This is a genomic window from Burkholderia sp. SR8 (genome assembly GCF_052851275.1).
Genome location: NZ_JAULUC010000017.1, coordinates 57,672 through 112,569, shown reverse-complemented (window position 1 = coordinate 112,569; position 54,898 = coordinate 57,672). Strand labels below are relative to the sequence as shown.

Genomic DNA, 54,898 nt, shown 5'->3' with positions numbered 1-54,898 from the left:
GCTGCGTGCGCAGCCGCGCGTCAGACGGCAACCGCGCCGACGTAGTTTTCGGCCATCGCCATCGCCGCCGGGCGCGACGTCGTCACGTGCTCGAGCTCGGCAACCTGCAGCCGCTGCTCGAACGGCGACGCGTCGTCGAGACGATGCATCATGCGCGTCATCCAGTACGAGAAGTGTTCGGCACGCCAGATCCGGCGCAGCGCGGTGTCGCTGTACGCGTCGAGCAGGTCGGTGCGGTCTTCGTCGTAGAACGCCTGCAGCGCGGACGTCAGGATGCGCACGTCCGACACCGCGAGGTTCAGGCCCTTCGCGCCGGTCGGCGGCACGATGTGCGCAGCGTCGCCGGCGAGGAACAAGCGGCCATGCTGCATCGTCGTCGACACGAAACTGCGCATGCCGACGATGTTCTTCTGGAAGATCCGCCCTTCCACGACCTGCTGGCCGTCCGCGGAGTCGACGCGTGCGTGCATCTCGGCCCAGATGCGATCGTCCGACCAGTTCTCGACGGAATCCTTAGGGTCGCACTGGAAGTACATGCGCTGCACGTTCGGCGAGCGCGTGCTCACGAGCGCGAAGCCGCGTTCGTGGCGCGCATAGATCAGTTCGTCCGACGACGGCGGCGCTTCGACGAGAATGCCGAACCAGCCGAACGGAAACACGCGTTCGTAGTCCTGTCGCAACGCGGCGGGGATCATCGTGCGCGACACGCCCTGCGAGCCGTCGCAGCCGATCACGAAGTCGCAGTCGAGCGTCTGTTCGACGCCGTCGTGCACGAAGCGGACCGACGGCGCATCGGTTTCGATGCCGGCAATCGTCGTCCCGGACACGTTGAAGTACAGAGCGCCGCCGGCTGCGACGCGCGCGGCGACGAGGTCCTTCAGCACCTCATGCTGCGCATAGACGGTAATCGCCTTGCCGGTCAGTTCGGTCAGGTCGATGCGGCGGCGCTTGCCTTCGAATGCGAGCTCGAAACCGTGATGCAGCGCGCCTTCCGCTTTCATCCGGTCGCCGACACCCGATTCGGTCAGCACGTCCATCGTGCCCTGTTCGAGCACGCCGGCACGGATGGTGGATTCGATCTGTTCGCGGCTGCGCGACTCGAGCACGACCGATTCGATACCGCGCAGATGAAGCAGGTGGGAAAGCAGCAGACCCGCGGGCCCTGCGCCGATGATGCCGACTTGCGTACGCATGAATGTCTCCGGATGGAATTGATTTTGCGCAAGTGTGGCGGCGGCGCGCGGTATCCCGCAACGCGATATCCGGAATATGAACTATCTCGAAAATAGATAAAGGGGCGCACGCGCCATGCACGGCGCGTGGCGCGCGCCCGCCCGCTCAACGCTTCGCGGGCGTCGGCCGCGACTCGATCCCGTCGATCTTCGCGAGCAGCGCGTGGCCGAGTTTCGTCACGTGGCGCGGCATGCCGGGGATCGCCAGCAACGCTTCGATCCGCTCGCGCCAGTAGCTCGGACGGCTCACGCGCATCGCGCACGGCATCGCCGCCGCGCCGGTCTGCGCATCGCTCTCCAGCAGCGCGACCATTTTCTCGATATGAGAAAGCTCGCGCTCCACATAGTCTCTCGTCAGCATCTGATGGCCACTCCCCGTCATACGGCACCCGGCCTGTCATCATCGGCGTCGCCGCGTGGGCTTTTCGCTCGACGCGTCGTATCCGCTTCCCGTCACGGTACGCGCGTCGTGTGTCAGAAAAGCGCCGGCATGCCCGCTGGATTTGTTCATATCGTCGGACCAATGTCGTGCCGCGCAACCGGCTCGCGTTCGACGCCGTGCCGCCCGTATCGCTCCACGCCTCCGTTCGTTGCCGATCGTAGACACTCGCCGCCGCGGCGGCATCCCCAAAATTGAGGACGCTTGCTAGAGTCGATCGCACCGCATCATCGCGACACGCCGATGTGCAATCCCGGCGCATGCGATGCGACGACACGCGCAACACGGCGCGTGCGGCAACCGGGGAACGCGGAGGTCACGAACCCCGGCCGCGCGCGCTGCCGCTCACCCGCTTTCCTGCGCGTTCATTCGTCGCGCCGGTCCCGCATCCGCGCGAACGCATCGCGCAAATCCGCACAGAACGCGTCGCCGATCATCGACAACGGCTGCGACGCGGACGTCACCAGATAGAAATGATCGGGCACGGCCGGCTCGAACGGCTTGACGGCCACGCGATGCCGCGCATAAGCCGCGGTCACCGGATCGATCAGCGCGACGCCCGCGCCGTTCGCGACGAACGCGACGATCGTCTGCGACAGCTGCGCCTCGATCGACAGCACGCGCGACACGCCGGCGTCGACGAACACGCGATCGATCGCGCTGCGCGCCTCGAAGCTCGGCGGAAACGAGATGAACGATTCATCTTGCAGATCGGCCGGCTGCACTACGCGCTTGCGCGCGAGCCGGTGCCCGCGCGGCACGATGCAGCACATCGCGCTTTCCGCGAGCCGCTCGCCGCGCACCGCCGGATGCGGGACCGGCTCGGCGATCAATCCGACGTCGCACTGCCCGGACGCGACCTTGTCGACGACCGTCGACGCGCTGTGCGCGAGCAGTGTGATGTCGACGCCCGGATGCGCGCGCGAGAAGCGCGTGACGAGTTCCGGCAGCAGGTCGAGCGCGACGGCCGGCGACCCGGCCACGCGCAGCGTGCCGCGCCGCATCGCGCGGATCTGCTCGGCGGCCTGCGCGACGCGATCGAGCCCGACGAACGCTCGCTCGACCTCCTCGTACAGCACGCGCGCCTGCGCGGTCGGCGTGAAGCGCCCCTGCTGACGCTCGAACAGCACGAAGCCGACACGATGCTCGAGATCGGCGATCAGCCGGCTCACGGCCGGCTGCGAGATATGCAGATCGCGTGCCGCCCGCGTGACGGTATGACGCTGCATCACCGCGCGGAACGCTTCGATCTGGCGAATTCTCAGGGAAGGCGTGGTCATAACACTGGGTTATGGGTCGTTGATCAAGCTGTATTGGACAGTCTATTTTGCCTGTCCGAACATCGATTCAGCAACGTCATACACGTAAGGAACCGCGCCACCATGGCCCATAACATGCATACCCCGTCCCGACTTCCGCGGAGCCGCACATGACCGTGCGCGGCTTCGACGTCGTCGTGGCCGGCGGCGGCCTCGTCGGAATGGCGCTCGCGTGGGGCATCGCACGCCGGGGCCGGCGCGTCGCCGTTTGCGACGGCGACGACATCGCGTTTCGCGCGGCACGCGGCAATTTCGGGCTCGTGTGGGTGCAGGGCAAGGGCGGACGCTGCCTGCCGTACGCGCGCTGGTCGCGCGAATCGTCCGAGCGCTGGAGTGCGTTTGCCGCGCAGCTGCAGCGCGAGACCGGCGTGAACTGCGGCTTCCAGCGTCCGGGCGGCATCGAACTGTTCGAACACGGCGATGAACTCGCGAGCGCGACCGCGCTGCTCGACTCGCTGCATCGGCAGGACGCGGCGCTGTCGTACGAAGTGCTGGACCCGGTCGCGCTGCGCAAACGGATCCCCGCTGCGTCGCCGGCACTGGCCGGTGCGCTGTGGTCGCCGAACGACGGCCACGCGAATCCGCTCTACACGCTGCGCGCGATGCTGCAGGCATTCGTGCAAAGCGGCGGCGTCTATCTGCCGCGCAACGAGGTCGACGAGATTCGTCCGCGAGCCGGACGCTTCGAGATCGACACGCGCGCAGGCCGGCTCGAAGCCGGACGCGTCGTGCTCGCGGCCGGCCTCGACAACGCGCGGCTCGCGCCGATGGTCGACATGCACGCGCCGATCTCGCCGCTGCGCGGCCAGATCATGGTCACCGAACGGCTCGCGCCGTTTCTCGACTATCCGACGCTCGTCGTCCGCCAGACGCCGGAAGGCTCGGTGCTGCTCGGCGACTCGGCGGAAGACGTCGGCTTCGACGACGGCCAGACACGCCCCGCGATGGTCGACATCGCACGCCGTGCGCGCACTGCGTTCCCGGCGCTCGCGCATGCGCGCATCGTCCGTGCGTGGGGCGCGCTGCGCATCATGACGCCGGACGGGCTGCCCGTATACGAAGCGTCGACCGCGCATCCCGGTGCGTTCGTCGCGATCTGCCACAGCGGCGTGACGCTCGCGGCCGCGCATGCCGATCTCGTCGCACCATGGATCGCGGGCGACGCCGCACCGGCCGACCTGTCCGCCTTCAACACCGCGCGCTTCGCCGCGCCCACGGATGTCCGGCATGTTTGAATCCATCGTTCCCGCCACTGCAATGCACGCGCTCGAGCGCGTGCGCATCCATGTCGACGGCACGCCGCACGACGTGCCCGCGCATTACAGCGTCGCGGCCGCGCTGCTCGCCACCGGCACGCTGGCCTGCCGTGCGAGCGCCGTCAGCGGCGCGCCGCGCGGCCCGTTCTGCATGATGGGCGTGTGCTTCGACTGTCTCGTCGAAATCGACGGCGTGCCGAACGTGCAGGGCTGCATGACGCCCGTGCGCGACGGCATGCAGGTGCGTGCGATGCACGGCAACGCGAGGCTCGCATGACGCGCGGCCCGTTCGATTTGCTGATCGTCGGCGCCGGGCCGGCCGGGATGGCGGCGGCCACGGCCGCGCGCAACGCCGGATTGTCGGTCGTCGTCGCCGACGAAGGCGCTGCACCCGGCGGACAGATCTATCGCAACGTCGCGGCCGCGCCCGCCGATCTCGCGCGATGGCTCGGCAACGATTACACGGCGGGCCGCACGCTCGTCGACGGCCTCCTCGCGAGCGGTGCGCAATACTTGCCGCGCACCACGGTATGGCAGATCGCGTTCGAGCCGGAGCCGGTCGCGATGCTCACGCGAAGCGGTCCGGCGGGCGGCACGCTCGACATCCGCGCGCGCGCGGTGCTGATCGCCACCGGCGCGCAGGAGCGCCCGTGGCCGGTACGCGGCTGGACATTGCCGGGCGTGATGGGCGTCGGCGCCGCGCAGACGTTGCTGAAATCGTCCGGCCTCGCGCCGTCGGCCGACACCGTGCTCGCGGGCAGCGGCCCGCTGCTGTGGCTGTTCGCCGCGCAATTGCTGAACGCGGGCCGCCGCGTGCGCGCGCTGGTCGACACGACGCCGCGCGATGCGTGGCGTCGCGCGCTCCCGCACGCGCTGCCGGCGCTGCGCGGCGCCGACTATCTGCTCAAGGGCTGGCGCATGCTGCGCGCGGTGCGCGCCGCCGGCATCCCCGTCTATCGCGGCGCCACCGACGTGCGCATCGACGGCGACGGCCGCGCGGAACGCATCCGCTTTCGCGACGCGGACGGCGTCGCGCAATCGCTCGACACGTCGCTCGTGCTGCTGCACCAGGGCGTGATTCCATCGACCCAACTCGCGCGTTCGCTCGGCTGTGCGCACCGATGGGACGAACGCGCCGCATGCTGGCGGCCGCAATCGGACGAGCGCGGCCGCAGCAGCGTCGCGCAGGTCTGGATCGCCGGCGACGGTGCGGGCATCGGCGGCGCGCAGGCCGCGGCACTCGCGGGCGAAGTCGCGGCGCTCGACATCGCGGCCGCGCTCGGCGCGCTCGACCGCCGACAGCAAGCCGAACGCGAACGTGCGGTGCTGCACGCGTGGCGCCGCCATCTCGCGGTCCGCCCGCTGCTCGATGCGCTGTACATGCCGCCCGCCGCGCTGCGCCGGCCTGACGGCGACACGATCGTCTGCCGCTGCGAGGAGATCACGGCCGGCGAAATCCGCGCGCTTGCGGCGCTCGGCTGCCAGGGGCCGAACCAGATGAAGGCGTTCACGCGCTGCGGAATGGGGCCGTGCCAGGGACGCTGGTGCGGCACGACGGTCGGCGAGCTGATCGCCGACGTGCAGCAGCGCGACGTCGGCGCCGTGGGCCACTACCGGATCCGCGCGCCGATCAAGCCCGTGAGCGTCGGCGAGATGGCCGACGCACTCGAACTGTCGAACGATTTCCGGCGCGGCGAATTCCCGAGCTGAAGCGCGGCCCGCGCATGCCGCAAGCTTCCCCACACGAACGGAGCCTGACCATGAAGAACAAGACGCGCATCACGATCCTGCTTTCCGCGGCCGCGATGGCCTTTGCGACGCTCGCGTCGGCGAAGGAGTGGACGACGATCCGCATCGGTGTCGACCCGACCTACCCGCCGTTCGAATCGACCGCGACCGACGGCAGCGTGCAGGGTTTCGACATCGATCTCGGCAATGCGCTGTGCGCGAAGCTGAACGCGAAATGCGTGTGGGTGTCGAGCAGTTTCGACGGGCTCATTCCCGGTTTGCAGGCGCGCAAGTTCGACGTGATCCTGTCGTCGATGGCCGCGACCGAACAGCGCCGCCAGCAGATCGACTTCACCGACCGCCTGTACCGCAACCAGACGCGCCTGATCGCGCGCACCGGTTCCGGGCTGCTGCCCGAAGCGGCGAAGCTCGCCGGCAAGCGCATCGCGGTCGAACAGGGGACGATCCAGGAAACCTATGCGCGCGAGAAGTGGGCGGCCGCGAAGGTCGAAGTCGTGCCGTATCCGAGCTACGACCAGGCGTATGCGGACCTCGTGACGGGGCGCGTCGACGGCGTGCTGATGGATGCGGTGCAGGGCCAGCTCGGCTTCCTCGCGACGCCGCGCGGCAAGGGGTTCTCGTTCGCCGGCGGCGTCGTGTTCGATCCGAAGATCATGGGCAACGGCGACGCGGCCGGCGTGCGCAAGGCCGATACCGACCTGCGCGACGCGCTGAACCGCGCGATCGCGCAGATCCGCAACGACGGCACGTACAACAAGATCCAGTCGAAATATTTCGACTTCGACATGTACGGGAATTGACGACGGGCGTCACGCGTCGCGACGCGTGCGGCGCCGGTTCGCCGCGCGTGCGCGACCCGATGCTGCATTAGCGATCCTCAGGATCGTGTCGGACGCGAACGGGGCTATAATCGCCGCTTTCGGTTTGGTCGTTGCCATGAAGCCGCTGGCCGTTCCCTCTCTCGCGAACATCGCATCGCGCCTTCGCCTGAAGCAGTTGAAGCTGCTGATCGCGCTCGAAAATCACGGTTCGCTGCACAAGGCCGCCGAAGAAATCGCGATCTCGCAACCCGGCGCCACCAAGGTGCTGCGCGAGATCGAGGACATCCTCGGCATGCCGCTGTTCGAGCGGCAACCGAAGGGGCTCGTCGCGAACGACCTCGGCCGCTGCGTCACGCGCTATGCGCGTCTCATCTACAGCGACCTCGAACACCTGCATACCGAAGTGCTCGCGATCACGCAGGGGCACGGCGGCCATCTCGCCGTCGGCGTGATCATGGGCGCGGTGCCGCTGCTCACGCGCGCACTGACCGACCTGCGTCGCCGCCAGCCGCACCTGTCCGTCGAAATCGTCGAAGGCACGAGCGCGAGTCTGCTCGCGCTGATCGACGACGGCCGCATCGATCTCGCGATCTGCCGCAACGGCAACGGCCGACGCCCGGAAGCGTACGACTACGTGCCGCTGAAATCCGAACCGCTCGCGGTCGTGACCGCACGCACGCATGCGCTGGCCGCACGCGACGCGCTGACGCTGCGCGATCTCGCCGACGCCGAATGGGTCGCGTATCCGGTCAACACGCCGATGCGGCTCGCGCTCGAACGCGCGCTCGCCGATGCCGGCATCGACGTGCCGCGCTATCCGATCGAAACGGCGTCGACGTTCGCGACGCTCACGCTGCTGCAGGCGAACCCGGAACTCGTCGCGGTGATCCCGCGCGAAGTCGCGGAATTCGGCGAGCGCTTCGGTCTCGTCGCGTGCCTGCCGGTCGCGATTCCCGCGCTCGACGAGCCGTTCGGCGTGGTGGCGCGCGCATTCGCGCACCTGACGCCCGGTGCGCGGATGCTCGTCGAGACGCTGCACAGTCCGCAGCTCGCTACCTGATCGGCGAGAACGCGGCCGGCCGCAGCAGCTTCGATTCCATCTTCTCCAGTATCGGGAACGCCTTCGGCACGAACTTCTCGAGCCAGTCCGGATCCTCGTACAGCGCGGTGCAGCGCTTGATGCGATCGTCGAGGCGCTCGTACGCCCAGATGTGCACGACCTGGTTCAGCTCGCCGATTTCCGTGTACCACCTATCGGCCGCGCGCGCACGGTTGAGTGTGCGCTCGAACAGTCGGCCGCATCGCGGCGTCACGACGAATGCCCGCTTGTGCGGGCATTTTTTAACGGCTTGCGCCGAACGAATCGCTCGACGCCGGACCTCGCTCGACGCACGGGGCGCGTCGAGCGCGTGCTCGCGCATCCCGCATCCTCAGCCGCCGATCTCCATGCAGCCAACGCGCCTTCGTTGCGCGGCTTGCTTGCTCGGCACATGGCACGTCCCTGCGCGCGACGTCGAACTGCACGATGTCATGCGCATCGGATCGCGCGAACGCAAGCCCGGTCTAGGTTGCACGGTTACGTCTCCTGCGGACATAATTCAGCACACTTGAGTCTCCCAAGGTCTTATATGCTCGACATCCGCCAGCTTCAATATTTCATCGCGGTCGCGGAAGAGGAACACGTCGGGCGCGCCGCCGAACGGCTGCATATCTCGCAGTCGCCGCTCAGCCGCCAGATCGCGCAGCTCGAGGAGAAGCTCGGGCTGACGCTGTTCGAACGCAGCCAGCAACGCATTCGTCTGACGCGTGACGGCCGCACCTTCCTCAGCGAAACGCAGGCGTTCCTGCGTCACGCGAACCGGCTGGAATCGCTCGCGCGCCGGCTCGGCCGCGGCGACGAAGGCGGTCTCTGCATCGGCTACCTGGAAACGGCCACGCACTCGGGCGTGCTGCCGCGCGCGCTGAAGACGCTGCGTGCCGACCGCCCGGCCGTCCACATCGCGCTGTACAACTACACGTCCGCCGCGCAACTCGAAGGGTTGCGCGAGCGCAGCCTCGACATCGCGCTCGTCACCGAGCCGCCTGCGCCGGACGATCCCGAACTCGAATCGATGCGCGTGCTGAACGATCCGATGCTGCTCGCGCTGCCCGAAGAACATCCGCTCGCGAAGAAGAAGACGCTCACGCCCGACGATCTCGCCACGCAGGCATGGATCGGCGTCGCGCAGCAGGAAAGCGCGCCGCGCCACGGCCCGTTCGTCGCCGCGTGCGCGAAGGCCGGTTTCTCGCCGGACATCTCCGTCGAGGCGAGCGAGCCGCTCGCGGCGCTCGGGCTCGTTGCCGCCGGGCTCGGCGTGACGATGATCCAGCAGAGCCTGCGTCAACAGGTGCCGGAAGGCGTCGTGCTGCGCGAGCTGCCGTGGTTCAGTTATCGCACGCCGCTATGGGCCGCATGGCACAAGGTCAATCTGCGGCCGCTGGTAGGGGTGTTTCGCGAGATCCTGACGGGCGAGGAAGCGGTCGCGGCGGTCGAATGACGTGGCAGGCGTCGCGCAGCGTAGAGATGACGTGCGCCGCGGCCGGCGTCATCGAAGGCACGCGGTGCGGGGCGCCGTATCGCCGTATCGCGGCGCGAAACGCGCTGCGGGAAACGACGTGATCGCGGAACGATGCGCGACCCGGTCGTGGTCTCCACGTGCCCGCAGTGAACAGGTTTGAAACAGATCGGCCGGACATCGGTGCGCATGCAACGACATGCACATGCGCGTTCCCCGATGCCGGCATCGCTGCTCCCGCGTTACTTCGCGAGCGTGACCTTGCCGTCGAGCAGCCGGTTGATCGCCAGCGGATTCGACGCTTTCAACGCATCGGGCAGCAGCGCGTCCGGCATGTCCTGATAGCAGACGGGCCGCAGGAAGCGCCGGATCGCGAGACTGCCGACCGACGTCGAGCGCCCGTCCGACGTGGACGGATACGGGCCGCCGTGCACCATCGCATGCGCGACTTCCACGCCGGTGCCGAAGCCGTTCACGAGTACGCGGCCCGCGCGCCGCTCCAGTGCCGGCAGGAACGTGCGCGCAGCGGCGTAATCGGCTTCGTCGATATGCAGCGCCGCCGTCAGCTGCCCTTCCAGCGACTCGATCAGCCCGAGCATCGCGTTCAGATCCGGACACCGGACGATCAGCGATGCCGCACCGAACACTTCCTCGTGCAGCGCCTTCGTTTCGCGGAACGCGTCCGCGCTCGTCGAGAACAACGCGCCGTGCCCCTGGTTCGCGCCGGTCGGCGCGCGCGTGCGTGCGACGGTGCGCACCTGCGGATGCCGAGCGAATGTGTCCACCGACCGCTCGAACGCGCGATGAATGCCCGGCGTGAGCATCGTCGCCGCGGCGGCCTGCGCGAGCCGCTCCGCAGCCGCCGCGGTAAAGCGCTCGAGCGCCGGCCCGTCTACCGCGAAGATCAGCCCGGGATTCGTGCAGAACTGCCCGGCGCCGAGCGTCAGCGACTGCACGAACTGCTGCGCGATCGCTTCACCGCGCGCGTCGAGCGCGTTCGGGAACAGCAGCACCGGATTGATGCTGCTCATCTCCGCGTACACGGGAATCGGTTCGGGGCGCGCGTTCGCGATCGCGACCAGCGCGGTGCCGGCATGGCGCGAGCCGGTAAAGCCGGCCGCCTTGATGCGGTGGTCGCGCACGAGCCCCTGGCCGATCTCGAGGCCGCTGTCGAACAGCAGCGAGAACGTGCCTTCCGGCATCCCGCACGTCTTCACTGCCTGCTGCACGGCCAGCCCGACGAGCTCCGACGTGCCCGGATGCGCCGGGTGCGCCTTCACGATCACCGGGCAGCCGGCTGCAAGCGCGGACGCCGTATCGCCGCCGGCCACCGAAAACGCGAGCGGGAAGTTGCTTGCGCCGAATACCGCGACCGGCCCAAGGCCGACATGACGCAGTCGCAGGTCGGGACGCGGCGCCGGCTGGCGTGCCGGTTGCGCGGGATCGATCCGCGCATCGACATAGTCGCCCGCGCGCACCACGTCGGCGAACATCCGCAACTGGCCGACCGTGCGCCCGCGCTCGCCTTCGATGCGCGCGCGCGGCAGGCCGGTTTCGGCGACACAGCGCTCGACCAGTTCGTCGCCGAGCGCGACGATGTTCGCCGCGATCGTATCGAGGAACGCCGCGCGCGCTTCGGGTCGGGTTTCGCGATACGTGTCGAACGCGGTCCATGCAAGCGCGCATGCTTCGTCGAGATCGACGAGGGTCGCGCCGCCGAACGCGGGCTCCATGCGTTCGCCGCTGGCCGCGTCGATCGCGTATATCTCGCCGTTCGTACCGCGCCGTGCGCGCTGGCCGATCAGCAGGTTGCCTGCGATAGTCATTTCCGTCGTGTCCTCTGTAGATGAATCGAATGCGAACGCCATCGGATGACGGGTTCGCTTATGTTGTTTGCCGCGCCGACGTATGTGTCGCGTCGCCGCCCCGGCTCGAACCCCAGGCAGCGACGCTTCTCATGCTGCGCACGCACTGTCAGGCGGTGCGTGCATTGCCGCCGAGCCGTTGCACCGGCTCGCCCGGTCAGAACGTGCCCGGATACGCGCCGCCGTCGACCAGCACGTTCTGCCCCGTCAGGTAGCCCGCATGCGCGCTGCACAGGAACGCGCAGACCGCGCCGAACTCGTCGGCCGTGCCGAAGCGTCCGGCCGGCACCGCGCGCCGCCTCGCTTCGCGCACTGCTTCGTCATCCTTGCCTTCCGCCTTGGCCGACGCCTCCGTCGCCTTCTTCAGGCGATCGGTGTCGAACGCGCCCGGCAGCAGATTGTTGATCGTCACGTTGCGCGACGCGATACGCTTTTGCCGTGCGATGCCGGCGATGAAGCCGGTCAGGCCGGTGCGCGCGCCGTTCGACAGGCCGAGCACGTCGATCGGCGCCTTCACCGCGCTCGACGTGATGTTCACGATGCGGCCGAAGCCGCGGTCGCCCATCCCGTCGACGGTCGCCTTGATCAGCTCGATCGCGGTCAGCATGTTCGCGTCGAGCGCGGCGATCCAGTCGTCGCGCGTCCATTCGCGGAAGTCGCCCGGCGGTGGCCCGCCCGCATTGTTCACGAGGATATCGATGTGCGGCGCGGCCGCGAGCGCCGCCGCGCGGCCCGCGCTGGTCGTGATGTCGCCGGCCACCGCGATCACCGTGACGGCCGGATTGAGCGCGCGCAGTTCGCGCGCGGTCGCTTCGAGCGCATCGCTGCCGCGCGCGGTGATCACGACGTTCGCGCCTTCGGCGACCAGCGCCTGCGCGCAGCCTTTGCCGAGCCCCTTGCTCGCCGCGCAGACCAGCGCCCAGCGGCCTTCGATGTTCAGATTCATGCTTCGCTCCTGGAATCCCGTGCGCGCCGCTGCCGCCTCGCGCTGCGATCGGCACGGTCATGAGCCGAAGTTGTCGTGCGTTTGCCGCCGCCTGCCGCGTGCCGGCGGGACACTGGCGCGCACGTCGGAAATGCGCCGGAACTTACGCGCAATGGGCCAGCATAAGGAGTCATCGACCGCGCGACAATTGAAAGGAAGTGATACCGGTATAACCATTCGTTATCGCCCCCTTGCCGGGCGGCTCTGGGCGAGCGTCTGGCCGCCGCCACGTCAAGCCGCTGCAGCGAACGCGCAGCGGGCTGGTCGACAAGAGTCGACGCCGGTGCATCGGTGCTTCGGCACGTCAGTCAGACGAATGCCCGACCGCGCACAGCCACGCCGGTTCCGTGTCCCGTCACGCATGCAACCCGCAACGAAACACGGAACCGACAGGTACCGACACCGCCGACACCCGTTCACTCACGCGCGATAGCGTCGCGCGATCATGCCATCACGCCGAGAACCGCTTCGCCAGTTCGGCGAGACCGTCTTCGTAGATGCCGCGGAACAGCGCGATCGCGTCGTCGTCGGTCGCGCCATTCGGCGTGAACGTGCCCGACCACTCGACCGTCGACGCGTTCGCGCCGTTCTCGCGCACGCGCAGCGTGGAGCGATAGTTCACGACCGGGAACGGTGCCTGCAGGATCGCGTACGTATAGCTGCGGTCCGCGTCGTCGAACGCGACCAGCCGCTCGACGATCGAGTCCCCGTCGGGGTTCGCGAGACTGCGCACGCGACCGCCTTCGCTCAGTTCGCTCGCCGGGATATACGACAGCCAGTCGGGCAGCGACCCGAAGCCGCCGATCAGTTTCCAGACCGTATCGGCCGAAGCCGAGATCTCGATGCTTGCCTGTGCGTTTGCCATGTCATCACCCTTGATGATCGACGATTGACGATCAGCGATCGATCGGCAGCGGCGCGTTCGCTGCGACGAGACCCTGTTCGCGCATGTCGTGCCAGAAGTCGGCCGGAATCACCACGTTCAGCGCCGCCTGGTCTTCCGCGATCCGCTCCGGACGGCTGGCGCCCGGTATCACCGCGGCGGTCGCCGGATGCGCCATCGAGAACTGCAGTGCGGCGGCCTTGATCGGCACGTCGTGGCGCGCGGCGATCGCCTTGATCCGGTCGACCTTCGCGACGATTTCCGGCGACGCCTTCTGGTATTCGAAGTGCGTACCGCCTGCGAGCACGCCCGAGCTGTACGGGCCGCCGACCACGATCCCGACGCCCTGCGCGGCTGCCGCCGGCATCACGCGCTGCAGCGCGCGCTCGTGATCGAGCAGCGTGTAGCGGCCGGCCAGCAGCATGCCGTCCGGTTGCGGTTCGGCGAGATCGAGCACCAGTTCGATCGGCTCGACGCGGTTTACGCCGAGGCCCCACGCTTTGATCACGCCTTCTTCGCGCAGCTTGCTCAGCACGCGGAACGCGCCCTTGCGCGCGACTTCGAACTGCGCGAGCCATTCGTCGCCGTAGAAGTCCTGCGCGATGTCGTGCACCCACACGATGTCGAGGCGATCGGTGCGCAGACGCTTCAGGCTGTCCTCGATCGAGCGCATCGTCGCGTCGGCCGAGTAGTCGTTGACGATGCGGTTCGGCCGGCCGTGTTCGAACAGGCCGCCCTTCTCGCCGAGATCGCGCGCCGATACGTCTTCGACCTCGTCGAGGATCACGCGACCGACTTTCGTGCTCAGCACGTATTCGTCGCGCGGATGGTGCGCGAGGGCGTCGCCCAGACGCATTTCGGCGAGGCCGGCACCATAGAACGGTGCGGAATCGAAGTAGCGGATGCCGTGCTGCCATGCGGCTTCGACGGTGGCCGCGGCTTCCGCGTCCGGGATGTTGCGGAACATGTTGCCGAGCGGTGCGGTACCGAAGCCAAGGATCTTTTCTGCGGGCAGCTTGCCTTTGAGACTCATGATTTTCTCCAGGGAATGAGTGAAAGCGAGTTCAGTCTAGGGACGCGAGTTAAGTCTGTCCAAGACGGAATTCGACACAGTTGAGTCCTGACAGGTCTAAATTGGGGTATAGCGGCGCGATTTGCGCGCCCGCTGGAAGGGACGGTTCCCGCGGCAGGCCCGTGCAGCAAGGAAGACGACCGAATCGACCGTCGATTCGTGATCCAGGATCAAAAATGATTTCGCCGGCGGGGTGTTTTTCCGCGGCATCGGGATCCCTATATTGGCTGCACACGCAACGACGACGCCGTGGTTGCGGTTCACTCCACCTGACAGGTACCCAAGATGAAAACGCTCGTTTGTTCCGCGCTGGCCGCACTGATCGTTGCCGCTCCGGCCGCGGCGTTCGCACAGCAGAACGACCGCCCACTGACCCGCGCCGACGTGAAAGCCGAGATGGCCCGCCTCGCGGCCGTCGGCTACAGCCCGGCGCTGGACCACAACCAGTATCCGGTCGCGATCCTTGCCGCCGAAAAACGCGTGCGTGACAACGCAGTCGCGCAAACCGCTCCAAATGCAGCCCCGCACGGCGACACGGCCGGTTACGGCAGCGAAGCCAACGGCGCCAGCGCATCCGGCCGCGCTGTGACGAGCGGCAACCGCGACTCGCTCTATCGCGGCCATTGACCGGCGCACGTCAATCGATTTCGCCGCCGTCCTTCAAGCGCGCGGACAGTTAGTCGGCGCCGCACGTTACGGCTTGCCCCCCAGCGACTCGACGATCCGGTACGCGGCCTTCACGCGATCCTCGATCGGAAAGCTGCGGTTCGCGAGCAGCACGATCGCGAGCCGCTTCGCGGGAACGAACGCGACATACGTACTGAAACCGTCGGTCGAACCGGTCTTGTTGATCCACGTGTCCGGTCGTGGCGCGAGCGGCGGCGTCAGTTCGCTCGCGGGCGTCGCGTCGAACAGCATCGTCGGCGCGTTCCCGTCGAGCAGCGTCGCGAGCGCGACCGGATACGGATACTGCTCCCAAATCAGGTCCTGCGTGAGCGGGCCCGCCCGGAAGTAGCCGGTGTGCGTGCGTTCCAGCGCGCGCTGCAGCCGCGGCGTCGTGTCGACGAGCCCCATGTTGGCCTGCACGAAGCGCAGCAGGTCGGCCGCCGTCGTCCTGACGCCGTACGCCGGCTGCCACAACATGCCGCCCGTCATCCGGATCGGTTTGCCATCCTTCGTATACCCCTGCGCATAGTCGGCCTCGCGCGCGGCGGGCACGTTGATGTACGTATGCGTCATCCCGAGTGCGGGAAACAGCCGCTGCTCCATCAGCGCCGCGAAATCGCGATTCATTGCCTTCGCGGTGAGCTGCCCGAGCATCCCGATCGCGACGTTCGAGTAAGTGCGGCGCGTGCCCGGCGCATACGCGGGCTGCCACGCGTCGAGATAGCGCATCAACGCCGCTTCGTCGCGAATGCGGTCGGGCACCTGCAGCGGCATGCCGCCCGGCGTATGCGTGCCGAGCTCGAGCAGCGTCACGCCGCCGAACGGCGTGTGCCGCAGCGCGGGCAGATACTTGCCGGCCGGGTCCGACAGCGACAGCTCGCCGCCTTCCTGCGCGTCGGACGCGAGCGTCGCGGTCAGCGTCTTGCTGACGGAGCCGATCTCGAACAGCGTGTCGCCGGTCACGGGCTTGCCGGTTTGCGTCGACATCACGCCGTAGTCGAACACGTAAGGCTTGCCGTCGGCGACGATGCCGATCGCCATGCCGGGAATCGCGAACTGCTTCATCAGCGGCGCGACGTGGCGGGTCACGGTGGCGTGGATCTCGTCCTGCGTGGCGGCGGCCGCGTGGCCGGCCACGGCAGCGCACGCGGCGACGAACAGCGTCGCGGCGCAACGTATCGCGTTGAATCGCATGGTGCGGTTCCTTCGATTTTCCGATGGTTGTGTGGACAACAGACCGGGCCACGCTGCGGGGAGGTCGTGGCAGCCGGCCTGACGAAGCAGCACTATCCGCCACCGGCCGCCAGCCAACAATCGACGATATGTTGCGCGTGCCTAAAGAAAATCTTATGCAGCACACGAACCGGCCATGCGGACGTCAGTCCGGCAACCGGTCGAGAAACGCGAGCATCGCGGCATTGAAGCGCGCGGGCCGCTGCAGCGGCGCGAAATGACTGACGCCCGGCAGCAACGTCAGCGTCGCACCGGGAATCGTGCGCGCGAGATACGCGGCATGGTCGGCGCGGATGAATTCGTCGTGCTCGCCCTGCACGATCGCGACGGGCACCGCGATCGCCGCGAGGTCGGCCGCACTGTAATCCGGTTGCGTGCGCATCATTTCGCTGACGGCCGCGACAAACGCATCGAACTGGTCGGGCGTCGCGGACAGCCGGGTGTAATCCTTCCGGTGCCGCGCGAAGCAGCGGTCGATCAGCACGCTCGGCACGCTCTCCTTCGTGCCGCCCGGGTCCATGTTGCATGCGAAAAAGAACACGCCCGCCACACGGTCCGGCGCGCCGGCCGCCAGCACGAGCGCGACGCACGCGCCGTCGCTCCAGCCGACGAAGCGCGCGCGCCCGATCCGCAGCACATCGAGCACCGCGAGCACGTCGGCGGCCATGCGGTCGTAGGAATACGGGCGATCGTCGCGGGTGCTGCGGCCGTGGCCGCGGCTGTCGATCACGATCGCACGGTAGCCGGCCGCGAGCAGCGCCGGCACCTGGTTGCCCCAGTTGCCCGCGTGGCCGAGGCCGCCGTGCAGCAGCACGACCGGCGGGCCGTGGCCGAACGATGCGTGCCAGAGGCGTGCGCCGTCGTGGTCCAGCCATCCTTCGGTATCGGCCGCGGGCAGCGGCGTGCCGCCTTGCGCGTCGAAGCGGACGAGGTCGTCGTCGGCGAATTCCGCAGTCATCGTTCGGCCGTCCTGTCGAGGGAGACGAGCTTTCGATTGTAATGCGCGGAACGATGGCGGCGGCGGCGCGACGCACCGCCGCGCCGTCGCGCCTCCGTGCCGCGCAGGTCAGGCCTGCGTCGACACCAGCCCGCCGGACGTCGAGCCGCCCGACTTCTGGATCGCCTGCGCGAGCTGCGCGATCGCCGTCGACAGCGCGGCGGAGATCGTGCTGGCTTGCGCGCTCAGCGTCCGTTGCTGGATCGCCGCGGCCGGATCGTCCTTGGCGCGCTGCGCGGCGGCTGCCATCTGCTGCTGCAACTGCGCGAGCTGTTTCTGCAAGCGCTCGATGAGCTGCTTCAGTTGCGTGATCGCGGGATCTTCGCCGGAAGATCCCGACGCGCCCAGCGTCTGGCCCGCTGCACCGGCCGGTGCGGCGCTGCCCGCCGGCGACGACGCGGTGGACGACGCCGTCGACGCACCGCCGGTCCCGGACGGGCTGGCGGTCGCGTTGCCGGTGGCGAGCGGGGTTGGCGCGGCGGAAGAAAGATCGATCTGCATCGTGTCGGTCCGTAATGAGTGTGCGACTCAGGTCGGTTGAATAGCGGAATACCTTGCAACCGGTTTACGGTATTCGTCGGAGAAAACTTTAATCGCCGCGTCCGCCCGACGCCGCGACGGCCGCGTCGCACGGCGGCATGAGGGTCGCCGCTCGCACACCGCCGAAGGTCGCGAAGGGGCCAGAATGACGGGCGTGCCACGCTGGTAAAATCGCCGGCTGGCCTGCCGCGGCACCACACCGGCTGCTTGCCGGCTGCTTCCGCAACGCCGCGCAAGCGACCGCGCATCGGCGCACGCCGGGCCGTGCGCGACACGCGATGCCGTCCGGCACCGTCGCCATCGCGGCGCGAACCTCGCGCCCGCGGCGACATCGCGACGCGGCGACGCGCCGGTTTCGCGCGCCCCCCCTTCATCACGCATTTCGAGGAATTCACGATGGCCCGCATCGGCGCCTTCTGCCTGACCACGTGGCTCGCGGCCGCGATCCTTTATTTCGGCCAGCATTCGGTCGCGATGATTGCGCTCAGCGGCGTGGTCGTGTTCGGCGGATTCGACCTGCTGCGTCCGTAGCGACGGCGCATGCATGGCGGCGCGCCACCCCAGGTGCGGAAAGGCGCCAACCGACGGAGCGTCGCGCAGCGTAAGATGCAGAGCGGCATCGCCCTCCTCGCGCGCCACGCTCGCGGGGCAACCTCCCACGCACGCCATCCGACCATGAAACAAGGCATTTTCGTCGCCACGCCCGCCTACGGCGGCATGTGCTTCCTGCCCTACGTCAACGGGCTGCTCGAGCTTCAGCACGCGTGCCTGAGCGCCGGCCTCGCGTTCGAATACTTCTACCTGAGCGGCACCGCACTGTTGCATCAGCAACGGAATGTGGCGGTCGAGCGCTTCCTGCACAGCGGGCTGTCGCACCTGATGTTCATCGATGCGGACATCGGCTTTCGCGGCAGCGACGTGATCCGCATGTTCGAGCAGCAGCACGACGTGATGCTCGGGCTGTATCCGTCCAAGAGCATCAACTGGGCGGCGGTGGCCGAGGCAGCGCGCTCGGATCCGTCGTTGCCGGCGGAACGGCTCGCGGTGTTCGGCGCCGATTACAGCCAGACCGCGTATGCGATCGACGGCGCAGCGTCGCGGATCGAGCTCGACGCGGTTTCGGAAATCCACTCGGGCGGCGCCGGCCTGATGATGATTGCGCGCAACGTGTTCGAAACGATGGCGCAGGCCTTTCCCGACACGAAGGTCCAGTTTCCGCCGAGCTATCAGGGGCTGTCGCCGAATTCGACCGGCATGTACGAGCATTTCGAGTTTCTGCGGGAACCCGACGGGCGCTCGCTGTCGGAGGATCTGTCGTTCTGCAGGAAATGGCGGATGTGCGGCGGCAAGCTGTATGCGTGTTCGTGGTTCAAGACCGTCCACGCCGGCGTGCACCTCTACGAAGGCAATCTGCCGGCGTTGCTCGGACGATGAGCCGCTAGCGCGGGCCGAGCGGCATACGCACCGTCCGGCTACGCGCTGCGTTGCCGCTTGCGACCTGCGTTCGCAGGCCGCCTTACCTTCGTCGCACCCGACGACCGCCACCCGCATACGGGACGCAAGCGCGCGACCGAAGCGACGTCATCGCAGGAATCTTCGCTCGCGCGCGTATCGCGTCAATGATGCGCGTACAGCGAACGTTCCGCGCCATGACGACGGACCGCGGCCCCCGCGTCGAACGTTCCCGGCTGTGCCGGCCCGTAGCCCGACACATCGGCGCCATTCGTCACGTCCGACGACCGGATGCGTGCTTCGGCCTGCTGGATCGATTGCGGATAGTGAATGTCCTTGCGGGCCGGGTAGTAACCGGCGTGTTCGACCTGTGCGATCTGCGCGCGAACTTCTGCCCGGGTCACGCCGCCGTCCGATTGAGCGGCCAACGCGAATGCGGGAGCGATCGCCACGGCAAGCATGATGGTGCGGATAGCGAATTTCATGGTCTGGATCTCCATTGAACAGGGGTGGCGTCCGAGAACACCTCTTCTGCCATGGAGACAGCATGCTCCGCTCAAGCTGAAGGCAATCTTAATGTCGCGCCCGCGAATGCCTTGCCCGCGAATGGCAGCGTCGGCCCCGGCATCCCGGCGCGGATCAGGTTGACCCGCTGTCGTTCGATCGCGCGATGCCGGTCAGCGCAATTCCGACGGCTGGATCATGACGCCCACGACGTGCGTGTGCCAGATCTTGCACTTCGCCGTCACGGGAAGCCACGCGCCACGGGGCCGCACGCGCGCCGACGCGCGGACAGTCACCGTCGAATCGACGCGCGAGCCGCTACCTGCAACGCCGTCGATACCGCGGAAAGCGCGAACCTTGGCCCTCAGCAACCGGACATCCGGTGCGAGAAACATGTCGTACCTGGCGGACGTCCGGATCCACCGGTCGATTTCCGCGACGCAATTGATGACGACCGGACGAACGTTGATGCGCGCGAGGTAGCGGTAATCGTCGGGAATCGCATCATCGGCGACCGAGCGCGCCACATAGGCAAACAACAGCGTCGACGCGGCAAGAAAAATCAGCAGGCCCTTCATGAATAAAAACGAGCGAGGTTGAAGATGTTCGATACCGTCGCGCAATGCGTCCCGACGGTCATCGGTTTGCGGCAGGAAAATAGCGTGTCGACAGCGCTTCATACAGCGGCGGAGCGAAAAACCGCGACACGCGGCTCGCGATCAGCGCGGTGGCCATCAGCGAGATGACGAGCGCGTGGCCGTTGATCATCTCGATGACGATTACGAACGCCGTGATCGGGCTTTGCGTGACCGCCGCCAGATAACCGACCATCCCGAGTGCGATCAGCATCTGCAACTGCATTCCGGAGAACAGGATATGCAGCGTGTTGCCGATTCCTGCACCGATCGCAAGCGATGGCGCAAACAGGCCGCCGGGCGCGCCCGGAAGATACGACCCGATCATCGAGACCATCTTGAACACCGGATACAGGACACTCACGTTCGTATGGCTTTCGAGCATGCCGCGCGCTTCCGCGTATCCGCTCCCGAACGTATGGCCGTGCGTCGCGACGCCGACGACCGCGACGACCAGCCCGCACGCGGCGCCGAACAGAATCGGCTGGCCGGCGCGGAAATCCTGGAGCCCGCGCGGCATCCAGCGCCGCGTGTTCAGCAACAGCCAGCAGAAGATCCCGCCCATCACGCCCGCGATCACGCCGATGAGCACCACCGCAAGCGCCAGCGACTCCGGCAGGTGCGCGCCGACGTCGATCGTGCCGAAGTACACGTAATTGCCCTGGATGCCGAGCGACACGATCCCGGCGAAGATGATCGCCGTGATCAGGACGCCGCTCGTCCGTTGCTCGAAGCTTCGCGTGAGTTCCTCGATCGCGAACACCACGCCCGCGAGCGGCGCATTGAAAGCCGCGGAGAGGCCGGCTGCCGCACCCGCCAGCGCCAGACGGTGCTCGAGCACGCCGGGCCGGATCGCACGAAACCGCGGCGGATAAAACTTCCGAAGGTTGAACATGAGGGCGGCGCCGACATGAATCGTCGGGCCTTCGCGACCGATCGTGAAGCCGCCCAGAATGGCGAGGAACGAGACGAGAATCTTGCCGACCAGGATCCGGATCTTCAGCAACCTTGCGCCGGTGTTGCCCGGTGCATGCAGCATGGCGATCACCTGCGGAATCCCGCTGCCTTCGGCACCATCGAAGAATCGCCGCGTCAACCAGACCGTGAGCGCACCGATGACCGGCGTGACGATCAGCGGCAACCACGCGTGCCGCGCCGCATAACCGAGGAACACGCCGTAGCCGAAATCGATCAGCTTCGCGTAGAGCACTGCGACGAGGCCGACTGCCACCGCACCCAGCCAGAACACGCCATAGTGAAGCCACAGTCGCCGCGCGTGCAGTATCGCGCGGCGATCTGCGAGCGCGGAAATGCGAATCATCGTCTCCCCCTGCCCACCCGTCTGCCAATCCGGTTTCGAACGACATGCCGATCGTTCATGCTCGCCCCGGCCTTTCGTGTCGGGACGACCGGACGTCGATTTCAGCGGGCTGAGGGAGCACTTCTCAATGCATGTTTCTACAGAATTCGCGCATCGTAACATGCAAACTAGTCACGATGTGACATTTCCCCCTGTCGGCCGGGACATCACGATTGCCGTTCCCGCCGGCATGCGGAGCGCTCAGCTTGCCTCGTTCATGCGCGCGATCATCTCCGACGTCTCGCCGCCATCGAGCGCGCTGCCCATCGCGAGCACCAGCACCACCACGCTCCACAGCGCGACCAGCAGGATGCCCAGCCGAATCCAACGGCGCCCAGACCGCCGCCGAAGATGCGGCCCAGACCGACGCCGTGGCTCGCATGGCTCACGTGCACCAGCGCGCCGCTGCGCGGGAACATCGCCGCCAGCTCGGCGAAACACAATGCGATCAACATGATGATGATCGCGCCCAGCACCCAGCTGCCGATACTCAGCGGGCCGGCGATGCGCGATGCGTGACAGGCGCCGAACAACCAGCCGGAACCGACCATGCTGGTCGTGCTGGCGAACAACAGCCCGATGATTCCGGCGTCACGCCGGGGCTTGCCTTGCAGATCGACGCTCGAGGTCGTGCTCATATGCAACTCCTTGCAAACGACCTCCCCCCTGAAGCATGTGTTCGTTCTCCCGCACTGTGCGTCGTCGCGGCCACCGTGGGGGCGCGGCTGTCGCGGTGAATCCGGCGCGCACCGCCGCCGCGCGTTCAGTGCGTGTCGGTGACGTCCTGGAATGCCCAGCCGAACGATTGGATTTCCGACTTGTGCAACGCGGCGACCTTGCGCAGGCACTCCGCTCCTTTTTCGGTCAGATGGATTTCCACCTGCCTTCGATCCTGTTCGCTCGTCTGACGCCGCACGAGCCCGGCCGCTTCGCAGCGCGTGACGAGCGCGACCGTGCCATGCGAGGACGCCTGGAGCCGCTCGGCGATCTCGCCGACGGTGGCCCACGAGCGATCGGGAAACGCACACGTATGCAGCATCAGCATGTACTGCAACGGCGTGAGCCCCTCGGCACGCAGGATTTCCTCCGAGAAACGCAGGAAACGCCGCAGCCGGTAGCGGAATTCGGACAGCTGTTCGAGGTCGTGTTTGGTCGCGCCTGCGCCGGCCTTTCGATTGCTCGCCGCCATTACAAACTCCGTAAACACCGGGCGTTTTCTGGAGTCATGTCATCATGTGACCTAAAATATAGGCACGCATGACGGGTAGTGCAAAGTGCTTTCATCTATTCGCTACTCCGGGTATGGATTGACCCCATCAACCTGAATCGGTGAGGAGAGTGAACGGCATTTCGATACCGTTGCTGATCGCCCTGCTCGTCGCGCAGCCCGGTGATTCGACGGGTCCGCAACCGGGAACGGCCAGCCATGTCGTGATCCCGGCGCGAAATATACTGCATGTCGGCAGTCCGCACGCGTCGCCGAGCCTGTTGCCGAACGTCCGCCGCCCGGCGGGAGTCGATGCGGCGCCCGTCCCCGTTTATATCCCGAGCGCGACCTACCACCCGGACGGCTGGGCCGCACACTCGCGGCTCGCCGGCGATCGCTTCCGCTGGTGAGCGTCGCATCCGGACGCTGCATATCCGCCGCCGTCAAGGAATACGCGTTGCTCTGCCGGGCAGCGAGTCCGCCGCCATATGCGCGCGAATCCGCTGCTCGTCTACTTCGCGAGGTTCAGGGATGGCCTTCGGCAATTTTCCACCGTGGCTGCACGCACTTTCCGTTGTCTGGATCGCCATCGGCATGACGTGCGCCGCGGTGGTCGCGATCGATGAAGCGAAGCATCCGCAGAAGATGTGGATCATGAATCTCGTATGGCCGTTGACCACGCTGTTCGGAACCGTGCCGTGGCTCGCCGGCTACTACGCGTGGGGGCGGGCCGTTTCGAACGACCCGCCGCGCGGCGCAGCCGGTTCCCTGCCCGTGGCCGTCCTGAAGGGTACGAGCCATTGCGGCGCCGGCTGCACACTCGGCGACATCATTGCCGAATGGGCCGCGCTGCTGTTCCCGCGTCTGGCAGTGTGGCTCGGATGGGGTTCGCTCTTTGCGGAAAAAACCTGCGCGGTCTGGGTACTCGACTTCGCGGTCGCGTTCCTCCTCGGCATCGCGTTTCAGTACTTCACCATCAAGCCGATGAAGAATCTTTCGGCAGCCGCAGGGTTGCGAGCGGCGCTCAAAGCCGACATCGCATCGATTACCGCGTGGCAGATCGGCATGTATGGACTCATGGCGCTCATCCAGTTCGTCTGGTTCGAGCGCGCGTACGGCGATATCGCACCGGCGAACAGCCCCGAATTCTGGTTCGCCATGCAACTGGCGATGCTGGCCGGATTCGCGACGAGTTACCCGGTCAATTGGTGGCTGGTCCGGACGGGGGTAAAGGAGAAGATGTAGCGCGGTACTTCCCGTCTCCGGATTCCGACCGCGTCGCTCGGGCGGCCGCGCGGCACACGCGCATCGTCGACACGTCCTCGACCGGATGCTCGACGCCGTCGCGGATCTTCTCGGCCCACGCGACCGCGTGCTCGCCGGGCCGCCGTCACCGACACGCGATCGCCGCGATCCTGAATGGCTTGCTCGCGGTCGGTCCTCCATTTCGTTGCATCCTTGTATCCGATCGTTGCGCGCGGTCCGCTCGAGCAGCCCTGCACGCGGCGCATCGACGACAGGGTGCCGGAAAGCCGGCCGCCGACAATCCGCTCGAGCATGGATGCGTTCCGCACGGATCGTGGATAATCGCGGCACGGGTGTCCGGGGGGGCGCGATATCGCATCGTCCGGGCAGTGCCGCCGTCCCCGACCATTTCTCATCACACTGGATCACCGCATGACGTCCGAAGCCTCCGTCACCGGCCTGACGCTCGATCGCGCCGCCCTGCTGCAACGCGTCGAAGGCTCGCCCGCACCGCTTCGTCTCGAAGACTGCGACCTCGAAGGCGCGGACCTGTCGCGGCTCGACCTGCGCGGTGTGCGGTTCGAGCGCTGCGCGCTCGCGGAAGCGTCGTTCGTCGGCGCGACGCTCGCGCACACCACATGGATCCGCTGCCGCGCGCGCCAGACGAGTTTCGCGTCCGCCGATCTCGAGGATGCGCAGTTCCAGTCCTGCGATCTCAACAACACGAGCTGGCGGCGCAGCAAGCTCGGTTCGGCGCGCTTCGACGAATGCCGGCTGACCGGCGCGGATTTCGACGAATGCAAGGCGCTCGGCATCGAGTTCTCCAACACGCTGCTGGTCGGCGCGAGCCTGCGCCGCTTTTCATTCCGCAAGACGCGCCTCGTCGCGCTCGACTTCTCGGATGCCGATCTCGCGGGCGCGGACTTTCGCGACGCCGTATTCGAAGGCGGCAGCCTGCGCAACGCGCATCTGAACGATGTCCGCTTCGACGGCGCCGACCTGCGCGACGTGGAGCTCGGCGGCACGCCGAGGCTCCTTGCATCCGGCGTGCTGCGCGGTGCGATCGTGTCGTATGACCAGGCCGCGATGCTGATCGAGAACCTCGGGATCCGGGTCGCGTAACGCAGGCCGTGCGCGCGCGCGCGGCGCGCACGTCGCACCGGTCAGAACCGGTGGATGATGCCCGCGCCGAACGCGAACTGGTTTCCGGTCGACGACGGCGCAGCGTTGAACCCGTCTCCCAGCGTCGCGGTCGCGTCGACGATGCTGCCCGCGCCGCTCGTGCCGAGCGTCTTGCCCTTCGCGTGCTGATACGCTTCGAGCAGGTACAGCCCCGTGCGCTTCGACAACGAGTAGTACTGGGACAGGTTGAACTGGTGATACTGCGCGCTGTCGGTGATGCCGTTCGCCTCGGTCGCACGCGTGTACGCATAGCCTGCGCCGACATCCCACACCGCCGACGGCTTCCAGTGCAGCACCGCGCCGGCCGTGTTGAAGATCGCGGTGTCGACGAACTTCGACGCCGCGCCCGGGACGTATTCGGTGTTGGTATACGTGGCCGTCGCATCCCACGCGTCGCTGAACCGGTAGCTCAGGCCCACCGCGAACCGCTGCTGCGCCTTCGCGGTCTGGTAGCCGTTCGTGAGCGCCGACACGCCCACCTGCGCGCCGCCGTTCGATGTCGTCGAATTCGCGCCCCACGCGCCGCCGGCCGTATTCGAATTGTTCACGCGCTCGAACGCGACGCCGACGCCGAGCGGGCCGGCCGCGTACTGGATGCCGGTCGCCCATGTCGAACCCGCATTGGTGCTGCCGGCCACGCCGCCGAACGAATACGAGCCGCTCAGCGTCAGCCCGTACCATTTCGGCGACGTGTATTCGAGCGTGTTGTTCGCGCGATAGATCGTGTCGAGCCCGTCGACGTCGCCCGGGTGCGCGCCGTAGTAGCCGGTGATCCACGTCGTCGGGCTGAACGCGGACATCGTCTGGTAGTACGACGCGTACTGCCGCCCCGCGCTCAGCGTGCCGTAGGTCGCATTGGTCAGCCCGACCCACGCCTGCCGCCCGAACATCGCATCGGTGTACTGCGTCGCGCCGGTGCCCGAGTTGAAGCCCGATTCGAGCGTGAAGACCGCCTTCGTGCCGCCGCCGAGATCCTCGGCGCCCTTCAAGCCGAAACGGCTGCCGGCCCACACGCCCTGGTTCATCCTTATCACCGACTTGCCGCCGCTCGTCGAGCCGAGCGTCGTCGCGTTGCTCTGGTAGCCGATCCCGTTGTCGACGATCCCGTACAGCGTGACGCTGCTCTGCGCGAACGCCGGTGCGGCCGCCGCCATCGCGATGGCGGTCAGCGCGACCCGTGATGCCTGCTTCTTCATCGATCCGTCTCCTTCCGTGCGTTGTCGAATGCGTGAGTTGTTGTAATCCGCGCGTGCCGCCGTCGGGTCACGGACGATACGCATGCCAGCCGTTGCCGCCCTTGCAGACGAGTTGCGAACCCTGGACCTGGCATTGCGCCTCGTAACCCGGCGAGTACAGCCATTCGCCGGCCCAGTGCAGGTCGACGAACGGGTCGGCCTTCGGCGTATCGGCAACGAAGTTCGCCGCATCGTCGGTGCTGCCGCTGCCCGTGTAGCGCACGGTAGCCGGATACGGGAACACCGGACGCGTGCGCGTCGTGTTGCCGTTCGCGTCGACGATCGACGCGACGATCCGGCCCGGCGTCGCGCCCGTCTCGGTCCACGCCATCAGCGGCGACAGGATGTCGAACACGTTCGGCCCCTGCCCGCCGCCGCAGTGCGCGACGCCCGGGAACAGGTAGAAGCGCGCGAAGCGGTCGACTCTCGCGTCGCCCATGTCGTGCTTCATCGCTTCGTAGTACTCGATGCTCGAACGCGGCGAGATGTGCTGGTCTTCCAGGCCGTGCCACAGCAGCAGCTTGCCGCCGCGCCCGGCGAACCGGCTCAGGTCGGGATCGGTCGCGGCCAGGTAGTTCGACACCGGCACCGTCTTCGCGAACCCGTCGAGCGTGAACTTCAGGTCGCCGATGGCCGCGGACGGATACGACGCGTTGTAGTAGTCGAGATAGCGCAGGAACGGCAGCACGAAGCCGATCGTGCCGCTCTGTGCGGTGGCGGTCGGCGGCACGAACAGCGTCCAGTTCAGCTCGGAGCCCCATTCGCGCGAGACGGGCGGCTCGAGCCGCGTGCCGTCCGCGCTCGTCGCGCCGTCGTGAATCCGGCGCACGACGTCGGCTTCCTGCGGCGTCAGGCACGTCGCGGTGGACTGGCCTTGCGCGCAGACGATCGTCGCGGGATCGAAGCGGCACGCGCGCGGGTTGTCGATCACGCCGTCGACCACGCCGTCCAGCCCGTCGCACGCCTTCAGCACGGCCGCGTGCAACATCGGCAGCTTGCCGGCGAGCAGGATCGCGCTGCCCGTCTTCGGGTCGGTGTTGACCGCGTTCGGCCATGCATGGTGGAACGTGTTCTGCACGATCAGGTCGTTCGCCGGCGCACCGGCGGCGATGCCGTCGAAGTCGTCGGGGAAGCGCTGCGCCTCCATCAGCGCTTCGCGGCCGCCGTCCGAGCAGCCGTCGAAGTACGCGTAGCGCGCGGGCCGTGCATAGAACTTGCCGATGATCGCCTTCGCGACCTGAGCCGTTGCGTGTTCGGCGCGGTATGCGAAATCGAGCTTCGCCTTCGGGTCGAGCGCCCACGAGCCGTCGTTGCCGCCCTCGTGGCCCATGTCGGTCGCGGCCATCGCGATCGTGCCGTTCGTCACCGGCACGCACGTCGATGCCATCGGCGCGTTGACGGACAGGTTGCCGCACAGGCCGCCGCAACCCGTCTGCAGGTAACGCTGCGTCCAGCCCTGCGTCGGCAGCTGCAGTTCGAACAGCGACGCGCCCGGGCCGATCGTGCCCTTCACGTCGCACACCGGCGCCGGCAACGTGTTGTTACCGACGACCGTGCCGGCCGGCAGCAGCACCGCCGACGTGATCGTCACGGTGCCGTCGGTCACGCCGCTCAGGTCGAGCGCCGCGACCGACGGGCACGACATCGCGGGCATCACCGCGGGAAGATTCGCGAGTCCGGCGGTGCTCGCCGCATTCGCCGCATTCGGCCAGCCCGTCAGCGCCGCACACAGCCACACGATGCCGATCGCCAGCGCCCTGGCCAGCGCATCGCGCCTCACGCGTGCCGCGCGATGCCATGCGCGCACCATCCACCCTGCCCTGCAGTTCGTCTGCATGCCTGTCTCCTGTCTTTCTGCCGGATATGCCGCGCGCCCGGACCGGGCGACGCAGCGACGTTGTATTGATTCTTCGATAGATCGTGCGAGCCGGATCGCCTCTCGCCACTTCATCAGCATAACTAAGCTCGTCGCGAGAAGCCGTTGCGAAGAACGGCGAATCCCATCCGATTCGTTTATCGATCCGGCCGCATCGGCCTCATGCGGGCTCCATCCCGTGTTCGCGCTTGATGTGCGCGGCTTCCCGCGACGCCAGATACGCAAGGAATCGCGCCGCGGCCGCGCGATCGTGCGCGACGGCCGAGACCGCGGCGGCGAACACCGTCACCGCCTGCACCGCGTCGGGCAGCGCGCCGACGATTGCGACGCCCGGCACGTTCATCAGCTCGCTCGTCTGCTGAAAGCCGAGCTCGGCGTCGCCGGATGCGATCAACGCGCCGACCGGCACGCCCGGCGGGGCCTGCACGATGCGCGGTGCGATCGCGTCGGCGATGCCCCAGCGGGCGAACAGGCGCATCAGGTGCGTGCCGCTCGGCCCGGTCGAATAGCCGATCCGGCCGGCGCCCAGGACCGCATCGCGCAATGCGGCTTCGGTGCCGATGTCCGGCCGCGGCGCGCCGCTCGCGACCGCGACCGCGATGCCCGAGCGCGCGACGTCCACGCGGCTGCCCGGCTCGACGTGGCCATCCGCCGCGAGCCGCTCGATCGCATCGGACGCGAGCACGACGACATCGAACGGCTCGCCGTCGCGCACCCGCCGCGCGGCGTCGACGCCGCCGACCGACGTGATCGCGACGCGCGCGCCGGTGTCGCGCTCGTAAGCGGCGGCGAGCCGCGCGAGCACCGGCCGTGTCGCCATCGACGAAATGCCCGTGACGGCCAGCGCCGCTTCCGGTGTCTGCATCATCGCGTCCGCCTGCATCAGTCGATGTAGCGCAAGCCCGCCTGCCGCAGCGGCTCGCGCATGTCGTACATGTCGAGGCCGAGCACGCCGGACGCGAGCTTCGCGCGCTTCGCCGCTTCGTTCGCTTCGCGGGCCGCCGCCTTCTCGAGCACCTGCGCGGCGCGCGCGGCAGGCACCACGGCCACGCCGTCGTCGTCCGCGACGATCACGTCGCCAGGATTGACCAGCGCGCCCGCACATACGACGGGCACGTTCACCGAGCCGAGCGTCGCCTTGATCGTGCCTTTCGCCGAAATCGCCTTGCTCCAGACCGGGAACTGCATCGCCTCGAGCACCGCGACGTCGCGCACGCCGGCATCGATGATCAGCGCGTGCGCGCCGCGCGCCTTGAAGCTCGTCGCGAGCAGGTCGCCGAAATAGCCGTCCGTGCAATCCGCGGTGATTGCCGCGACGACCACGTCGCCCGGCCGGATCTGTTCGGCCGCGACGTGCATCATCCAGTTGTCGCCCGGATGCAGCAGCACCGTGACGGCCGTGCCGGACGCCTGCGCACGCGGATAGATCGGCCGCATGTAGGGCCTCAGCAGCCCCGTGCGGCCCATCGCCTCGTGCACCGTCGCCGAGCCGAGCGCGCCGAGCCGCGCCGCTACATCCCGATCCGCACGCTCGATCGTGCGGTACACCACGCCGAGTTCAGTCATGATCAAAGCCCCTTCGCCTTCAGTTGCGCATCGAGGCGCGGATACACGCGCCGCGCATTGCCTTCGTAGATCTTGTGACGCGCTTGCGCATCGAGCGACGATGCGTCGATGTAGCGCTTCGTGTCGTCGTAGTAGTGACCGGTCTCCGGATCGATGCCGCGCACCGCGCCGATCATCTCGCTCGCGAACAGGATGTTGTCGACCGGAATCACGCCGGTCAGCAGGTCGATGCCGGGCTGGTGATACACGCACGTATCGAAGAACACGTTGTTCAGCAGATGGTCCTTCAGCAGCGGCTTCTTCAGCTCCTGCGCGAGCCCGCGGAACCGTCCCCAGTGATACGGCACTGCGCCACCGCCGTGCGGAATCACGAAACGCAGCGTCGGGAAGTCGCGGAACAGGTCGGAGGTCAGGCACTGCATGAACGCCGTGGTGTCGGCGTTCAGGTAGTGCGCGCCGGTCGTGTGGAAGCACGCGTTGCAGCTCGTGCTCACGTGGATCATCGCGGGAATGTCGTACTCGACCATCTTCTCGTAGATCGGGTACCAGTAGCGATCCGACAGCGGCGGGCTCGTCCAGTGGCCGCCGGACGGATCCGGATTCAGGTTGATCGCGACATTGCCGTATTCCTCAACGCAGCGCACGAGCTCCGGAATGCAGGTCGCGACGTCGACGCCCGGGCTTTGCGGCAGCATCGCGGCCGGCACGAAGTGGTCAGGAAACAGGCGATGGACGCGATGGCACAGCTCGTTGCACACGGCCGCCCACGTGCTCGACACCGCGAAGTCGCCGATGTGATGCGCCATGAAGCTCGCGCGCGGGCTGAAGATCGTCAGGTCGAGGCCGCGCTCGCGCATCAGCCGCAGCTGGTTGTGCTCGATCGATTCGCGCAGCTCGTCGTCGCCGATGTTCAGCTCGGCCACCTTCGGTTGCTCCGACGGACTGCCGAGCGCGGCGATCTGGCGATTGCGCCACGCTTCCAGCGCCTTCGGCGCGGTGGTGTAGTGGCCGTGAATATCGATGATCATTGATGCTCCTGCGTTTGATGAGGTGTCCGGCACCCTGCCGACGACCGCGCCGGACGGCGGCGTGCGACGTGCGTCAGTGCGCCGGGTTTTCGAGTTCCTGCGGTTCGGGCACGGCCGCACGCTGCGTCGTCATGATCGCGATGGCCGCCAGCGTGGCCGGCACCGCGAGCATCGACAGGATCGCGTCGAACTTCCAGCCGAAGCCGAGCAGCGCACCACCGATCGCCGAGCCGAAGATGCTGCCGAAGCGGCCCATCCCGAGCATCCAGCTCACGCCGGTTGCGCGTGCAACGGTCGGATAGCGACCGGGCGCATACGCGTTCAGCCCGGTCTGCGCGCCGCTCATGCAGAAGCCGGCCGCGAACACCAGCAATGCGAGCGACGACGACAACGCCCCCGCCCACGCGAGCACGGCCACGCACAGCCCGCCGCCGAGATATGCGGCGCCGATCACCGGTGCCGGCCGCACGCGATCCATCAGCCAGCCCACGCCGATCGCGCCGATCGTGCCGCCGATCTGGAACATCGCGGTCACGTTCGCTGCCGTGCTGACGGACAATCCGGCATCCTTGATCAGCGTCGGCAGCCAGCCGGTCAGCAGGTAGATCACCAGCAGCCCCATGAAATACGTGATCCACAGCGACAGCGTCACGCGGCCATAGCCTTGCGAGAACAGCACGCCGATCGGCTTGCGCGTCGGCAGCGGCGGCTCGTTCGACACGAACGTCTCGTTGCCGGTGAACCGGGCGCCGCACACGCGGTTCAGCAGCGCGCCGATGCGTTGCGACGGTGCGCCGCGCACGGCCAGCAGCCGCGCCGATTCGGGCAGCAGCCACAGCTGCAGCGGAATCAGCAGCAGCGGCAGCGCGCCGCCGAACAGCAGCACCGCGCGCCAGCCGTGCAGCGGAATCAGCCAGCCGGCGACGAAGCCGATCAGCGCCGAGCCGAGGTTGAAGCCCGTAAACATCACGGTGATCATCAGCGCGCGCATCCGCTGCGGCGCGTACTCCGACAGCAGCGTCGTCGTGTTCGGCATCGCGGCGCCCAGGCCGATGCCGGTCAGCAGCCGCAGCACCGCCATCTCGAACGGCGACTGCGCGTGCGCGGTCACGATCGTGAACACGCCGAACAGGAACACCGACGCGATCAGCACGCGCTTGCGCCCGAACCGGTCGGCGCTCGGGCCGGCCAGCAGCGCGCCGATCACGAGCCCGATCGGCGCCGCGCTCATCACGAGCCCGAACTCGGGACGCGAGATCGCCCAGTCGCGAATCACCGACGGTGCGACGAATCCCATGATCGCGACGTCCATCCCGTCGGCGATCACGACGAGGCAGCACAGCACGACCAGCAGCCACTGGTAACGCGACACCGGCCGCTCGTCGATGAACGACTTGATGTCGATTGTCTTTCCACTTGCCATCATGACTCTCCTGTCTCCTTGGCGACGAACGACCGATCGATTCGTCATCCTATTTATATGGTTGCGACGCTTCCGGTGTTCCGGCGTTCCGGCGTTCCGGCCTTCACGCCTTCCGGATGCGCAGGCGCCGCGATTCCGCGCGCGCCTTCGTCCTGGGTTACGTGTTGCCCGGCTTGTCGGCGCTGTCCCAGCCGAGCGGCCCGGCGCTCTTGCCGGCCACCGAGTACAGCGCGCCCGGCGCGTTGCGGGTGCGCTGGAAGTCCTCGAGCGATTCGCCGCGCATCGCCGCATAGATATGCAGGTTCGATACGCCCGTCACCGCGCCGAGCTTTTCCAGCAGGAAGAAGATCACGCCGTAGCGCAGCAGGCCGAGCCAGTCGCGCCGGCGGATCAGGTCGCGCTCCTCCGTGCTGAGGTCCGCCGCCGCGAAGCTCGCTTCGGGGTCGCTCAGGAACTGCGCGCGATGCGCGGGCTCGATCATCCGGTGCAGATAGTCGTTGATCCGGTACGCGCGCACGGCCCGCTCGATCGTGAACGGATAGGTGCCGGGCAGTTGCTCGACGCCCGCGAGTTCCGCCGCGATCCGCTGCCGGTGACGCTCGGCCGCCGCCTCGTCGACGTCGGTGTCCGCCGGCTCGTACACGGCCGTCGCGATCCCCGTCATCGACGGCAGGTAGTAGCCGCGGTGACGGCACACGACGCCCGCCGGCAACGCGCCGCGCATCGTCAGCCACATCACGACCTCGGCGCCTTCGAAGCCGCCGAGCGTCGCGTATTCGCCGAGCGGCATGCCGGCCAGGCGCTCCGGATCGCGCTCGAGCAGATCGAGGAAACGTGCGTCCCATTCGGGATTGTTGAAGCCCGAGCGCTCGCCGTGCACCTGATGCGACAGTCCGCCGGTCGCGACGATCGCGACGCGCAGGTCCTCCGGATAACTTTCGATCGCGCGGCGCAGCGCCTGGCCGAGCCGGTAGAAGCGGCGCGCGGACGGCACCGGCAGCTGCAGCACGCCCATCTGCAGCGGCACCAGCTGCACCGGCCAGTCGGGCCGATGCGGACACAGCACCGACAGCGGCGAAAAGCAGCCATGGTCGAGCGGCTTGTTCTGGAAGAACGACATGTCGAACTCGTCGGCCATCAGCGACTGGCCGATATGCGCGGCGAGCGCCGGATGGCCGGCGACCGGCGGCAGGTCGCGCGCGCCGCCGCCTTCGTCCGCCGGATGCCACTGCGGCCCGACGCCGAGCGAGAACGCCGAGTAGTGGTCGAAGAAGAACGACGTCACGTGGTCGTTGTAGATGAACAGCAGCACGTCGGGACGCTTGTCGGCGAGCCACGCGGCCAGCGGCGCGAAGTTTTCGAAGATCGGCGCCCAGACGGGATCGTCGTGCTTGTTCTTGTCGAACGCGAACCCGATCGTGGGCGTGTGGGAGGCCGCGATGCCTCCGATAATCCGTGCCATGCCAATGCTCCTTCGTGATGCCCTGATGCGCTCCGGCCGTGCCGGCCGTTGCTGATTGAATGCGTGCGCGTCCGCTCGCTACGCGCGCCCGTGCGGCTGCGGCGCAAGGCTGCGCTTGACGACCAGCGCGAGCGGAACGGCGAACGCGAAATGCGACATGAACCCGCCGATGATCACGTTCGGGTCGAAATAGTTCGGATGATTGCTCGACGCGATCATGATCAGCGCGTGCATCACGATCCACGCGACGATCGCGAAGAACAGCGCGACGAACGTCGCCTCGAAGCCGCGCCGGCGAAACCACGGCCAGATCGCCGCGAACACGACGCCCCACGACAGCGCGAACGCGAAATGGATCGCGGTGCCGATGAAATATGCGCCGATGCCGAGCGCATCCTGTGCGGCCTTGCCGAACACGAGCCCCGTCGCGTTGCGCGGGATGCCGGCGAGCGGCATCAGGTGCTGCGCGCCGACCCACACGAGCGCCTCGTAGACCCAGATCAGCACCGCGCCCGCGAAGCCGCCGCGAATGCCCGCGCGTACCGTGTCCGAAAACGGCGTGCTGCGCGCCGATGCGTGCGTCGATTCGCGTGCTCCGATGATGTGCTGTCGTCCCATTACGCTGCCTCGCTCGTAGTTGCAGGTGCCGCGCCGCGCGCCAGCCCCTTTTCGTGATCGGACGAACAATGAATCAGATGGCGGCCCGATGCGCCGGCAACCGCGTGCTTGCGGCTCCCGGGATTGAAATTACTCAGTCGCGGGCGATGCAACACAGTCAGGGTAAACCCTTATATTTTGACGAAGCCGCCTGCCCGGCGAGCTTTCAACCGGCATGCGCACAGCGTCGCCGATGGCCCGGATGCCCGCCAGATATGGCGCTCGCGCGTCGGCCTTCGGCAGCGCGCGCACCACAGCCGGTCGCCCGGCGATTCGCATCCGATAAACAAAACAGATGGGGAGACAAGCACGACGCAAGCTCTGCGGCCACCGTTCCGGTAAAGTCGTCCAACCCGCTGCGTCGCCGGCGCGGGCCGCATGGATGCACGCATGCCGTGCGCGGCGGCCGGCGACGCACACTGCCCGAACGCCCATGGACAACACCGAACTTCCGAACCTCGCCTGCCTGTACGCGGTGCAGCGCGTTGCCGAAACGGGCAGCGTGAGCCGCGCCGCCGCGACGCTGTTTCGCGCGCAGTCGGCCGTCACGCGCGCGGTGCAGGAACTCGAAACGGCCGTCGGCGAAGCGCTGTTCGACCGCAAGCCGACCGGCATGCTCGCCACGCCGGTCGGTCGTGCGGTGCTCAAGCGCGGCGAGCGCGTGATCGCCGAACTCGGCGCGCTCGCGAACTGGTGTGCGCTGCGCCAGTCGCGCCGCCGCGCGCCCGCCGACGGCGGCCTGCCCGCGTACCTGCTCAACACACGGCGGCTCCAGCTGTTCTCGACGCTCGCGCGGCACCGGCACATGCCGAGCGCCGCGCGTGCGCTCGGCGTCACGCAGCCGGCCGTCAGCAGCGCAATTCGGATCCTCGAGAGCGGCGCGGGTTTCGCGCTGTTCCATCGGCATCCGCGCGGCCTGCTGCTGACGGCCGACGGCGAGACGTTCCTGCTGCACGTGCGGCGCGCGCTGAACGAACTGCGCCACGTCGCCGACGACGTCGCCGCGCTGCACGGCAGCATCCAGGGCGTCGTGACCGTCGGCGCGCTGCCGCTCGGCCGCACGCTGATGCTGCCCGAAGCGGTCGCGCGCGTCGTCACGCGATTTCCGAAGGTGCGTGTGATCACCGACGAAAGCGCATACGAGGCGCTCGTCGCCGGCGTGCGCGCGGGCGACGTCGACTTCATCCTCGGCGCGCTGCGCGCGAGCGATCCGGCGAGCGACCTCGAGAACGAACGGCTGATGTCCGAGAACCTCGTCGTGCTCGCGCGGCGCGCTCACCCGCTCGCCGACGTACGCAACCTCGGGCTCGCAAGCCTCGCCGGCGCGCAATGGATCCTGCCGCGCAGCCACTCGCCCGCGCGCGGGCTGTTCGAATCGCTGTTTCGGCGCATGAAGCTCAAGCCGCCGATGCCGACGGTCGAGAGCGCCGACCTGGCGGTGATACGCGGCCTGCTGCTGCACACCGACATGCTCGCGGTGCTGTCCGCGCAGCAACTGCATTACGAATGCGAAGCGGGCCTGCTGGCCGTGCTCGACGTGCCGATGCGCGAAACGACCCGCGACATCGGCCTGATGACGCGCGCCGGCAGTCCGCCGTCGCCGGCGGCACGCGCGTTGATCGACGCGATCCGTGTGGTCGCGACCGAAGTCGCGCGCACGCCGCACGCTATAGCCGCTGCGCGATAACGAACGCGCATGGCTGTCGCGCCGGATTCGCATCGCGCCCGGCGCGCGCGTTGCCGCACAATCCGGTCGATATACCGCGCGGCTGGCTGCCGCGGCGCGACGCTGCCATCACGCGTCGCGATACCGGCCGGCCAGCCCGCGCATCACCTGCATCAGGAGCGACACGCATGATAGACCCGGCGATCGCGTTCATCGGTTTCGGCGAAGCGGGCAGCCTGCTCGGCGGCGCGCTCGCCGCGCGCAACGTCCGCGTGACGATGTACGACCGGCAGCTCGACGACGCACGGACGGCGAGCGCGATGCGCGCCAAGGCTGCGCGCGCGCAGGTCGAAGCCGCGTCGACGGTTGCCGCCGCGATCCGCGACGCGCACTGGATCGTGTCGGCCGTGACGGCATCGTCCGACGCGGAAGTCGCCGCGGCGGTCGCCGCGCACATCCGGGCGAACCAGACCTTCGTCGACATCAACTCGGTATCGCCGGCACGGAAGCAGCACGGCCAGCAACTGATCGAAGCCGCCGGCGGCCGTTACGTCGAAGCGGCGGTGATGGCGCCCGTGCCGCCGCACGGCCTCGCGGTGCCGATGCTGCTGGCCGGTCCGTCGGCCGATGCGGTCGCGCGCGAGCTGAATGCGCTCGGCTTCGCTGCGCAGGCCGTGTCGACGCGCGTCGGCGCCGCGTCGGCCGCGAAGATGTGCCGCAGCGTGATGATCAAGGGAATCGAGGCGCTCGCCGTCGAATGCCTGAGCGCGGCCCGCGCGTATGGCGCGGACGCGCTGGTGCTCGCGTCGCTGCGGCAGACCTTCGACACGTTCGCGACGCGGTCCGACCTGCCCGGCTATCTGATCGGCCGCGTCGCCGAGCACGGCCGCCGGCGCGCGGCCGAAATGCGGGAAGTGTGCGACACGCTGCGCGAAGGCGGCGTCGAGCCGGAGATGAGCGATGCGTGTGCACGCGTGCAGGATCGATTCGTCGACAGGATGGCCGCGCACGGGCTCGACTACGCAGCGCTGCTGCCGTTCGACTGGAAAGCGGTGCTCGACCGGTTGAACGATCGACCGTCGTCAGCGTCCGCGCCGCCCACGTGCCACGCCGGCCGCGATGACTGACCCGCGGCCGCGCGCGATCACTCGAGTTCGACGCCCTTGAGCTCGGGAATCAGGAACAGCGTCGCGACCATGTCGAGCACGTAGAGACCGGCAAGCAGCGCGATCGCCGTCTGGAACGAGTAGTGCGCGGCCAGCGCGCCGACCGCCACCGGCCCGAAGCCGCCCACTGCGCGGCCGATATTCCACAGCACGTTCTGCGCGGTCGCGCGCGCGGCCGTCGGATAGCCTTCGGACATCAGCGTCCCGTAGCCGCCCACCATCCCGTTGACGAACATGCCCATCAGCGCGCCGGCCCACAGCATCGCCGTCGGGTCGGACAGCTGCGCATACGCGATGACCGTCACGACCGAGCCGAGCTGGTACAGCAGGAACGTCGGCTTGCGGCCGATGCGATCGGCGAGCTGCCCGAACACCCAGACGCCGATCATCATCCCGATCACGGTCGCCGCGGTCCACAGTCCCGACTTCGTCAGCGAGAAGCCCATCTGTTTCGACAGGAAGGTCGGCAGCCAGATCATGATCCCGTAGTAGCCGAAGTTCTGGACCGAGCACAGGACCACGATGCCGAGACTCGTGCGCGCGGTGCGCACGTCGGCGACGAGCATCCGGAACGCGTTCGCACGCGGCTGCGTCGCGCGCTGCCGGAAGACCTCCGGCTCGTGCAGCCGGTTGCGCAGCACCCATGCGAGCAGCGCGGGCAGCACGCCGACCACGAACATCCCGCGCCAGCCGATATGCAGCAGCAGCAGCGGCGTCAGCAGCGCGGCCAGCAGCACGCCGGCCTGCCAGCCGAGCGCGACGTAGCACGACACGCGCGCACGCTTGCTCGCCGGCCACGCTTCGGCCGCCAGCGCCATGCCGATTCCGAACTCGCCGCCGAGGCCGATGCCCGCGATCGTCCGGTACACGAGCAGATCGCGGAAGCCTTGCGCGAACGCGCACAGACCGGTGAAGACCGCGAACAGCATGATCGTCCAGGTCAGCACGCGCACGCGGCCGTAGCGGTCGCTCAGTGCGCCGAACAGAATGCCGCCCGCGACGGCACCGATCAGCGTCCACGTGACGAGCGCGCCGCCCTGCCCGGGCGTCAGATGCAGCGCGGCCGTGATCGCCGGCAGCATGAAACCGAGGATCAACAGATCGAAGCCGTCCATTGCGTAGCCGAGCGCCGAGCCGGCCAGCGCCTTCCACGCGTACGACCCGACCTGCTCCGCGCGCGGCGCCGCCGGATCGTCGAGCGCCGAAGATTTCATGTTTGCTGCCATGGTGTCCTGCCCGAAATGTCCGGGCGACATTCTACGGCCTGTTCCCGCGCATCACGGGCAGGCGTTCGAGCGCGGACGGAAAGCGCCGCGCGCCGCCCGCCTCCGGAAGCGGAAACGGGCGATGCGCGGTAATGAATCTGAAAGCCGTTGAAGCCGGCGATCCCGCAGTCGGGCGGGATGCCGAAAGAAAGGAACGATGGAAGCGGGTGCTGCGTGGCCGGGGCCGCCGGTGCGGGTCGAACGGCACCGGACGGTGCCGTTGCGTTGTCGTATCAGCCCTGATCGTCTCCGGGCCACCAGGTCTTGGCCTCGCGGTCGACGAGCAGTGAATCGAGATCCTTGCCTTCGAGCCATTTGGGCCTCGGGCCGCGGCCCGACCATGAGCGGCCGGTCGTCGGATCGTAGTACTTGGCAGGCGCCTTGCGCTTTCGCTGGACGATATAGCCGAGGGCGCTCAGTACTTCCTGCTGCGAGATGCCCAACAGTTCGACTTGTTCCTTGAATGCCGCGAGTGCGGCCTGCTTCTCCTTCTGCTTGGCTTCCGACAGCTTGATGTTCAGGTCCCGAAGTTGTGCTTCGAGTTCCTGCAGGGCCTGGGTCATGTATTCATCCTCTTTGGGCATGTTTTTATTCAAAGAACCTCCGATGGCCGAACCTATCACGAAGTTCCGCCAATCTGTGTTGCGATATGTGAATCGTTTGCCCGGACCGCCAGGGTTTTCGCAGTATGCCGAACGCACGCAATCGCCGAAAACCGCATGACACCGGCACGCAACACGTGGCGCGCCGCGTCCGAATCGCGGCGAACCGCCGGTGATGACCGCCTCGCCACCGGGCGCCGTACCGATGAACAGGTGCGGCATCGCGCGAATGATAGCAGTGCGCATCGGTCGTGTTTCAGGACTTTTGCCCGGCGGCGCGCCTCGGCGTTCGCCGGCCCGCGCGATTCGATGCCCGCGCGGCGATTTACGCGCCGACGCTGCGCCCGTCCCACGCGATGCGTGCGAGCAACGCATGCAGCTTCGCGCCGCGCGCGGCGTTCAGCGCGCCGGCATGCGCGACGCGTCCGGCCAGGTGTGCGCGGAAGTCCGGGTGTGCGGCGCGGTTCTGCGACGCCGGTCCGTGGCGGATGCAGTTGGTCAGGATGGCCTTCAGGACATCGAACTCGTCGCGCGCCAGATTCGGATGGCGATTGACGACCACGCCGGCCAGTTGCTGGCGCGTGCCGCGTCGCATCACGCGCGTCTTGCGCGGTTGCAGCGCGAAGCCCTCTTCAAGCGCAATAGCGGCGACCCGCAGCTGCAGCCGCTCGGCAGCGCGCGCGAGCAGGCCGCCGCCCGAAAACGCGAGATCGTCCGCATAGCGCGTGTAGGTCGCGCCGAGCGAACGCGCGAGCGCGGCGAGCCGCATGTCGAGCCGAAACGCGCACAGGTTGGCCAACGCCGGCGACGTCGGCGCGCCCTGCGGCAGGTGGCGGTTGCGATAACGTTGGCGGCTCGTCCAGTCGAACCGGTCGCGCAGGTCGGGCGCGAGCAGCCGTGCCGATGGCACGCGGTTGGTGCACAGCGCGGTCAGCGTCCGCGCGACTTCGGCCGGATAGCCGAGCGTGGCGAACAGCGCACGCACCTGCGCCGCGCGCACCGATACGAAAAAATCGGCGAGATCGAAACGGATCACGACGTCGCGATCGGCATGCGGTGCGGCGAACGACACGATCCCGCGCCCGTGGCGAAAACCGTGCGCCGCGTCGTGCGGCGGCACGTGATCGAGCAGCCCGTGCAGGATGCGGCGCTGTGCGTCGCGCAACCGGCCTTTCGGCCGCTCGATCAGCCGGCAGCCGCCGCGGCGCTTGTCGTAGCCCGCGTACGTGTAGTGATGCAGCGGCGAGTCGCTGCCGCGCGCGTCGACGCGCCAGCGGTCGGCGAGCCAGTCGAGGTCGGATGCGCTCACGCCGAGCCAGCTCGCGAGGTCGCCGCACGTCGGCCATTGCGGCACGTCGGCGCCGGCGAGCCGCGTCGGCAACGGGCGCTGCACCGGCGGACGGCGCACGATGCGGATGACGGTCGGTCGACAGATGCCACGCCACGCGTTGGCGAACGCCAACGTATCGGCCAGCGCGCCGGCCAGCACGCCGGTATCGACGTCGGTCCAGGTCGCGCCGAAGTGCGCGATCGCGAACTCGACGAGCTCGTGCGTCCATGACGGCGCGTCGCCGAGCATGGCCGCGATGCGTTCGCGCATGCCGCCGCGTTCGGCGGGGCCGGCGAGCATCGCTTCGGCAATCATGCGGGCTGTATCGAACCGGGACGCGTGCATGGAGACGAATGGGCGGGACGATGAGTCAACGTGACAGGTACTGCGAGAGCAGTCGTTGCGCAATGCGCAACCCGCGCTCTTGCGACGCATCGGAGTGTCGATCTGATCCACGGGGTAGCCCCGTGGTCCTGGAACATCGGCTGCCTGTTCCGGGCGTGTGCTTGACCCACCGCCCCGCGACGGGACTTTAATGGCCGCTTACGCGGGGTGTCAATCGGCGTGCGTGATGCTTGTGCGCGCCGCTTCCCCGGCATTCGGGAATGTGGCCGAGCGTAGCGGCTTGCGATGCATGGACGATGACCGCCGCCGCGCGCTCACTCCAGCGGCGGCGCCTCGCGCAATACCGCCCGCAACCCCGTATCGAACGGTGTCGCATGATCGATCCCGAGCGCGCGCACCCGCGCAGCATCCAGATGACAATCGTACGGACGCGGCGTCGCATCGGCCGGCGTGTCGATCCGCGCGAGCGCTGCGTCGACGCCGAGCGCCGCCGCGATGCGCCGCGCGATGTCGTACTTCGTCATCGGCTCCTCGCCCGACCAGTGATGGATGCCGCTGACGGTCGCGCCCGCGAGATGACGCAGCGTCAGGTCGCGGATGACCGCCGCGACATCCGGCGTGTAAGTCGGATAGCGGATCGCCCACGCGTCCATGCCGACCGCTTGCGCGCCGGGCCGCGCGGACGCGACGATCGCCGGCACGAGGCTCGTCACCGCGGACTCGTGCCAGTCGACGATCGGCCCGTACAGCAGCGGCAAGCGCAGCACGCACGCCAGCGGCGACGCGGCGAGCAGCGCGGCCTCGCCTTCCAGCTTGGTGCGGCCGTAGATGTTCAGCGGGTTCGGCGTCGCGTCTTCGCGATACGGCGCGGCCTGGCCGTCGAACACGTAGTCGGTGGAGATGCCGAGCGTCCACGCGCCATAGCGCGCGGCAAGCGCACCGATGCGCGCCGGCGCGTCGACGTTGATCGCGCGCGCGGCCGCGGGATCGCGTTCGCAGACGTCGGGCCGGCGCTCGGCCGCGCAGATGATCACGGCGGCCGGCCGGCGGGTGTCGAACAGGTGTTCGAGCGCGGGTTGATCGAGCGCGTCGAGCCGCGCGACGTTGCCCGGCGGCAGTGCGAGCCGCCGTGCACCGGCGGTGTGCGGGTTGCGGATGGTTGCGAGCAGCGTCGACGACGATTCGCGCGACAGCGCCGCGGCGACCGCACGGCCGAGCAGGCCGGACGCGCCGATGAGGAGGATGGTCGGATGCGACACGGTAGCCAACGATGAAAAAGGATCGGGGGACCCAATCTATACGAGAACGCGCGGCCGATGTCGAGTTCGGTCGCACGCCGCCGACGTGCGCCTGATGAATCGAGACCCGGTGCGCCATCGAGCGCACCGGGCCTGTCGTGCAGCAAGCAGTCCTTCGCTCGCTTACTTGCGGTCGAACGAATACCGTCCCGGCCCGCTGATCGCCAGCAACAGCAACCCGCCGATGATGCTGATGTTCTTGTAGAAGTTGATCATCGCGAGGTACTGGTCCATGCCCTGCAGCGCCCAGTAGCGATGCCCGATCAACGCGGTCGCGAGCGTGTAGACCGCGAACACCAGCGCGAGCGGACGCGTATAGAACCCGACCGCGATCAGCGCGCCGCCGACCAGCTCGACCGCCACCGCGATCACCGCGGACAGTTCCGGCGATGGCGCACCCGTCGACGCCATGTACGCGACCGTGCCCGAGAAGCCGTTCAGCTTCTGCCAGCCGAACAGCACGAACAGGATCATCATCAGCACGCGAGCGGCCAGCAGCAGCTCGTCCTTCTTCGACTCCAGCGAAACGTAACGCATTGCAATCACCTTGATTTGACGGTTTGACGCATCCGGTGCCGACGTCCGCCGCAACGGCGAACCTGCGGATCGGCAACGAACCCTCCTCGCACGATCGAACCGCGGGCCGGTCGGCCCGCTGCCGAAGAACGCGTCCGGTCGCGCCGGGGTGGCGCGCTGCGGAGCGGTTCTGGCGAAGCACGGTTGCAGTCTACTGTCTCACCCGAAATCATCAATCCTTCAAAACAAGATTGGCTGTCTCGATATGGTGGACAATTGTCACGTAACAAACGCGTCATATGCGGCCGGCTCACCGGTTCGCGAGCCCGGCCGCCCGACCACATCAAGTCACATCAAGTCGATCGGATACGTGCGGTCGAGCTTGTCGTGCCATGCGCGGAGGGTCTTCGGCACGGTCTTTTTCCATGTCGGCACGTTCGTGTAGTAGCGCATCCGCACCTTGTCTTGCGCGTCGAATACGAGCAGCCCGATCCACAGATCGGTACCTCGCCGCATCACGATCGCGGCATTCGTCGTCGCGATCCCGCGCACCCAATACGATTTCACGTCGGCGTTCATCCCGTCGAGATCCTGCTCGGCCGCGCTGACATTGATCATGTCGACGAGCGTCTGATAGTCGGCGCCGAGCAGCTTGTGCGCGATCGCGTTCTGCCGCGCGTCGGTCAGCACCTTCAGCGTGACGAGGTCTGTCGCGGGAGTCGCCTGCGCCTTCGACGCAGCCACGTAATCGCCGGAATACACGACACCCGCGCCCGCGCCGCAATCGGCATCGCTGCCGTGCTGCGCGACCTTCACACGTCCGCCCTTGCGGCTGAAGTCGAGCCGGCATCGATCCTGGCGAAAGGTGCCGCCGTCACCGTGCAGTTCGATGTCGCCGGCGAGCCCGCCGGTATTCGCGCCGTTGTTGCCGCTCAATTCGAAGTGAAGCCGCGGTGCCGTGCCGGTGAACGTCAGCACGCCGCCGAACGACGGGTTGTCGCTGTCGCGATACCACGTTTGCTGCCAGCGGTCGGCGGCAAGCGGCGCGCCGTTCAGACTCGCGAGCCGCTCGCGGTAGCGATCGCCGAGACACGGCGCGTCGCTGTCGCAGCGGTCGCGCTGCTCGAGCCATTTCAGTTGCTCGGCCTTCAGCGCCGCCGTATCGCCGCCTTTCGCGACCGCTTTCTTCCATGCGGCCGCCAACTGACCGTCGAGCGCCGACAGGCCGGCGTCCGCGCAGATCGCCTTTTCGGTCGGCGAAGCAGCTTTCGCACAGTCGAAGCCGGCTGCGTGCGCTGCCATCGGCGAGATCGTCAGTACTGCCAATATCATGGCGGACCGGAGGTTCGCGCTCCGCATATGCCGGCCGCAACGTGCGGCTTGCCCTCGCTCGCCGGCGCGAGCATTCGATTGGTTCTTGATTGTCATTGGACTGGACTCGTCGTGGATCGCGGTGAGTAGAAGCTACGTGCCCGATGCGACTCGAGGCAAAAACGTCCGATACGACATGCGGCACATGCCGCACCCGCCGAAGCGTAACCCGAACCGACCGCACGATCCACACCGGTCGCGCGCACGGTCGCTTTGCCCGATCCGTCCGCACTGCAGTCGCGACGTCACGTACGCCGAAGCGCGAGCCGGCATCAGCCGTCGAATCGCACCAGTTCGCAACTCGTGCTCCGGCCACCGGATGACGAGCGATGCAGCACACCATGCGCGACGAGCTCCGCGACATCGCGCAGCGCCGTGTCTTGCGAGCACTTCGCGAGGGCGGCCCACTTGCCGGTCGTCAGCTTCCCTTCGAATCCGTCGAGCAGCCGATGCAGGACCTTGACCTGACGCTCGTTCATCGCGAGGCCGGCACATCTCTGCCAGAAGCGTGCCTTGATCAGAACCGCATCGAGCGTCGTGTGAGCGTGATCGACGCCCGGCCCAGCGCGTCCAGGAACCACGCGAGCCACGCCGTGACGTCGAGCGAACCGCGCTGCGTGCGCTCCAGCACGTCGTAATACGCATCGCATCGATTCACCGCGCATTCCACAATCTCCGCAGTTCTTGCGGAGATTACCCGCCGATTCACCGCATCCCCGCTCCCGCTACCGCCGCCGGCCCGCGCCGCCGTCCGCCGGCGGCACCGCGTCGCCCAGCCGCTCCGCCAGAAACCCGATGAACGTGCGCAGCGTGACGAACCCTTCCCGGTGCTGCGGAAACACCGCATTCAGCGTGAGCGGCGACGGCGCATACGCATCGAGCACCGGCACGAGCGCGCCGCTGTCGAGCGCCGCGCCGACGATGAATTGCGGCAGCAGCGCGATGCCGAGCCCCGCGATCGCCGCGTCGCGTACGACCTCGCCGTTGTTCGCGACGAGCGGCCCCTGCACGTCGAACGTGCGCGCGACGCCGTCGATCCGGAATTCCCAGCCGACGCGCCGCTCGCGCCCGTACATCAGGCAGGTGTGCGCGGCCAGATCGGCCGGCGTCCCGGGCGTGCCCTGCCGCTTCAGGTACGCGGGGCTCGCGCACGCGATCATCCGCCAAGCGCCGAGCGGACGTGCGATCAGCGTCGAATCCTCGAGCGCGCCGATCCGCAGCACGAGATCGAAGCCCTCGCCGATCAGGTCGACACGCCGGTCGGTCAAGTCGAGGTTCAGCCGCACGGCCGGATGCGCGGACAGGAATTCGGCGATCAGCGGCGACACGTGCGTGATCCCGAACGACAGCGGCGCGCTGATTTTCAGCGAACCGTGCAGCTCGGTGCTGCGCACCGACATCGCCTGCTCGGCATCGGCTACCTCGGCGAGGATGCGCTGTGCCCGCGCATAGAACTCCTGCCCCGATTCCGTGACCGCCAGATTGCGCGTATTGCGATGCAGAAGCCGCACGCCGAGCGACGCCTCGAGCGCCATCGTGCGCCGGCTCACGAATTGCTTGGACAGCATCAGTTGGTCGGCCGCCGCCGTGAAGCTGCCCGCGTCGACGGTCGCAACGAAGATCCTCAGGTCGTTGAGTTCCATATTGTCCACTCCATAGCGACAGTCATTATCGCTACGGCCATTTATTTGTCAAATAGATTGACCTAAGATTCATCTCAACGAACGGCCGAGCCCACTTCCGAGGTCCGGCGACATCCAGGACAAATCATGATCGAGACTCGTGCAGCAAACCAACGTGGCCGTGCCGAGCATGGCTGGCTCAGCTCCCGTCACACGTTTTCTTTCGCGAATTACTACGATCCGAAGCAAGTCGGCTTCTCCGACCTGCTGGTGATCAACGACGACCGCGTCGCACCGGGCCGCGGCTTCGGCACGCACCCGCACCGCGACATGGAAATCCTGTCGTACGTGCTCGAAGGCGCGCTCGAGCACAAGGATTCGATGGGCACCGGGTCGGTGATCGTGCCGGGCGACGTCCAGCTGATGAGCGCCGGCACCGGCGTGCGTCACAGCGAGTTCAACCACTCGGCGGACACGCCCGTCCACTTCCTGCAGATCTGGGTCGGGCCGGCCGAGAAGGGCGCCGAGCCGCGCTATCAGCAGACCAATATCGCGACGGCCGACAAGCGCGGCAGGCTCGCGCCGATCGTGTCGCCCGACGGTAACGGCGGCTCGCTGACGATCCGGCAGGACACGCGGATCTACGCAGGCCTGTTCGACGGCGACGAGCGCGCCACGCTCGAACTGGCACCGAACCGCTTCGCGTACGTGCACGTCGCACGCGGCAGCGTGACGGTCAACGGCGTGACGCTCGGCGAAGGCGACGGCGCGCGCATCCGCGGCGAACAGGCGCTCACGTTCGCCGACGGCAAGGATGCGGAAGTGCTGGTATTCGACCTGCGTCCGGTCGAAGTGACGGCCGAATGGGCATGACGCCCGTTCGGAACATCGGGCCCCGCTGAACGCGGGGCCTTCCTTACTCGGAGATTCGCAACATGGCCAAGGTACTCGTCCTTTACTACTCGTCCTACGGGCACATCGAAACGATGGCGCAGCACGTCGCGGAAGGCGCGAAATCGGTGCCCGGCGTCGAGGTCACGCTCAAGCGCGTGCCGGAAACCATCCCCGTCGACCAGGCAAAGGCGATCGGCGTCAAGGTCGATCAGGCCGCGCCGGTCGCCACCATCGACGAACTCGCGAACTACGATGCGATCATCTTCGGCACGCCGACCCGCTTCGGCAACATGGCCGGCCAGATGCGCACGTTCCTCGACCAGACCGGCGGCCTGTGGATGAAGGGCGCGCTCGTCGGCAAGATCGGCAGCGTGTTCGCATCGACGGGCACGCAGCACGGCGGCCAGGAAACGACCATCACGTCGTTCCACACGACGCTGCTGCACCACGGGATGGTGATCGTCGGCGTGCCGTACGCGTGCAGCGGACTGGTCAACATGAACGAAATCACGGGCGGCACGCCGTACGGTGCGACCACGCTCGCGGGCGCGGACGGCAGCCGTCAGCCGAGCGCGAACGAACTCGACATCGCGCGCTACCAGGGCAAGCACGTCGCGGAACTCGCGGCGAAGCTCGCGTCGTAACGCGCGACCGGATGCGCGCCCCGGGGAGCGCGGGGCCGCGGCGTGCGGCGCCTGCGCGGCGCGCACACGAACGAACGGCGCCGGTCGAATCCGGCGCCGTTTTCCATCGAGCAGACGGCGGCTCTTGCTCGCCGCCTGCGACCGTCAGCCTGCGGCCGTTTTCAGCCCTTTTCAGCCGTTACTGGCCCGATGCCGGCGCGGCCGGAGCCGGTGCCGCCTTCGTCGCAGGCGCCTTCTCCACCGCGTTCTGCGGATAGTTGCTCTGGTCGTTGGTCAATCGGTAACCGCTGCCGGTACCGATCGCCTTCAGGTCCTTCGCGTGGCGCGCGCGGGCCGCCTTGCGGGCAGCTTTCTTCTGCGCCTTGTCGAGCTGCTTCTGCGTCGGTGCGGATGCCGGATTCTGCATCGGCGCGGACGCCGGATCCTGCGCGTATGCCGCCGGCGCGGCGGTCAACAGCAGACCGAACGACGCCGTTACTGCCACTGCCACCGAAACCACGCGAGACTTCGTCATGGCCGGATCTCCTTGTCGATTGTTGGTTGTGGGTCGAACGCCGGCGTGCGACGACGGCGCCGATGCAACGTTAGCCGATCGCCGCGCAAATGTCCGTGCGGGTTCCTGAATTCTCCCGATAACGGCTGCGATACGTCGACGGCGAACGCGTTGACCGGCCGGCGCCGCGGCCGCAACGTCGCAGACGCCATCAGGGAAATCGATAGCATCGCCGGGCCGCGAGTGTCTCGCGCCCGCACACTTCTCAGAACCAGCGCGACAGCACCGGCAGCAGGATCGGCACGATGAACGCGGTCAGCACGCCGTTCAGCCCCATCCCGAGTCCGGCGAACGCGCCCGCCTCCTCGCTGACCTGAAACGCACGGGCGGTACCGATCCCGTGCGACGCGACGCCGAGCGCGAAGCCGCGCACGGCCGGCTCCTCGATGCGCAGCGCGTTCAGGATGCCGCGTGCGCACACGGCGCCGAAGATGCCGGTCGAGATCACGAGCACGGCTGTCAGCGACGGAATCCCGCCGATCGCCTGCGCGACGGCCATCGCGATCGGCGTGGTCGCGGATTTCGGCGCGAGCGATGCAATCGTCTGATGCGACGCGCCGAAAAGCGCCGCGATCCCCACCGCGGACACGATCGCGGTCAGCGAGCCCGCCAGCAGCCCGACGAGCAGCGGCACCGCGGCGCGCCGCAGCTTCGACCACTGCCGGTACAGCGGCAGCGCGAGCGCGACGGTCGCCGGGCCGAGCAGGAAGTGGACGAACTGCGCGCCCTCGAAATACGTCGGATACGGCGTGTGCGTGATCGTCAGCAGCACGACGATCAGCGCGACCGCGATCAGCACCGGATTCGCGAGCGGGTTGAAGCGCGCTCGCGCATAGACGGCCTGTGCGATCAGGTACGCGATCAGCGTGATCGTCAGGCCGAGCAGCGGCGTCGCGGCGAGGTAGACCCAGATCGCGCCGAGTTTCGGAAAGGCCGTCATTGCGTGCCCTCCGCCGCGCCGTCCGCGCGCCGCTGACGCCGCAGCAATGCGCGCGTGACGAGTGCGGTCACGGCGATCGCGAGCGACGTGCTGACCGCCAGCGCGACGACGACCGCGAGCGCATCGCCGCGCACGCGATCGGCCGACACCATGATGCCGACGCCGGCCGGCACGAACAGCAGCGACAGGTGACGCAGCAGTTCGAGCGCGGTGGGCTCGATCGCGTCGGCGACCTGCGGGCGCAGCATCACGAAGCCGAACAGCAGCAGCATGCCGATCACGGGGCCCGGCACCGGCAACCCGAACAGATAGGACACGCCTTCCCCGAGGCACTGGAAGGTCAGCAAGACCGCGAACGCCTGCAGCATGAAGCACTTCTCCCGAACGTGGCACGCGCCGGCGTGCAGCCGCGCGGCCGATGGGCCGGCGGTGTACGGCGCCGGCATGGACGATACGCGGGATCGTATCAACAAAGGAGGCGGAGCGGGCCTGATCGGACCATCGCTCGATCGCGAGCCGATCGTTTCAACACCGGCGGAACGTCGCGTTTCATCGCAACTTGGGTTCCTGTGCAAAACGCGGCGGACACAAGCCCGCCGCTTCGCCGCTCGCATTCGAGTCTGCCCGAATGCCGCCCGCGGTGTTACCTCAACCGCGTCGCGATTTCATTGGCCATCGCCTTCATCGCGGCCTTCGTCGGCGCATCGGCGGCCAGCGCGTTCAGCAGGCCGAAGTCGTGAATCGCGCCGTCATAACGCGTGGTCGTCGCGTCGACGCCGGCCGCATCGAGCTTGCGGCCGTACGCCTCGCGTTCATCGCGCAGCACCTCGAACTGCGCGACCTGGATCAGCGCGGGCGGCAATCCCTTCAACTGCGCGGTGCTCGCACGCAGCGGCGACGCGTAGATCTCGCTGCGTTGCGCGTCGTTCTTCGTATACGCGTCCCAGAACCACTTCATCATCGGCCGCGTCAGGAAGTGCCCCTGCCGATACGCGTTGTACGAACCGGTGTTGAGGTCATGGTCCGTGACCGGCCACAACAGCCCCTGGGAACGGATCGCCGGGCCGCCCCTGTCCTTCGCCATCAACGCCAGGACAGCCGCCATGTTCCCGCCGACGCTGTTGCCGACGACCGCGAGACGGCTGCCGTCGACGCCGATCTCCGCGCCGTGCGCGGCGACCCACTTCGTCGCCGCATACGCCTGGTTGATCGCGACCGGGTAATGGGCTTCCGGCGACGGCGTGTAGTTCACGAACACCGCAACCGCCCCCGCGACGACGCATGCGGCTGGATTTCCCTCACCGCCCCGGCACCGGCCTCCGCCGCCCGCCAGCGTCGCGGACATCCTCCAAAGCAGGAACGGCCGGACGAAGTGGGCCCGCCGTTCCCTCGTCGCGCCGAGTCGCGGCGCGCGCTCACGTTGCATCAGAACCGCTTCTGAATCCCGATGCGCGCATACGCCTGATGATTCTTCGTCGATGGCGACAGGTTGTAGATCGACGCCACCGCGTCATGGCCGGTCGAATCGGTGCCGCCGGCTTTCTGATAGACGCCGATCGCATAGAGCTGCGTGGTCTTCGACAGCGAATACGATGCGCCGAGCGCCGCCTGGTTATAGCTCGCACCCGTTCGGCCGCTCACGCCCGACGTTCTGGTGTACTGATAGGCGGCGCCGAGCAGAATCGCCGGCGTGGCCTGCCACGAGAAGTTGATTTCACCCGTATTGAAGGTCGCCGTTCCGCCGATGCCGCCTGCCGGCACCGGTCCCGCCGAGCGATCTCCGAGGCCGCGGAACTGCGTGTTGGAGTAGTTGGCGCCGAGCGTCGCGCGCCCGAGCTGATATTGCGCGCCGACCGCGATCGCCTGGAGCGAATGCGCGGACGCGAATCCGGTCGTCACCGGCGACCCGGCGAAGTTCGCGCCCGGCACGCCGTTCGACACCGCGGCCGGCGCGCCCGAATCGCCCCAGAACGACACATTCGGCTGCCGCACGTTCAGATAACCGACACCCGCCGACAACGGACCGCCGCGATAGCCGGCGCCGACCGAAAAGACCTGGTTGCGCGACACGTCGCCCGGCACCCCGCCGATCCCGTATAGCGCGCCGACGGTGAAACCGCGGAGTTCGGGGCTCACGTACTTGACGGAACTGTTGACGCGATTGGTATGCGCGAGCTGGTCGACGTCGCCGGGATGCCCGAGAGCCGGACCGCCCCACGTGTTGGCGACGGCAAACGGATTGACGAACTCGACGATTTCGTCGTACTGGCGGCCGAGCGTCACCGTGCCGTACGACCGGCTCGCGAGGCCGACATACGCCTGCCGGCCGAACAGCAGCCCGCCCTGCCCGAGCTTGCCGTTGGTGATGTCGAAGCCGTTTTCCAGCCGGAATATCGCCGCAAGACCGCCGCCGAGATCCTCCCTGCCGAGCAGGCCGAAGCGGTCGCCGTTCAGCATTCCCGACGTCATGTTGTAGAGCGGCTTGCCGCCCGCATTGCTTTGATAATTCAGTCCGACGTCGAGCAGCCCGTAAAGCGTCACGCTGCTTTGCGCGAACGCCGCACCCGCGATACCGAGCCCGGCGACCGCCGTGATCCATGTCCTTGCCTTCATGTCGTCTCCTCTGATAATTCGCTTATGAAATCTGTAGTACTGAATATGTTCCAAAGATTGAACGTGTCGAGCGTGAAGCTGGCCGAGCGCGTATGCGTCGGCTGCCCTACGTTACGGCGCGTCCGGCGTCGTGAATCGCAGCGAAAAGTCGATCGCCATCACATGCTTGGTCAGTGCGCCAACCGAAATGCGATGCACGCCCGTCTCCGCGATGGCGCGAATCGTGTCGGGCGTCACGCCGCCGGATACTTCGAGCGCCGCGCGCCCATCGGCAATCCGCACGGCTTCGCGCATCTGTTCCAGCGAGAAATTGTCGAGCAGGATCGATGCGGCGCCGGCCGCCAAGGCGTCGGTCAGTTCGCCCGGCGTCTCGACCTCGACCTGCACCGGCACACCGGCGCCGAGCGCATGCGCGGCCCGCACGGTCGGCGCAATGCCGCCGCCCGCAGCCACGTGGTTTTCCTTGATCAGGATGCCGTCGTAAAGCCCGCGGCGATGATTGCTGCCGCCACCGACCCGCACCGCGTACTTTTGCGCGAGCCGCAGCCCGGGCAGCGTCTTTCTCGTATCGAGCACCTGCGCCGCCGTGCCGTCGACGATACGGACCATCGCGCGCGTCGCGGTCGCGACGCCCGACAGCAGCTGAAGAAAATTGAGTGCCGTGCGCTCGGCGGTCAGCATGGCGCGTGCCGGCCCCGCAATCCTGCACACGGCCTGCCCTGCGCGCATCGGCTCGCCTTCGTCGACGAACCATTCGACTTCGATACGCGCGTCCGCCTGAAGCAGCGTTTCGTCGAACCAGGGCCTGCCGCACAGCACGGCCGGCTCGCGCACGGTGAGCAGCGCGTCGCATGCCGTACCGGGATCGATCAGTTCCGACGTCCAGTCGGCGTCGCCGACATCTTCCGAGAGCGCATCGCGCACGTTGCGCACCATCGCTGCGCGGGTCGTTGCATCCATTCAGGGTTCCGTATCGTCAGCATAAGAATCGGCACGCAGTCGCTCGCAACCACGCACCGGCACGGAACCAATATTATTAGAGATTTAATAAAACGACCACCCGGGGATTGACCTGAGTGCGGCGGCGCATGACCGCCGTTGCGTCATTCTTCCCCGCGCGTCGCGATCAGGTTGCCGACTTCGCGCGTCGACGGAATCCGGCGCGCCGGATCGTCCGATTCGGCTTCATCGCGCGCCATGTTTTCGATGATCGTCAACAGCACCTTGCGCGCAACGTTGATCTCGGTCGCCTTCAGCCCGTTCACGCTGATCTCGTTGACTTCTTCCGCGAGCGGCACGAGCTTGCCCTTCAGCGCCTTGCCGCGCGACGTGAGGAACACGTGCGTGTTCTTGCGATTGTCGGGCGCATAGCGGCGCTCGACATAGCCGAGCTTTTCCATTGCGGAGACCGCGCTGAACGTGGTGGGCGTCGTCGTGCCCGTCTCGTCGCTGAGCTCCTTCTGCGTCAGCCCGTCGGTTTCCCACAGCACACGCAGATACGCCCAGTGGCCGAACGACACTTCGTGCTGCGCCAGCCGCATCTGCAGCCCGCGGATCATCGCGCGGGCCGCGTCCTTCACCAGGTGGGCAAGACGATCGTCCGGCACCGCGTCGCGCCAGTGCCGAAGGATCGGATTCGCGCCCGGGTCGCGGCCCTTGCCCGAAGAACGTGTTGCTGCCATACCATCCTCGCCGTCGTTGTAACCGAAGTGGTGACAATCATATCGCTTTACCCGGCGGGCGAGCCACTGGCGGCAGCGCCGCGGCGAACGGTCTGGCCGCGCGCCGGCGTCAGATCTTGAAGCTTTCGAGGCTCGCCGGATGGAACAGCTCGGCCGGCTGCAGCCGGCGGCTCGACAGGCCTTCCGCATGGTGCTGCGCGAGGAACCGGTCGAGCACGTGTTCGTTCCGCGCGAAGCCGTACGACCAGAAGTCGTCGCCCATCAGGCGCCGCGCGTTGCGCAGCTGATCCTCGATGAAGGGCAGCGTGACCTTGGTGGCCGACGTGTCGCTGAGCCGCGCGAGCGCGATCGCCTTCGACTGCTCGAACGCCTTCGCGATCGCGCCCGGCAGCCATGGATGCCGATCGGCGAGCGTGCGGCGGATGCCGAGCGTATGCATGATCGGAAACAGCTTCCTGCGTGCATACCAGTCGGCCGCGCTCGCTTGCGGATCGGCGAACAGATACTTGACCTGCGGATGACCGCGCTCGAAGCACGACGGCGCACGCGGGCCGATCACACCGTCGATTTCGCCTTCCGCCAGCAGGTTCGAGATCGTCCGGCCTTCCGGTGCGTTGTCGAGCACGACGCCGTCGGGCAGCTTCAGCGCGATCTTCTCGACACGCGTCGGATCCTCGTAGCCGCCGCGCACCCAACGGATATCCGACGCCTTCACGCCGTACTCTTCCTCGAGCAACAGCCGGACCCAGACGTTGGCCGTCAGCTGGTATTCCGGCACGCCGATGCACTTGCCCTTCAGGTCTTCCGGGCGATCGATGCCGCGGTCCGCGCGCACGTAGATCGAGCTGTGCCGGAACGCGCGCGACGGAAACACCGGCACCGCGATATATGGCGACGTGCCGGCCGCGGTCTTCACCGAATAGCTGCTCAGCGACAGCTCGCAGATGTCGTAGTCCGCATGCCGGAACGCGCGGAAGAAGATCTCCTCCGGGTCCTGCAACATGAATACGGGATCCACGCCGTCGATCTGCACGTCGCCGTCGATCAGCGGGCGCATCCGGTCATAGTTGCCCACCGCGATGGAAAGTTGAAGCTTGCTCATTGCTGTTCCTGTCTGACTGTCGAAAAAATGCGGGAGGTCATGCGCCCGGCCGCGCGGCGCGCGGCACACCGAAGAACACGACGATGCCGCCGATGAACACGAAGGCGGCCACGAGCAGGATCCCCGCGGAGAAACTACCGGTCACGCTCTTGACCCAGCCGAGCACGTTCGGCGCAAAGAACGCCCCGACCTGCCCGAGGCTGCTGATCACGCCGATGCCGCCGGCGGCCGCCTCGCCTTTCAGGTAGGTCGGCGGAATGGTCCAGATGATCGCGGCGGCCGCGAAATAGCTGACCGACACGAGGCTCAGGCACACGATCGCGACCGGCCAGTTGTGCGTGACGAGCGTCAGCAGCACGGCGCCTGCCGCGCCGGCCGTCGTCGACAGCACGAAGTGCCAGCGCCGCTCGAGACGCAGGTCGGAACTGCGCGCGATCCACAGCATCGCGACCGCGCCGACGATATACGGCAACGCCGACAGCATGCCGATCTGCAGCAGGTTCGACACGCCGGTCTGCTTGATGATCGTCGGCGTCCAGTAGTTGAGAATCGTGCCGCACACGGGCACCGTGGCCCAGCCGGCCGCGATCACGTACACGCGCGGGTCGCGCAGCGCGACCAGCAGGCGACTCGGCGCGTCATGCGCCTTCTGCCGGTTGTCGTCCTCCAGCGCGCCGACGACGATGCGCTTCTGCTCGTCGGTCAACCACGTCGCATCCTGCGGCCGGTCGGTCAGGTAGAACCACGCGACGACACCGGTGATCACGGCCGGCAGCCCTTCGAGGAAGAACAGCCACTGCCAGTTGCGAAAGCCCCACACGTCGACGAAGTTCTGCAGGATGAAC

Annotated in this window: 55 protein-coding genes and 2 pseudogenes (1 of these 57 running past the window's edge); 16 read left to right on the top strand and 41 right to left on the bottom strand. The window is 67.6% G+C overall.

Translation table 11 applies throughout. The annotated features are described in order from the left end of the window. Window positions 1-20: 20 nt before the first annotated feature. From Q3A80_RS21475 to Q3A80_RS21465, 3 genes are all read right to left on the bottom strand, one after another. On the bottom strand, window positions 21-1,193 hold the full coding sequence (locus Q3A80_RS21475; RefSeq protein WP_446330894.1) for a 4-hydroxybenzoate 3-monooxygenase: 1,173 nt from the start codon (window positions 1,191-1,193) through the stop codon (window positions 21-23). Window positions 1,194-1,338: 145 nt separating this feature from the next. Continuing rightward, a complete protein-coding gene (locus Q3A80_RS21470; RefSeq protein ID WP_446330893.1) occupies window positions 1,339-1,593 on the bottom strand; it encodes a hypothetical protein in 255 nt (84 codons plus the stop codon). A gap of 443 nt (window positions 1,594-2,036) precedes the next feature. Continuing rightward, the gene (locus Q3A80_RS21465; protein WP_446330892.1) at window positions 2,037-2,951 is read right to left on the bottom strand and encodes a LysR substrate-binding domain-containing protein; all 915 of its coding nucleotides are present in this window, start codon (window positions 2,949-2,951) and stop codon (window positions 2,037-2,039) included. Between the two features lie 149 nt (window positions 2,952-3,100). Between Q3A80_RS21465 and Q3A80_RS21460 the strand changes: the two genes are divergently transcribed. The 5 genes from Q3A80_RS21460 to Q3A80_RS21440 all read left to right on the top strand — a co-directional run bounded on the left by Q3A80_RS21460 (window position 3,101) and on the right by Q3A80_RS21440 (window position 7,876). After that, window positions 3,101-4,225: an NAD(P)/FAD-dependent oxidoreductase gene (locus Q3A80_RS21460; RefSeq protein ID WP_446330891.1), complete on the top strand. Its 1,125-nt coding sequence runs from the start codon at window positions 3,101-3,103 to the stop codon at window positions 4,223-4,225. Next, window positions 4,218-4,523: a (2Fe-2S)-binding protein gene (locus Q3A80_RS21455; RefSeq protein WP_446330890.1), complete on the top strand. Its 306-nt coding sequence runs from the start codon at window positions 4,218-4,220 to the stop codon at window positions 4,521-4,523. The genes Q3A80_RS21460 and Q3A80_RS21455 overlap by 8 nt, the downstream gene beginning before the upstream one ends. Then, window positions 4,520-5,956 (top strand): FAD/NAD(P)-dependent oxidoreductase, encoded by a 1,437-nt coding sequence (locus tag Q3A80_RS21450; RefSeq protein ID WP_446330889.1) that lies wholly within the window; start codon window positions 4,520-4,522, stop codon window positions 5,954-5,956. The genes Q3A80_RS21455 and Q3A80_RS21450 overlap by 4 nt, the downstream gene beginning before the upstream one ends. 50 nt (window positions 5,957-6,006) lie before the next feature. After that, window positions 6,007-6,795 (top strand): ABC transporter substrate-binding protein, encoded by a 789-nt coding sequence (locus tag Q3A80_RS21445; RefSeq protein ID WP_446330888.1) that lies wholly within the window; start codon window positions 6,007-6,009, stop codon window positions 6,793-6,795. A gap of 136 nt (window positions 6,796-6,931) precedes the next feature. Next, entirely contained in the window at window positions 6,932-7,876 is a 945-nt protein-coding gene (locus Q3A80_RS21440) for a LysR family transcriptional regulator (protein WP_446330887.1), read from the top strand. Here Q3A80_RS21440 and Q3A80_RS21435 read toward each other — a convergent pair. Continuing rightward, window positions 7,869-8,129 carry an NIPSNAP family protein gene (locus Q3A80_RS21435; protein WP_446330886.1) on the bottom strand — a complete coding sequence of 87 codons (261 nt, stop codon included), beginning with the start codon at window positions 8,127-8,129 and terminating at the stop codon, window positions 7,869-7,871. The genes Q3A80_RS21440 and Q3A80_RS21435 overlap by 8 nt on opposite strands. A 315-nt stretch (window positions 8,130-8,444) precedes the next feature. Here Q3A80_RS21435 and Q3A80_RS21430 point away from each other — a divergent pair, with 315 nt between their 5' ends. After that, on the top strand, window positions 8,445-9,353 hold the full coding sequence (locus Q3A80_RS21430) for a LysR family transcriptional regulator (protein ID WP_446330885.1): 909 nt from the start codon (window positions 8,445-8,447) through the stop codon (window positions 9,351-9,353). Between the two features lie 260 nt (window positions 9,354-9,613). Here Q3A80_RS21430 and Q3A80_RS21425 read toward each other — a convergent pair whose 3' ends face one another. From Q3A80_RS21425 to Q3A80_RS21410, 4 genes are all read right to left on the bottom strand, one after another. Beyond that, window positions 9,614-11,197, bottom strand: a complete 1,584-nt coding sequence (locus Q3A80_RS21425; RefSeq protein ID WP_446330884.1) for an aldehyde dehydrogenase (NADP(+)) — start codon at window positions 11,195-11,197, stop codon at window positions 9,614-9,616. 196 nt (window positions 11,198-11,393) lie between these two features. Beyond that, window positions 11,394-12,182, bottom strand: a complete 789-nt coding sequence (locus Q3A80_RS21420; protein WP_446330883.1) for an SDR family oxidoreductase — start codon at window positions 12,180-12,182, stop codon at window positions 11,394-11,396. A 490-nt stretch (window positions 12,183-12,672) separates the two neighbouring features. Then, window positions 12,673-13,086 carry an SRPBCC family protein gene (locus Q3A80_RS21415; RefSeq protein ID WP_446330882.1) on the bottom strand — a complete coding sequence of 138 codons (414 nt, stop codon included), beginning with the start codon at window positions 13,084-13,086 and terminating at the stop codon, window positions 12,673-12,675. Window positions 13,087-13,117: 31 nt separating this feature from the next. After that, a complete protein-coding gene (locus tag Q3A80_RS21410; RefSeq protein WP_446330881.1) occupies window positions 13,118-14,137 on the bottom strand; it encodes an aldo/keto reductase in 1,020 nt (339 codons plus the stop codon). Window positions 14,138-14,461: 324 nt separating this feature from the next. On the opposite strand from Q3A80_RS21410, the gene Q3A80_RS21405 reads away from it, so the two are divergent. Further along, window positions 14,462-14,803, top strand: a complete 342-nt coding sequence (locus Q3A80_RS21405) for a DUF4148 domain-containing protein (RefSeq protein WP_446330880.1) — start codon at window positions 14,462-14,464, stop codon at window positions 14,801-14,803. A 66-nt stretch (window positions 14,804-14,869) separates the two neighbouring features. On the opposite strand, the gene ampC is transcribed toward Q3A80_RS21405, so the two are convergent. The 3 genes from ampC to Q3A80_RS21390 all read right to left on the bottom strand — a co-directional run bounded on the left by ampC (window position 14,870) and on the right by Q3A80_RS21390 (window position 17,573). Then, window positions 14,870-16,036, bottom strand: coding sequence for a class C beta-lactamase (ampC, locus tag Q3A80_RS21400; protein WP_446330879.1), 1,167 nt, complete (start codon window positions 16,034-16,036; stop codon window positions 14,870-14,872). A 184-nt stretch (window positions 16,037-16,220) separates the two neighbouring features. After that, window positions 16,221-17,033: an alpha/beta fold hydrolase gene (locus tag Q3A80_RS21395; RefSeq protein WP_446330878.1), complete on the bottom strand. Its 813-nt coding sequence runs from the start codon at window positions 17,031-17,033 to the stop codon at window positions 16,221-16,223. A 108-nt stretch (window positions 17,034-17,141) separates the two neighbouring features. Then, window positions 17,142-17,573, bottom strand: coding sequence for a hypothetical protein (locus Q3A80_RS21390; protein WP_446330877.1), 432 nt, complete (start codon window positions 17,571-17,573; stop codon window positions 17,142-17,144). 435 nt (window positions 17,574-18,008) lie between these two features. Here Q3A80_RS21390 and Q3A80_RS21385 point away from each other — a divergent pair, with 435 nt between their 5' ends. Both Q3A80_RS21385 and Q3A80_RS21380 read left to right on the top strand, forming a co-directional pair. Continuing rightward, on the top strand, window positions 18,009-18,143 hold the full coding sequence (locus tag Q3A80_RS21385; RefSeq protein ID WP_006750603.1) for a hypothetical protein: 135 nt from the start codon (window positions 18,009-18,011) through the stop codon (window positions 18,141-18,143). A 144-nt stretch (window positions 18,144-18,287) separates the two neighbouring features. Then, window positions 18,288-19,046 (top strand): hypothetical protein, encoded by a 759-nt coding sequence (locus Q3A80_RS21380; RefSeq protein ID WP_446330876.1) that lies wholly within the window; start codon window positions 18,288-18,290, stop codon window positions 19,044-19,046. Window positions 19,047-19,228: 182 nt separating this feature from the next. Here Q3A80_RS21380 and Q3A80_RS21375 read toward each other — a convergent pair whose 3' ends face one another. The 5 genes from Q3A80_RS21375 to Q3A80_RS21355 all read right to left on the bottom strand — a co-directional run bounded on the left by Q3A80_RS21375 (window position 19,229) and on the right by Q3A80_RS21355 (window position 22,752). Then, a complete protein-coding gene (locus tag Q3A80_RS21375; RefSeq protein ID WP_446330875.1) occupies window positions 19,229-19,564 on the bottom strand; it encodes a DUF4148 domain-containing protein in 336 nt (111 codons plus the stop codon). 177 nt (window positions 19,565-19,741) lie between these two features. After that, a complete protein-coding gene (locus tag Q3A80_RS21370) occupies window positions 19,742-20,146 on the bottom strand; it encodes a BspC domain-containing protein (RefSeq protein WP_446330874.1) in 405 nt (134 codons plus the stop codon). A 58-nt stretch (window positions 20,147-20,204) separates the two neighbouring features. Next, the gene (locus Q3A80_RS21365) at window positions 20,205-21,524 is read right to left on the bottom strand and encodes a chloride channel protein (RefSeq protein ID WP_446330873.1); all 1,320 of its coding nucleotides are present in this window, start codon (window positions 21,522-21,524) and stop codon (window positions 20,205-20,207) included. Window positions 21,525-21,790: 266 nt separating this feature from the next. Next, a complete protein-coding gene (locus Q3A80_RS21360) occupies window positions 21,791-22,201 on the bottom strand; it encodes a hypothetical protein (RefSeq protein ID WP_446330872.1) in 411 nt (136 codons plus the stop codon). A gap of 125 nt (window positions 22,202-22,326) precedes the next feature. After that, window positions 22,327-22,752 (bottom strand): MarR family winged helix-turn-helix transcriptional regulator, encoded by a 426-nt coding sequence (locus tag Q3A80_RS21355; protein ID WP_446330871.1) that lies wholly within the window; start codon window positions 22,750-22,752, stop codon window positions 22,327-22,329. 149 nt (window positions 22,753-22,901) lie between these two features. On the opposite strand from Q3A80_RS21355, the gene Q3A80_RS21350 reads away from it, so the two are divergent. From Q3A80_RS21350 to Q3A80_RS21340, 3 genes are all read left to right on the top strand, one after another. Continuing rightward, the gene (locus Q3A80_RS21350) at window positions 22,902-23,180 is read left to right on the top strand and encodes a hypothetical protein (RefSeq protein WP_446330870.1); all 279 of its coding nucleotides are present in this window, start codon (window positions 22,902-22,904) and stop codon (window positions 23,178-23,180) included. Window positions 23,181-23,301: 121 nt separating this feature from the next. After that, window positions 23,302-24,015, top strand: coding sequence for a DUF4396 domain-containing protein (locus tag Q3A80_RS21345; protein WP_446330869.1), 714 nt, complete (start codon window positions 23,302-23,304; stop codon window positions 24,013-24,015). Between the two features lie 432 nt (window positions 24,016-24,447). Continuing rightward, window positions 24,448-25,137: a pentapeptide repeat-containing protein gene (locus tag Q3A80_RS21340; RefSeq protein ID WP_446330868.1), complete on the top strand. Its 690-nt coding sequence runs from the start codon at window positions 24,448-24,450 to the stop codon at window positions 25,135-25,137. 41 nt (window positions 25,138-25,178) lie between these two features. Here the strand turns inward: Q3A80_RS21340 and Q3A80_RS21335 are convergent, their stop codons facing one another. The 8 genes from Q3A80_RS21335 to Q3A80_RS21300 all read right to left on the bottom strand — a co-directional run bounded on the left by Q3A80_RS21335 (window position 25,179) and on the right by Q3A80_RS21300 (window position 34,405). Next, on the bottom strand, window positions 25,179-26,393 hold the full coding sequence (locus tag Q3A80_RS21335; RefSeq protein WP_446330867.1) for a porin: 1,215 nt from the start codon (window positions 26,391-26,393) through the stop codon (window positions 25,179-25,181). Between the two features lie 67 nt (window positions 26,394-26,460). Then, a complete protein-coding gene (locus Q3A80_RS21330) occupies window positions 26,461-28,269 on the bottom strand; it encodes a tannase/feruloyl esterase family alpha/beta hydrolase (protein WP_446330866.1) in 1,809 nt (602 codons plus the stop codon). Between the two features lie 199 nt (window positions 28,270-28,468). Beyond that, on the bottom strand, window positions 28,469-29,176 hold the full coding sequence (locus Q3A80_RS21325) for a substrate-binding domain-containing protein (RefSeq protein WP_446330865.1): 708 nt from the start codon (window positions 29,174-29,176) through the stop codon (window positions 28,469-28,471). 14 nt (window positions 29,177-29,190) lie between these two features. Continuing rightward, complete coding sequence (ligK, locus tag Q3A80_RS21320) at window positions 29,191-29,874, bottom strand: 4-carboxy-4-hydroxy-2-oxoadipate aldolase/oxaloacetate decarboxylase (RefSeq protein ID WP_446330864.1); 684 nt, start codon at window positions 29,872-29,874, stop codon at window positions 29,191-29,193. A gap of 2 nt (window positions 29,875-29,876) precedes the next feature. After that, window positions 29,877-30,902 carry an amidohydrolase family protein gene (locus Q3A80_RS21315; RefSeq protein ID WP_446330863.1) on the bottom strand — a complete coding sequence of 342 codons (1,026 nt, stop codon included), beginning with the start codon at window positions 30,900-30,902 and terminating at the stop codon, window positions 29,877-29,879. Between the two features lie 73 nt (window positions 30,903-30,975). Then, on the bottom strand, window positions 30,976-32,325 hold the full coding sequence (locus Q3A80_RS21310; protein WP_446330862.1) for an MFS transporter: 1,350 nt from the start codon (window positions 32,323-32,325) through the stop codon (window positions 30,976-30,978). Window positions 32,326-32,482: 157 nt separating this feature from the next. After that, window positions 32,483-33,787, bottom strand: coding sequence for a gallate dioxygenase (locus Q3A80_RS21305; RefSeq protein ID WP_446330861.1), 1,305 nt, complete (start codon window positions 33,785-33,787; stop codon window positions 32,483-32,485). A gap of 78 nt (window positions 33,788-33,865) precedes the next feature. Continuing rightward, complete coding sequence (locus Q3A80_RS21300) at window positions 33,866-34,405, bottom strand: hypothetical protein (protein WP_446330860.1); 540 nt, start codon at window positions 34,403-34,405, stop codon at window positions 33,866-33,868. Window positions 34,406-34,877: 472 nt separating this feature from the next. Between Q3A80_RS21300 and Q3A80_RS21295 the strand changes: the two genes are divergently transcribed. Together Q3A80_RS21295 and Q3A80_RS21290 are read left to right on the top strand one after the other, a co-directional pair. Continuing rightward, window positions 34,878-36,131, top strand: coding sequence for a LysR family transcriptional regulator (locus Q3A80_RS21295; protein WP_446330859.1), 1,254 nt, complete (start codon window positions 34,878-34,880; stop codon window positions 36,129-36,131). A 167-nt stretch (window positions 36,132-36,298) separates the two neighbouring features. After that, complete coding sequence (locus tag Q3A80_RS21290; RefSeq protein WP_446330858.1) at window positions 36,299-37,237, top strand: DUF1932 domain-containing protein; 939 nt, start codon at window positions 36,299-36,301, stop codon at window positions 37,235-37,237. A 17-nt stretch (window positions 37,238-37,254) separates the two neighbouring features. Here Q3A80_RS21290 and Q3A80_RS21285 read toward each other — a convergent pair whose 3' ends face one another. From Q3A80_RS21285 to Q3A80_RS21250, 8 genes and pseudogenes are all read right to left on the bottom strand, one after another. Next, the gene (locus Q3A80_RS21285; protein WP_446330857.1) at window positions 37,255-38,502 is read right to left on the bottom strand and encodes an MFS transporter; all 1,248 of its coding nucleotides are present in this window, start codon (window positions 38,500-38,502) and stop codon (window positions 37,255-37,257) included. A 272-nt stretch (window positions 38,503-38,774) separates the two neighbouring features. After that, on the bottom strand, window positions 38,775-39,104 hold the full coding sequence (locus tag Q3A80_RS21280; RefSeq protein WP_446330921.1) for an H-NS histone family protein: 330 nt from the start codon (window positions 39,102-39,104) through the stop codon (window positions 38,775-38,777). A 364-nt stretch (window positions 39,105-39,468) separates the two neighbouring features. After that, a complete protein-coding gene (locus Q3A80_RS21275; protein WP_446330856.1) occupies window positions 39,469-40,818 on the bottom strand; it encodes a reverse transcriptase family protein in 1,350 nt (449 codons plus the stop codon). Window positions 40,819-41,132: 314 nt separating this feature from the next. Further along, on the bottom strand, window positions 41,133-42,077 hold the full coding sequence (locus Q3A80_RS21270) for a dTDP-4-dehydrorhamnose reductase family protein (protein ID WP_446330855.1): 945 nt from the start codon (window positions 42,075-42,077) through the stop codon (window positions 41,133-41,135). A gap of 162 nt (window positions 42,078-42,239) precedes the next feature. After that, window positions 42,240-42,653, bottom strand: coding sequence for a DoxX family protein (locus tag Q3A80_RS21265; RefSeq protein WP_038571540.1), 414 nt, complete (start codon window positions 42,651-42,653; stop codon window positions 42,240-42,242). A gap of 327 nt (window positions 42,654-42,980) precedes the next feature. Next, the gene (locus Q3A80_RS21260; RefSeq protein WP_446330854.1) at window positions 42,981-44,060 is read right to left on the bottom strand and encodes a lysozyme inhibitor LprI family protein; all 1,080 of its coding nucleotides are present in this window, start codon (window positions 44,058-44,060) and stop codon (window positions 42,981-42,983) included. A 215-nt stretch (window positions 44,061-44,275) separates the two neighbouring features. Continuing rightward, window positions 44,276-44,649 (bottom strand): annotated as a pseudogene (locus Q3A80_RS21255) (DUF4172 domain-containing protein); the annotation flags it as partial. Window positions 44,650-44,728: 79 nt separating this feature from the next. Next, window positions 44,729-45,646, bottom strand: a complete 918-nt coding sequence (locus tag Q3A80_RS21250) for a LysR substrate-binding domain-containing protein (protein ID WP_446330853.1) — start codon at window positions 45,644-45,646, stop codon at window positions 44,729-44,731. A gap of 126 nt (window positions 45,647-45,772) precedes the next feature. Between Q3A80_RS21250 and Q3A80_RS21245 the strand changes: the two genes are divergently transcribed. Next, entirely contained in the window at window positions 45,773-46,498 is a 726-nt protein-coding gene (locus Q3A80_RS21245) for a pirin family protein (RefSeq protein ID WP_446330852.1), read from the top strand. A 62-nt stretch (window positions 46,499-46,560) separates the two neighbouring features. Further along, entirely contained in the window at window positions 46,561-47,163 is a 603-nt protein-coding gene (gene wrbA, locus Q3A80_RS21240; protein WP_446330851.1) for an NAD(P)H:quinone oxidoreductase, read from the top strand. A gap of 178 nt (window positions 47,164-47,341) precedes the next feature. Here the strand turns inward: wrbA and Q3A80_RS21235 are convergent, their stop codons facing one another. The 9 genes and pseudogenes from Q3A80_RS21235 to Q3A80_RS21195 all read right to left on the bottom strand — a co-directional run. Further along, window positions 47,342-47,677, bottom strand: coding sequence for a hypothetical protein (locus tag Q3A80_RS21235; RefSeq protein ID WP_446330850.1), 336 nt, complete (start codon window positions 47,675-47,677; stop codon window positions 47,342-47,344). A 244-nt stretch (window positions 47,678-47,921) separates the two neighbouring features. After that, window positions 47,922-48,656 (bottom strand): LrgB family protein, encoded by a 735-nt coding sequence (locus tag Q3A80_RS21230; protein WP_446330849.1) that lies wholly within the window; start codon window positions 48,654-48,656, stop codon window positions 47,922-47,924. Further along, window positions 48,653-49,024 (bottom strand): CidA/LrgA family protein, encoded by a 372-nt coding sequence (locus Q3A80_RS21225; RefSeq protein WP_321806314.1) that lies wholly within the window; start codon window positions 49,022-49,024, stop codon window positions 48,653-48,655. The genes Q3A80_RS21230 and Q3A80_RS21225 overlap by 4 nt, the downstream gene beginning before the upstream one ends. 275 nt (window positions 49,025-49,299) lie before the next feature. Beyond that, a pseudogene (locus Q3A80_RS21220) lies at window positions 49,300-49,935 on the bottom strand (alpha/beta hydrolase); the annotation flags it as partial. Between the two features lie 146 nt (window positions 49,936-50,081). Next, on the bottom strand, window positions 50,082-51,269 hold the full coding sequence (locus Q3A80_RS21215) for a porin (protein ID WP_446330848.1): 1,188 nt from the start codon (window positions 51,267-51,269) through the stop codon (window positions 50,082-50,084). A gap of 111 nt (window positions 51,270-51,380) precedes the next feature. After that, complete coding sequence (gene nadC / locus Q3A80_RS21210) at window positions 51,381-52,229, bottom strand: carboxylating nicotinate-nucleotide diphosphorylase (RefSeq protein ID WP_446330847.1); 849 nt, start codon at window positions 52,227-52,229, stop codon at window positions 51,381-51,383. A 143-nt stretch (window positions 52,230-52,372) separates the two neighbouring features. Continuing rightward, window positions 52,373-52,951, bottom strand: a complete 579-nt coding sequence (locus Q3A80_RS21205; RefSeq protein ID WP_060097613.1) for a MarR family winged helix-turn-helix transcriptional regulator — start codon at window positions 52,949-52,951, stop codon at window positions 52,373-52,375. A gap of 109 nt (window positions 52,952-53,060) precedes the next feature. Beyond that, window positions 53,061-54,053 (bottom strand): ABC transporter substrate-binding protein, encoded by a 993-nt coding sequence (locus Q3A80_RS21200; protein WP_446330846.1) that lies wholly within the window; start codon window positions 54,051-54,053, stop codon window positions 53,061-53,063. Between the two features lie 37 nt (window positions 54,054-54,090). After that, window positions 54,091-54,898: the 3' portion of an MFS transporter gene (locus tag Q3A80_RS21195; RefSeq protein WP_060097608.1), read on the bottom strand. Its footprint extends 530 nt past the window's final position; only the last 808 of its 1,338 coding nucleotides appear in the window; the start codon falls outside the window, past its right edge; the stop codon is at window positions 54,091-54,093.

What these genes read in the sequence shown, in the direction of transcription:
- Q3A80_RS21475 (WP_446330894.1), bottom strand. Translation starts at nt 1,193, where the DNA reads ATGCGTACGCAAGTCGGCATCATCGGCGCAGGGCCCGCGGGTCTGCTG.
- Q3A80_RS21470 (WP_446330893.1), bottom strand. Translation starts at nt 1,593, where the DNA reads ATGCTGACGAGAGACTATGTGGAGCGCGAGCTTTCTCATATCGAGAAA.
- Q3A80_RS21465 (WP_446330892.1), bottom strand. Translation starts at nt 2,951, where the DNA reads ATGACCACGCCTTCCCTGAGAATTCGCCAGATCGAAGCGTTCCGCGCG.
- Q3A80_RS21460 (WP_446330891.1), top strand. Translation starts at nt 3,101, where the DNA reads ATGACCGTGCGCGGCTTCGACGTCGTCGTGGCCGGCGGCGGCCTCGTC.
- Q3A80_RS21455 (WP_446330890.1), top strand. Translation starts at nt 4,218, where the DNA reads ATGTTTGAATCCATCGTTCCCGCCACTGCAATGCACGCGCTCGAGCGC.
- Q3A80_RS21450 (WP_446330889.1), top strand. Translation starts at nt 4,520, where the DNA reads ATGACGCGCGGCCCGTTCGATTTGCTGATCGTCGGCGCCGGGCCGGCC.
- Q3A80_RS21445 (WP_446330888.1), top strand. Translation starts at nt 6,007, where the DNA reads ATGAAGAACAAGACGCGCATCACGATCCTGCTTTCCGCGGCCGCGATG.
- Q3A80_RS21440 (WP_446330887.1), top strand. Translation starts at nt 6,932, where the DNA reads ATGAAGCCGCTGGCCGTTCCCTCTCTCGCGAACATCGCATCGCGCCTT.
- Q3A80_RS21430 (WP_446330885.1), top strand. Translation starts at nt 8,445, where the DNA reads ATGCTCGACATCCGCCAGCTTCAATATTTCATCGCGGTCGCGGAAGAG.
- Q3A80_RS21425 (WP_446330884.1), bottom strand. Translation starts at nt 11,197, where the DNA reads ATGACTATCGCAGGCAACCTGCTGATCGGCCAGCGCGCACGGCGCGGT.
- Q3A80_RS21420 (WP_446330883.1), bottom strand. Translation starts at nt 12,182, where the DNA reads ATGAATCTGAACATCGAAGGCCGCTGGGCGCTGGTCTGCGCGGCGAGC.
- Q3A80_RS21415 (WP_446330882.1), bottom strand. Translation starts at nt 13,086, where the DNA reads ATGGCAAACGCACAGGCAAGCATCGAGATCTCGGCTTCGGCCGATACG.
- Q3A80_RS21410 (WP_446330881.1), bottom strand. Translation starts at nt 14,137, where the DNA reads ATGAGTCTCAAAGGCAAGCTGCCCGCAGAAAAGATCCTTGGCTTCGGT.
- Q3A80_RS21405 (WP_446330880.1), top strand. Translation starts at nt 14,462, where the DNA reads ATGAAAACGCTCGTTTGTTCCGCGCTGGCCGCACTGATCGTTGCCGCT.
- ampC (WP_446330879.1), bottom strand. Translation starts at nt 16,036, where the DNA reads ATGCGATTCAACGCGATACGTTGCGCCGCGACGCTGTTCGTCGCCGCG.
- Q3A80_RS21395 (WP_446330878.1), bottom strand. Translation starts at nt 17,033, where the DNA reads ATGACTGCGGAATTCGCCGACGACGACCTCGTCCGCTTCGACGCGCAA.
- Q3A80_RS21390 (WP_446330877.1), bottom strand. Translation starts at nt 17,573, where the DNA reads ATGCAGATCGATCTTTCTTCCGCCGCGCCAACCCCGCTCGCCACCGGC.
- Q3A80_RS21385 (WP_006750603.1), top strand. Translation starts at nt 18,009, where the DNA reads ATGGCCCGCATCGGCGCCTTCTGCCTGACCACGTGGCTCGCGGCCGCG.
- Q3A80_RS21380 (WP_446330876.1), top strand. Translation starts at nt 18,288, where the DNA reads ATGAAACAAGGCATTTTCGTCGCCACGCCCGCCTACGGCGGCATGTGC.
- Q3A80_RS21375 (WP_446330875.1), bottom strand. Translation starts at nt 19,564, where the DNA reads ATGGAGATCCAGACCATGAAATTCGCTATCCGCACCATCATGCTTGCC.
- Q3A80_RS21370 (WP_446330874.1), bottom strand. Translation starts at nt 20,146, where the DNA reads ATGAAGGGCCTGCTGATTTTTCTTGCCGCGTCGACGCTGTTGTTTGCC.
- Q3A80_RS21365 (WP_446330873.1), bottom strand. Translation starts at nt 21,524, where the DNA reads ATGATTCGCATTTCCGCGCTCGCAGATCGCCGCGCGATACTGCACGCG.
- Q3A80_RS21360 (WP_446330872.1), bottom strand. Translation starts at nt 22,201, where the DNA reads ATGAGCACGACCTCGAGCGTCGATCTGCAAGGCAAGCCCCGGCGTGAC.
- Q3A80_RS21355 (WP_446330871.1), bottom strand. Translation starts at nt 22,752, where the DNA reads ATGGCGGCGAGCAATCGAAAGGCCGGCGCAGGCGCGACCAAACACGAC.
- Q3A80_RS21345 (WP_446330869.1), top strand. Translation starts at nt 23,302, where the DNA reads ATGGCCTTCGGCAATTTTCCACCGTGGCTGCACGCACTTTCCGTTGTC.
- Q3A80_RS21340 (WP_446330868.1), top strand. Translation starts at nt 24,448, where the DNA reads ATGACGTCCGAAGCCTCCGTCACCGGCCTGACGCTCGATCGCGCCGCC.
- Q3A80_RS21335 (WP_446330867.1), bottom strand. Translation starts at nt 26,393, where the DNA reads ATGAAGAAGCAGGCATCACGGGTCGCGCTGACCGCCATCGCGATGGCG.
- Q3A80_RS21330 (WP_446330866.1), bottom strand. Translation starts at nt 28,269, where the DNA reads ATGCAGACGAACTGCAGGGCAGGGTGGATGGTGCGCGCATGGCATCGC.
- Q3A80_RS21325 (WP_446330865.1), bottom strand. Translation starts at nt 29,176, where the DNA reads ATGATGCAGACACCGGAAGCGGCGCTGGCCGTCACGGGCATTTCGTCG.
- ligK (WP_446330864.1), bottom strand. Translation starts at nt 29,874, where the DNA reads ATGACTGAACTCGGCGTGGTGTACCGCACGATCGAGCGTGCGGATCGG.
- Q3A80_RS21315 (WP_446330863.1), bottom strand. Translation starts at nt 30,902, where the DNA reads ATGATCATCGATATTCACGGCCACTACACCACCGCGCCGAAGGCGCTG.
- Q3A80_RS21310 (WP_446330862.1), bottom strand. Translation starts at nt 32,325, where the DNA reads ATGGCAAGTGGAAAGACAATCGACATCAAGTCGTTCATCGACGAGCGG.
- Q3A80_RS21305 (WP_446330861.1), bottom strand. Translation starts at nt 33,787, where the DNA reads ATGGCACGGATTATCGGAGGCATCGCGGCCTCCCACACGCCCACGATC.
- Q3A80_RS21300 (WP_446330860.1), bottom strand. Translation starts at nt 34,405, where the DNA reads ATGGGACGACAGCACATCATCGGAGCACGCGAATCGACGCACGCATCG.
- Q3A80_RS21295 (WP_446330859.1), top strand. Translation starts at nt 34,878, where the DNA reads ATGGACAACACCGAACTTCCGAACCTCGCCTGCCTGTACGCGGTGCAG.
- Q3A80_RS21290 (WP_446330858.1), top strand. Translation starts at nt 36,299, where the DNA reads ATGATAGACCCGGCGATCGCGTTCATCGGTTTCGGCGAAGCGGGCAGC.
- Q3A80_RS21285 (WP_446330857.1), bottom strand. Translation starts at nt 38,502, where the DNA reads ATGGCAGCAAACATGAAATCTTCGGCGCTCGACGATCCGGCGGCGCCG.
- Q3A80_RS21280 (WP_446330921.1), bottom strand. Translation starts at nt 39,104, where the DNA reads ATGACCCAGGCCCTGCAGGAACTCGAAGCACAACTTCGGGACCTGAAC.
- Q3A80_RS21275 (WP_446330856.1), bottom strand. Translation starts at nt 40,818, where the DNA reads ATGCACGCGTCCCGGTTCGATACAGCCCGCATGATTGCCGAAGCGATG.
- Q3A80_RS21265 (WP_038571540.1), bottom strand. Translation starts at nt 42,653, where the DNA reads ATGCGTTACGTTTCGCTGGAGTCGAAGAAGGACGAGCTGCTGCTGGCC.
- Q3A80_RS21260 (WP_446330854.1), bottom strand. Translation starts at nt 44,060, where the DNA reads ATGACAATCAAGAACCAATCGAATGCTCGCGCCGGCGAGCGAGGGCAA.
- Q3A80_RS21250 (WP_446330853.1), bottom strand. Translation starts at nt 45,646, where the DNA reads ATGGAACTCAACGACCTGAGGATCTTCGTTGCGACCGTCGACGCGGGC.
- Q3A80_RS21245 (WP_446330852.1), top strand. Translation starts at nt 45,773, where the DNA reads ATGATCGAGACTCGTGCAGCAAACCAACGTGGCCGTGCCGAGCATGGC.
- wrbA (WP_446330851.1), top strand. Translation starts at nt 46,561, where the DNA reads ATGGCCAAGGTACTCGTCCTTTACTACTCGTCCTACGGGCACATCGAA.
- Q3A80_RS21235 (WP_446330850.1), bottom strand. Translation starts at nt 47,677, where the DNA reads ATGACGAAGTCTCGCGTGGTTTCGGTGGCAGTGGCAGTAACGGCGTCG.
- Q3A80_RS21230 (WP_446330849.1), bottom strand. Translation starts at nt 48,656, where the DNA reads ATGACGGCCTTTCCGAAACTCGGCGCGATCTGGGTCTACCTCGCCGCG.
- Q3A80_RS21225 (WP_321806314.1), bottom strand. Translation starts at nt 49,024, where the DNA reads ATGCTGCAGGCGTTCGCGGTCTTGCTGACCTTCCAGTGCCTCGGGGAA.
- Q3A80_RS21215 (WP_446330848.1), bottom strand. Translation starts at nt 51,269, where the DNA reads ATGAAGGCAAGGACATGGATCACGGCGGTCGCCGGGCTCGGTATCGCG.
- nadC (WP_446330847.1), bottom strand. Translation starts at nt 52,229, where the DNA reads ATGGATGCAACGACCCGCGCAGCGATGGTGCGCAACGTGCGCGATGCG.
- Q3A80_RS21205 (WP_060097613.1), bottom strand. Translation starts at nt 52,951, where the DNA reads ATGGCAGCAACACGTTCTTCGGGCAAGGGCCGCGACCCGGGCGCGAAT.
- Q3A80_RS21200 (WP_446330846.1), bottom strand. Translation starts at nt 54,053, where the DNA reads ATGAGCAAGCTTCAACTTTCCATCGCGGTGGGCAACTATGACCGGATG.